General features: G+C 50.9%; 44 protein-coding genes and 8 pseudogenes (1 of these 52 running past the window's edge). 29 read left to right on the forward strand and 23 right to left on the reverse strand.

The features are described from left to right. Positions 1–447: 447 nt before the first annotated feature. A pseudogene (locus GEV47_RS19855) lies at positions 448–3270 on the forward strand (ESPR-type extended signal peptide-containing protein); the annotation flags it as partial. An 18-nt stretch (positions 3271–3288) separates the two neighbouring features. Next, positions 3289–3456 (forward strand): annotated as a pseudogene (locus GEV47_RS19930) (YadA-like family protein); the annotation flags it as partial. A 775-nt stretch (positions 3457–4231) separates the two neighbouring features. Here the strand turns inward: GEV47_RS19930 and GEV47_RS11195 are convergent. The 5 genes from GEV47_RS11195 to GEV47_RS11215 all read right to left on the reverse strand — a co-directional run bounded on the left by GEV47_RS11195 (position 4232) and on the right by GEV47_RS11215 (position 10155). Beyond that, positions 4232–5494 carry a hemagglutinin repeat-containing protein gene (locus tag GEV47_RS11195; RefSeq protein ID WP_228124684.1) on the reverse strand — a complete coding sequence of 421 codons (1263 nt, stop codon included), beginning with the start codon at positions 5492–5494 and terminating at the stop codon, positions 4232–4234. A gap of 21 nt (positions 5495–5515) precedes the next feature. Continuing rightward, entirely contained in the window at positions 5516–5845 is a 330-nt protein-coding gene (locus tag GEV47_RS11200) for a hemagglutinin repeat-containing protein (RefSeq protein WP_153234868.1), read from the reverse strand. 472 nt (positions 5846–6317) lie between these two features. Beyond that, positions 6318–7040, reverse strand: a complete 723-nt coding sequence (locus GEV47_RS11205) for a GntR family transcriptional regulator (protein ID WP_153234869.1) — start codon at positions 7038–7040, stop codon at positions 6318–6320. A 69-nt stretch (positions 7041–7109) separates the two neighbouring features. Beyond that, positions 7110–8789: a dihydroxy-acid dehydratase gene (gene ilvD, locus GEV47_RS11210; RefSeq protein WP_228124673.1), complete on the reverse strand. Its 1680-nt coding sequence runs from the start codon at positions 8787–8789 to the stop codon at positions 7110–7112. 19 nt (positions 8790–8808) lie between these two features. Then, the gene (locus GEV47_RS11215; protein WP_153234870.1) at positions 8809–10155 is read right to left on the reverse strand and encodes an FAD-dependent oxidoreductase; all 1347 of its coding nucleotides are present in this window, start codon (positions 10153–10155) and stop codon (positions 8809–8811) included. Positions 10156–10378: 223 nt separating this feature from the next. Here GEV47_RS11215 and GEV47_RS11220 point away from each other — a divergent pair, with 223 nt between their 5' ends. The 9 genes from GEV47_RS11220 (at position 10379) to GEV47_RS11255 (ending at position 20183) form a co-directional block, all read left to right on the forward strand. Continuing rightward, the gene (locus GEV47_RS11220) at positions 10379–11737 is read left to right on the forward strand and encodes an MFS transporter (RefSeq protein WP_153234871.1); all 1359 of its coding nucleotides are present in this window, start codon (positions 10379–10381) and stop codon (positions 11735–11737) included. Between the two features lie 271 nt (positions 11738–12008). After that, entirely contained in the window at positions 12009–12293 is a 285-nt protein-coding gene (locus GEV47_RS11225) for an HU family DNA-binding protein (RefSeq protein WP_153234872.1), read from the forward strand. Then, positions 12290–13039 (forward strand): septal ring lytic transglycosylase RlpA family protein, encoded by a 750-nt coding sequence (locus tag GEV47_RS11230; RefSeq protein WP_153234873.1) that lies wholly within the window; start codon positions 12290–12292, stop codon positions 13037–13039. The genes GEV47_RS11225 and GEV47_RS11230 overlap by 4 nt, the downstream gene beginning before the upstream one ends. An 84-nt stretch (positions 13040–13123) precedes the next feature. Beyond that, on the forward strand, positions 13124–16792 hold the full coding sequence (locus tag GEV47_RS11235; protein ID WP_153234874.1) for a DUF748 domain-containing protein: 3669 nt from the start codon (positions 13124–13126) through the stop codon (positions 16790–16792). Between the two features lie 151 nt (positions 16793–16943). Then, complete coding sequence (locus GEV47_RS11240) at positions 16944–17222, forward strand: hypothetical protein (RefSeq protein WP_153234875.1); 279 nt, start codon at positions 16944–16946, stop codon at positions 17220–17222. Positions 17223–17360: 138 nt separating this feature from the next. Then, positions 17361–17510, forward strand: a complete 150-nt coding sequence (locus tag GEV47_RS19540) for a hypothetical protein (RefSeq protein ID WP_228124674.1) — start codon at positions 17361–17363, stop codon at positions 17508–17510. Between the two features lie 241 nt (positions 17511–17751). Beyond that, positions 17752–17997: a GlsB/YeaQ/YmgE family stress response membrane protein gene (locus tag GEV47_RS11245; RefSeq protein ID WP_153234876.1), complete on the forward strand. Its 246-nt coding sequence runs from the start codon at positions 17752–17754 to the stop codon at positions 17995–17997. Positions 17998–18165: 168 nt separating this feature from the next. Continuing rightward, positions 18166–19716 carry an OmpA family protein gene (locus GEV47_RS11250; RefSeq protein ID WP_194270651.1) on the forward strand — a complete coding sequence of 517 codons (1551 nt, stop codon included), beginning with the start codon at positions 18166–18168 and terminating at the stop codon, positions 19714–19716. A 245-nt stretch (positions 19717–19961) separates the two neighbouring features. Beyond that, entirely contained in the window at positions 19962–20183 is a 222-nt protein-coding gene (locus GEV47_RS11255; RefSeq protein WP_153234878.1) for a hypothetical protein, read from the forward strand. Positions 20184–20886: 703 nt separating this feature from the next. Here the strand turns inward: GEV47_RS11255 and GEV47_RS19705 are convergent. From GEV47_RS19705 to GEV47_RS11270, 4 genes are all read right to left on the reverse strand, one after another. Further along, a complete protein-coding gene (locus GEV47_RS19705) occupies positions 20887–21009 on the reverse strand; it encodes a hypothetical protein (protein WP_265588505.1) in 123 nt (40 codons plus the stop codon). A 301-nt stretch (positions 21010–21310) separates the two neighbouring features. After that, positions 21311–22171, reverse strand: a complete 861-nt coding sequence (locus GEV47_RS11260; RefSeq protein ID WP_153234879.1) for a fumarylacetoacetate hydrolase family protein — start codon at positions 22169–22171, stop codon at positions 21311–21313. Between the two features lie 114 nt (positions 22172–22285). Beyond that, complete coding sequence (locus GEV47_RS11265; protein ID WP_153234880.1) at positions 22286–22972, reverse strand: fumarylacetoacetate hydrolase family protein; 687 nt, start codon at positions 22970–22972, stop codon at positions 22286–22288. 87 nt (positions 22973–23059) lie between these two features. Beyond that, complete coding sequence (locus tag GEV47_RS11270; RefSeq protein WP_153234881.1) at positions 23060–23758, reverse strand: dienelactone hydrolase family protein; 699 nt, start codon at positions 23756–23758, stop codon at positions 23060–23062. A 655-nt stretch (positions 23759–24413) separates the two neighbouring features. On the opposite strand from GEV47_RS11270, the pseudogene GEV47_RS19860 reads away from it, so the two are divergent. Then, positions 24414–24509: pseudogene (locus tag GEV47_RS19860) on the forward strand (phage virion morphogenesis protein); the annotation flags it as partial. Positions 24510–24622: 113 nt separating this feature from the next. Here the strand turns inward: GEV47_RS19860 and GEV47_RS11275 are convergent. Next, positions 24623–24931 carry a transposase gene (locus tag GEV47_RS11275; RefSeq protein WP_194270652.1) on the reverse strand — a complete coding sequence of 103 codons (309 nt, stop codon included), beginning with the start codon at positions 24929–24931 and terminating at the stop codon, positions 24623–24625. Positions 24932–25245: 314 nt separating this feature from the next. Between GEV47_RS11275 and GEV47_RS11280 the strand changes: the two genes are divergently transcribed. Both GEV47_RS11280 and GEV47_RS11285 read left to right on the forward strand, forming a co-directional pair. Continuing rightward, positions 25246–25407 carry a phage virion morphogenesis protein gene (locus GEV47_RS11280; RefSeq protein WP_153234883.1) on the forward strand — a complete coding sequence of 54 codons (162 nt, stop codon included), beginning with the start codon at positions 25246–25248 and terminating at the stop codon, positions 25405–25407. Between the two features lie 133 nt (positions 25408–25540). Next, a complete protein-coding gene (locus GEV47_RS11285; protein ID WP_153234884.1) occupies positions 25541–26566 on the forward strand; it encodes an IS110 family RNA-guided transposase in 1026 nt (341 codons plus the stop codon). 338 nt (positions 26567–26904) lie between these two features. Here GEV47_RS11285 and GEV47_RS11290 read toward each other — a convergent pair whose 3' ends face one another. Further along, entirely contained in the window at positions 26905–27837 is a 933-nt protein-coding gene (locus tag GEV47_RS11290; protein ID WP_153234885.1) for an IS5 family transposase, read from the reverse strand. A gap of 66 nt (positions 27838–27903) precedes the next feature. Between GEV47_RS11290 and GEV47_RS11295 the strand changes: the two are divergent. The 11 genes and pseudogenes from GEV47_RS11295 to GEV47_RS19545 all read left to right on the forward strand — a co-directional run. Beyond that, positions 27904–28188: pseudogene (locus GEV47_RS11295) on the forward strand (biotin synthase BioB); the annotation flags it as partial. A 111-nt stretch (positions 28189–28299) separates the two neighbouring features. Then, positions 28300–28890, forward strand: a complete 591-nt coding sequence (locus GEV47_RS11300) for a cytochrome P450 (RefSeq protein WP_228124675.1) — start codon at positions 28300–28302, stop codon at positions 28888–28890. A gap of 101 nt (positions 28891–28991) precedes the next feature. After that, a complete protein-coding gene (locus tag GEV47_RS11305) occupies positions 28992–29270 on the forward strand; it encodes a hypothetical protein (RefSeq protein WP_153234887.1) in 279 nt (92 codons plus the stop codon). Positions 29271–29629: 359 nt separating this feature from the next. Then, complete coding sequence (locus GEV47_RS11310) at positions 29630–29815, forward strand: hypothetical protein (protein ID WP_153234888.1); 186 nt, start codon at positions 29630–29632, stop codon at positions 29813–29815. A 210-nt stretch (positions 29816–30025) separates the two neighbouring features. Continuing rightward, positions 30026–31705: a SulP family inorganic anion transporter gene (locus tag GEV47_RS11315; protein WP_407646233.1), complete on the forward strand. Its 1680-nt coding sequence runs from the start codon at positions 30026–30028 to the stop codon at positions 31703–31705. A gap of 234 nt (positions 31706–31939) precedes the next feature. Then, on the forward strand, positions 31940–32185 hold the full coding sequence (locus GEV47_RS11320; protein WP_153234889.1) for a GlsB/YeaQ/YmgE family stress response membrane protein: 246 nt from the start codon (positions 31940–31942) through the stop codon (positions 32183–32185). A 168-nt stretch (positions 32186–32353) separates the two neighbouring features. Further along, positions 32354–33922 (forward strand): OmpA family protein, encoded by a 1569-nt coding sequence (locus GEV47_RS11325; RefSeq protein WP_194270653.1) that lies wholly within the window; start codon positions 32354–32356, stop codon positions 33920–33922. A 252-nt stretch (positions 33923–34174) separates the two neighbouring features. Then, positions 34175–34387, forward strand: a complete 213-nt coding sequence (locus GEV47_RS11330; RefSeq protein WP_153234891.1) for a hypothetical protein — start codon at positions 34175–34177, stop codon at positions 34385–34387. Between the two features lie 331 nt (positions 34388–34718). Further along, entirely contained in the window at positions 34719–34877 is a 159-nt protein-coding gene (locus GEV47_RS11335) for a hypothetical protein (RefSeq protein WP_153234892.1), read from the forward strand. A 45-nt stretch (positions 34878–34922) separates the two neighbouring features. Beyond that, positions 34923–35519, forward strand: a complete 597-nt coding sequence (locus GEV47_RS11340; RefSeq protein ID WP_228124676.1) for a hypothetical protein — start codon at positions 34923–34925, stop codon at positions 35517–35519. Positions 35520–35901: 382 nt separating this feature from the next. Further along, a pseudogene (locus tag GEV47_RS19545) lies at positions 35902–36033 on the forward strand (ATP-binding protein); the annotation flags it as partial. Positions 36034–36049: 16 nt separating this feature from the next. Here GEV47_RS19545 and GEV47_RS11350 read toward each other — a convergent pair. From GEV47_RS11350 to GEV47_RS11365, 4 genes are all read right to left on the reverse strand, one after another. Next, entirely contained in the window at positions 36050–37015 is a 966-nt protein-coding gene (locus tag GEV47_RS11350) for a hypothetical protein (protein ID WP_153234893.1), read from the reverse strand. 154 nt (positions 37016–37169) lie between these two features. Beyond that, the gene (locus GEV47_RS11355) at positions 37170–38633 is read right to left on the reverse strand and encodes a S41 family peptidase (RefSeq protein ID WP_407646234.1); all 1464 of its coding nucleotides are present in this window, start codon (positions 38631–38633) and stop codon (positions 37170–37172) included. Positions 38634–39055: 422 nt separating this feature from the next. Beyond that, positions 39056–39988 (reverse strand): IS5 family transposase, encoded by a 933-nt coding sequence (locus GEV47_RS11360; RefSeq protein WP_153234894.1) that lies wholly within the window; start codon positions 39986–39988, stop codon positions 39056–39058. An 800-nt stretch (positions 39989–40788) separates the two neighbouring features. After that, on the reverse strand, positions 40789–46476 hold the full coding sequence (locus tag GEV47_RS11365; protein WP_153234895.1) for an autotransporter outer membrane beta-barrel domain-containing protein: 5688 nt from the start codon (positions 46474–46476) through the stop codon (positions 40789–40791). A 585-nt stretch (positions 46477–47061) separates the two neighbouring features. Here GEV47_RS11365 and GEV47_RS11370 point away from each other — a divergent pair. Then, positions 47062–47436, forward strand: a complete 375-nt coding sequence (locus GEV47_RS11370) for a LysR substrate-binding domain-containing protein (RefSeq protein ID WP_228124685.1) — start codon at positions 47062–47064, stop codon at positions 47434–47436. Positions 47437–47700: 264 nt separating this feature from the next. Here the strand turns inward: GEV47_RS11370 and GEV47_RS11375 are convergent, their stop codons facing one another. From GEV47_RS11375 to GEV47_RS11385, 3 genes are all read right to left on the reverse strand, one after another. After that, positions 47701–48033: a hypothetical protein gene (locus GEV47_RS11375; protein WP_153234897.1), complete on the reverse strand. Its 333-nt coding sequence runs from the start codon at positions 48031–48033 to the stop codon at positions 47701–47703. 461 nt (positions 48034–48494) lie between these two features. Further along, complete coding sequence (locus GEV47_RS11380) at positions 48495–48761, reverse strand: YkvA family protein (RefSeq protein ID WP_153234898.1); 267 nt, start codon at positions 48759–48761, stop codon at positions 48495–48497. Positions 48762–49165: 404 nt separating this feature from the next. After that, positions 49166–49534 carry a hypothetical protein gene (locus tag GEV47_RS11385; protein WP_153234899.1) on the reverse strand — a complete coding sequence of 123 codons (369 nt, stop codon included), beginning with the start codon at positions 49532–49534 and terminating at the stop codon, positions 49166–49168. Between the two features lie 265 nt (positions 49535–49799). Here GEV47_RS11385 and GEV47_RS11390 point away from each other — a divergent pair. Then, positions 49800–50009: pseudogene (locus tag GEV47_RS11390) on the forward strand (transposase); the annotation flags it as partial. Between the two features lie 7 nt (positions 50010–50016). On the opposite strand, the pseudogene GEV47_RS11395 reads toward GEV47_RS11390, so the two are convergent. Further along, positions 50017–51414: pseudogene (locus tag GEV47_RS11395) on the reverse strand (IS30 family transposase). A 109-nt stretch (positions 51415–51523) separates the two neighbouring features. On the opposite strand from GEV47_RS11395, the pseudogene GEV47_RS19550 reads away from it, so the two are divergent. After that, positions 51524–51709: pseudogene (locus tag GEV47_RS19550) on the forward strand (IS3 family transposase); the annotation flags it as partial. Between the two features lie 145 nt (positions 51710–51854). Here the strand turns inward: GEV47_RS19550 and GEV47_RS11405 are convergent. The 4 genes from GEV47_RS11405 to GEV47_RS11420 all read right to left on the reverse strand — a co-directional run bounded on the left by GEV47_RS11405 (position 51855) and on the right by GEV47_RS11420 (position 55638). Next, the gene (locus GEV47_RS11405) at positions 51855–52109 is read right to left on the reverse strand and encodes an energy transducer TonB (RefSeq protein ID WP_153234902.1); all 255 of its coding nucleotides are present in this window, start codon (positions 52107–52109) and stop codon (positions 51855–51857) included. A 175-nt stretch (positions 52110–52284) separates the two neighbouring features. Next, positions 52285–53805: a PDZ domain-containing protein gene (locus GEV47_RS11410; RefSeq protein WP_322741618.1), complete on the reverse strand. Its 1521-nt coding sequence runs from the start codon at positions 53803–53805 to the stop codon at positions 52285–52287. Positions 53806–54008: 203 nt separating this feature from the next. Beyond that, positions 54009–54227 (reverse strand): PAAR domain-containing protein, encoded by a 219-nt coding sequence (locus GEV47_RS11415; protein ID WP_153234904.1) that lies wholly within the window; start codon positions 54225–54227, stop codon positions 54009–54011. Positions 54228–54537: 310 nt separating this feature from the next. Further along, complete coding sequence (locus GEV47_RS11420) at positions 54538–55638, reverse strand: alpha/beta fold hydrolase (protein WP_153234905.1); 1101 nt, start codon at positions 55636–55638, stop codon at positions 54538–54540. Between the two features lie 1060 nt (positions 55639–56698). Here GEV47_RS11420 and GEV47_RS11425 point away from each other — a divergent pair. Then, positions 56699–57671, forward strand: partial view of a winged helix-turn-helix domain-containing protein gene (locus GEV47_RS11425; RefSeq protein ID WP_153234906.1) — the 5' portion only. 365 nt of this gene lie beyond the right edge of the window; only the first 973 of its 1338 coding nucleotides appear in the window; its start codon is at positions 56699–56701; its stop codon lies beyond the right edge, outside the window.

A 57671-nucleotide genomic window follows, 5' to 3' on the forward strand; every position in this document is an offset into this window, starting at 1 on the left:
ATCAGCACCAACGCCAGCAACATCGGTTCGTTGTCAACCGGCCTGAGCACCACTAACAGCAACGTGACCTCGTTGTCGACTTCAACTTCGACCGGCATCAGCACCAACGCCAGCAATATCGGTTCGTTGTCGACCGGTCTGAGCACAACCAACAGCAACGTAACGTCGTTGTCGACTTCGACTTCGACCGGTATCAGCACCAACGCCAGCAACATCGGTTCGTTGTCAACCGGCCTGAGCACCACTAACAGCGACGTAACATCGCTGTCGACTTCAACTTCGACCGGCATCAGCACCAACGCCAGCAACATTGGTTCGCTGTCGACCGGTCTGAGCACAACCAGCAGCAACGTAACGTCGTTGTCGACTTCGACCTCGACCGGTATCAGCACCAACGCCAGTAACATCGGTTCGCTGTCGACCGGCCTGAGCACTATCAACAGTAACGTGATTTCGTTGTCGACGTCGACTTCCACCGGCATCAGCACCAACGCCAGCGATATCGGTTCGTTGTCGACTTCAACTTCGACTGGTATCAGCACTAACACCAGTAACATCGGTTCGTTGTCCACTGGCTTGAGCACAACCAACAGTAACGTGACTTCGTTGTCGACCGGTCTGAGCACAACCAACAGCAACGTAACGTCGTTGTCGACTTCGACCTCGACCGGTATCAGCACCAACGCCAGCAACATCGGTTCGTTGTCAACCGGCCTGAGCACAACCAACAGTAACGTAACGTCGTTGTCGACTTCAACTTCGACCGGCATCAGCACCAACGCCAGCAACATTGGTTCGCTGTCGACCGGTATCAGCACCAACGCCAGCAATATCGGTTCGTTGTCTACTGGCCTGAGCACAACCAACAGCAATGTGAGCTCGTTGTCGACTTCCACTTCGACCGGCATCAGCACCAACGCCAGCAATATCGGTTCGTTGTCGACTGGCCTGAGCACGACCAACAGCAATGTGAGCTCGCTGTCGACTTCGACTTCGACCGGCATCAGCACCAACGCCAGCAACATCGGTTCGTTGTCAACCGGCCTGAGCACCACTAACAGCAACGTGACCTCGTTGTCGACTTCAACTTCGACCGGCATCAGCACCAACGCCAGCAATATCGGTTCGCTGTCGACCGGTTTGAGCACAACCAACAGCAACGTGACCTCGTTGTCGACTTCGACTTCGACCGGTATCAGCACCAACGCCAGTAACATCGGTTCGCTGTCGACAGGGCTGAGCACGACCAACAGCAACGTGACTTCGTTGTCGACGTCGACTTCGACCGGCATCAGCACCAACGCCAGCAATATCGGTTCGTTGTCGACCGGTCTGAGCACAACCAACAGCAACGTAACGTCGTTGTCGACGTCGACTTCGACCGGTATCAGCACCAACGCCAGCAACATCGGTTCGTTATCCACTGGCCTGAGCACCACTAACAGCAACGTGACCTCGTTGTCGACCTCGACTTCGACTGGCATCAGCACCAACGCCAGCAACATCGGTTCGTTGTCAACCGGCCTGAGCACAACCAATAGCAACGTGACTTCGTTGTCGACCTCGGCGTCGACTGGCATCACTTCCCTGTCAACCGGCCTGAGCACAACCAACAGCAACGTGACCTCGCTGTCGACTTCAACTTCGACTGGCATCAGCACCAACGCCAGCAACATCGGTTCGCTGTCCACTGGCCTGAGCACAACCAACAGTAACGTGACCTCGTTGTCGACTTCGACCTCGACTGGCATCAGCACCAACGCCAGTAACATCGGTTCGCTGTCGACCGGCCTGAGCACTATCAACAGTAACGTGACTTCGTTGTCGACTTCGACTTCGACCGGCATCAGCACCAACGCCAGCAACATCGGTTCGTTGTCCACTGGCCTGAGCACCACTAACAGCAACGTAACATCGCTGTCGACAGGGTTGAGCACCATCAACAGTAACGTGACCTCGCTGTCGACTTCGACTTCGACTGGTATCAGCACCAACGCCAGCAATATCGGCTCGCTGTCGACTGGGTTGAGCACGACCAATAACAATGTGTCGTCGCTGTCGACAGGGGTTGCCAACTCGGTTCAGTATGATAACTCTGGCCACACCAGCGTTACTCTGGGTGGAGTTGGCGCCACGGCGCCGGTGACTCTTACCAATGTGGCTGCCGGTGTGAATCCAACCGATGCGGTGAATTTCAATCAGTTATCGTCCTTGTCTACCTCGATGGCGACCGGCATCAATTCGCTGTCAACCGGCTTGAGCACGACCAATAGCAACGTGACCTCGCTGTCGACCTCGACCTCGACCGGGATCAGTACGGCGCAAAGCGGCGTAAATTCATTGTCAACGGGGCTGAGCACAACCAACAGCAATGTGTCCGCGTTATCGACATCGACATCGACTGGTTTGAGCACGGCAGCAAGCGGCATTAATTCGCTGTCGACCGGTCTGAGCACCACCAACAGCAGCGTATCGTCGTTGTCGACCTCGACTTCAAGCGGCTTGAGCACCGCCGTGAGCGGTATCAATTCTTTGTCAAGCGGTGTTGCTTCGATATCAACCGGGCTGGGACAACTGACGTCGCTGACGACAAGCATGACGAGCTTTAGTTCATTGTCGACGTCGCTGAAGCCTCTCGCAGATGCATCAAGTGCTGCTACAGCTAATGGTGCGACGATTGGTGCCACTACCATTGGCGGCGCCAACAGCGACGGCACGGTGCAGACGCGCGGCGCTAACGGCACGGTGGTCAGCAATGTGAATCCGGCAACGTGCGGCACAGTGTCGGGCATCGACGCAACCGGTTCAGGTTTGTGTGCACAGGCGACCAAAGCAGGCGCAACGGCATTTGGTTCGAACGCACAGGCAACCGACACCAATACTACAGCTGTAGGTTTCCGTGCGGTAGCTTCGCAGGCCGGATCGGTGGCGATCGGGAATAACGCCCAGGCGACTGGCGATCCTACTGTCGCGATTGGTCAGAATTCGCTGGCTTCAGGCAATAACTCTGTCGCGACCGGCGCCGGTGCCCAAGCCACCGGAACCAATTCGGTGGCGCTGGGTGCCGGTTCGATAGCGGCTGAAGCCAATACAGTATCTGTCGGATCTCCTGGCAGTGAGCGCCGTATTACTAACGTGGCGGCCGGTATCAATCCAACGGATGCGGTTAACGTTTCTCAGTTAAGCAATTCAATGAATAATTTGAATAATTCGCTTAATCAAGTTAATCAGAAGGCTAATCAAGGGATTGCCGCGGCAACGGCGATTACGATGATTCCACAAATACCTAACAATAAGAATTATTCAGTTGGGTTGGGAGTTGCTAATTATGCTAATCAGGCGGCGGTTGCTATTGCAGTACAAGGCCGAGTTAATGAGAATTTAAGCTTCAAGATAGGTGCAGGTGTCAGCGGTAGTCAGGCCACCTACGGCGCCGGTGCAAATTTCGGATGGTGATTATTCAAATATAGTATGGTGTGACCAAAGAGGTGGCACCGCTTGTCCCAATGGGAGGAGCGGTGCCCGAAATGACCGTTTGCACATTGCCACGTCAAATAGATATGCGCATTTATGTATACATCGGACAGGCAATGACCGTCGCGCTCAGATGCAAGTGAACGCATGCGCTCAATTCCCAAGCGCCGTTTGTCGTCGCCGCACTTGGGACACCAGTGCTTCCTGATATCGAGCGGATTTGACTTCCATTCGTGACCGCTGGCGCACTGCCATCGCAGCGGATTATAGTTGCTCAGATAAGCGTCCGAAAGACACTGGCCGCCACGACTGGCGGCAATTTCGCGCATCTCTTGTAGCGTCGCTCCTTGACTATCGTGGAAGCAAAGCATGCACCAATGCCCTTCAAGTACGATTTTCGCTGAACCTTGCCAGCGATGACCTTAGGCGCACTCGAACTGGAGTGCTGCTGCTGCGTTAAGGTAGTGCTCAGAAAGACAGCGGCCGCCGCGTTTCTTCGTAATATTCAAAAGATCGGATAGTGATCCGCGCGTAGCGTCTATTGCACAAATGCCGCACCAGGCTCCGCGTTTAACGTTGTTCGGGGTAGCGTGCCATCGGTGTTTTTTGCGCATTCCCATTCAAGATTCGAGTGCACGTTTTCATAGATTTTCGAAAGCCAGCGACCACCGCGGTCGACGGCCATCGTATGCATCATCTCGATCGTCATTCGTGTCGATCCACGACGTTTAGGCGACAACATTATAGCTGTCTGAAATTAAACGCGGCGGCGCCGAAATGGATCGTGGCTATCCTGAATCGGGAACTTGTCAATTGGATCCACGGCATAATTTTCTGCAAGGGCCAATTTAATCGTCGTGACAGGTACCGCATACTTGGTTGCAAGCGTCCGTAAAGGAGTAAGGCTCCCGGCGTTGATCAGTTCCCTATACAAATCATTAATGGGGTAACGTTCGCAGGGCGTGAGCGTTTGCGTCACTAGAAGATTCTTGTCTGGCGTCGCCGTGCTGGCAATCACCCCGCCTTGCAAATCGGTATTGCCGTTGACGTTCACAATAAAGCCACCGTCACCAGCCTTGATGCCGGACTGCTGCCCGACGCTGGCGTAATTGCCATTGACCTTGCTCTGGCTGGCATTGACGCTGCCGGACGCGCCATAGCCGATAGTGACGGTGCCGCCTATGCTTTGGTCTTTGCAGGTATAGGTGCTGGTGTCTTGCAGGCTCTGGATGTTCAGATTGCCTTGGCCGCTGGTGCCGACATTGGCAAACACCTGATTGCCGCTGGCTACCGCACCCTGGAGATTGGTGTCATGACCGGACGACAGTACCAACGTATTGCCGGCTGAGACGTTGCTGTTGACATTGGTCACATCGGTGCCATTGCCGGTGCCACGGCTGCCGGAAGCACTGGCGGTAATGCCAAAGGCCCAGCCGTTTTGCCCATACGTGGCCGCAACGCCGATCGCGCCGCTTTTTGAGGAACTGGTCGATTGCTGTGTATCGGTGCTTTGCGCCGCTTGCAGATTGATGTCGTCATCGGCTTTGAGCAACGCATTTTGGCCGGCACTGATGTTACTGCCGATGATATCGATGTTGCTCGCTTGTCCCGCACCGGTGGCCGTCATCATGACATTGCCACCGGCTTTGACGTTGGAGCCGACCACCGTGCTGCTGCTTTGCGTGCTTTGACTGTTGCTGCTGGAAGAGCCGACCGTTAAGCTGATCGTCACGCCAGTGGCAGGGCTTTTCCCTGCGGCCACTCCCGCCGCAGCGGCGCTGTAAGCGTTGTAAGCAGTCGATGCTGCTGCCGCACCAGCGGGCACCTTCATGCAGGTGTCATCGGTTTTACTAGACGCCGACGCCATGCTTTGTATACCCTGCACTGCCGTGATCACCAGCGCAGAAACCGCCAATGTCAGACCGCTCTGTTGATAGGCACTCGTCTGGTTCGTAGTGCTGGTGTCATTGACCGCCGTGACGTTGATCTTTTGTGCGACGCCGCCGATGTCGCCTTGCATCACAATGACGTTGCTGCCGCTCTAGTTGTAGGTATTGCCAGCGTTGATATTGGCGTTACCGCTGATACTGCCAACGGTACTGCTGTTGTTGGTCACCGCACTACTGGTCTGGGTCGCGTCTTGCGAACGGTTACCGACCGTAAAGCCGATACCGCCGCTGCTCATCAAGCCCGATTTGGTGGACTGGTGCAACGCCGTATCCGTCTCCGTGCTTTGCGAGGCCAGAATATTGACATTGTTGCCAGCGTTCATGTTCAAATCATTGATCGCCGCAATGCCGCTGCCGCGTACCGTGATATCGTTGCCAGCCGTCACTTGCACCGCATTGCCGCCAGCACTGACCTGCGCCATTGGACTTTACAAAAGTTCACCTTTCATGCTGCAAATTCGCGACTTTTTGTATCGCGTTGTAACGATAAAACAACGATTTTTCCCAAGAAAATAATGCCTACGCGCGAGTCAAACTCTCGCTGCTCAAAAACCCCCACACAAAATGCGTCAAATCGCGTCAATCAGTTGCAACCGATTTTCCCGCGCAGCTTGAAGATTTGATGTTGTGGTGAGCCGCGTTAAAAGCGGTGTATTTAATCTTCAGCGCAGGCGTTGGAAGACTGGATTGAGCCAGCCTTGATGGGGAAGCCGTAACACGACGCAGCTCTTATCTGTATTAGCACAGACTCAGCAATATGGAATTCAACGGGTGCTGTTGACTTGTGATACCGTCCTGCTCGCAAAGCGCAATGAATTTCTTGTGGATGGTTTTGACACTTACTTTTGACTCATGAACCAAGCCCTTCTGCTTAAGCTTGAGTTACACATCACATCAACGCTTCCTTGATTGCTGGTAGGGAGGCCGCGTCGACCTATCCGGATTAAGCGTCGAGCGTGTAAACTCGTCGACATTGTCGAGCAGTTTGTCGAGACATATGCAGGCCTCTTCTTCATTGCTTTCAGCAATAGCACGCGCTATGCAAGCATGTAGCCGGGCGGCGACCGGTAAATTTGCCGAATCACGATAATGCGCAAACCAGAAACGACTAGACAAACCCTGAATCAATCGCATTGCCGAAACCGCAAATTCGTTGCGCGCGGTGCTCAGCAGCAGTTTGTTAAATTCGAGATCCATCGCCAGAAATGCTTCGCCATCGTTAGTTTTAGCTGCACGGTCCATGTCCTTGGCCAGCGTCAAAAAATGCTGACGCTCTTCCGGTCTTGCACGGCGTGCGGAAGCACCAACCAGATAACGTTCGACTTCGCGCCGTACTTCCAACATGCGCAACTGCTTGCTGACATCCATTTCCGAAATGACGATGCCACGCTTCGGAAAAATAACGACTAACCCATCACGCGCAAGCATTTGTAATGCCTCACGTACAGGTGTGCGTCCCAAGCCGAGTAAATTAGCCAGCATATTTTCCGACACTACCTGCCCTGGCTTCAGCTCCAATGTAACGATTAATTTTTCGATTGTGGTGTAGGCCTGGCTAAAAAAACTTTGTTCTTCCAGGCCCGTCTCACTCGTTATTACGGGCAGATCATTCTTCATACAATTCCGGTTTTGTTATTGTGAACCCGGCGAGCTTACAGTACCCGCCAGGATCGCTATTTTATCGCGTTAATATTCGCGCCTCCCCAAGACCGCACCTTTTGACAACGGTTGCACCAATGTCTGGTACATCGCCAGCCAGCCTTTTTCTGTAGTCGGCGGACGTGCCGGCAATGCAGCCAGCCGTGCTTCCAGCTCCGATACCGGGACATCCAGGGTAATTGCCCTGTTATTCAGATCAATGACTATAATATCTCCGTTTTTAACAACTGCCAAAAGTCCGCCCTCGGCAGCCTCTGGCATTACTTGTCCAATCGTTATGCCGCTGTTGAGTCCGGATAATTCACCGTCTGTCACCACTGCAACGGTAGCGCCCAGCCCTGCCCCCACCAATGCCGCCATGAAAGATGCCGCAAAGACCGTGCCGGGGCCACCCTTGGGTCCTAGCATGCGCAGCACCACTACATCGCCCGGCTGAATGGTTTTTGTTTCCAGCGCCGCAATTGCGACGTTTTCATCTTCGAATACGTTGGCTTTGCCTTTGAAATTACGCACGTGAACCGGTACCGCCGACAGCTTCACAATGGCGCCGTCCGGTGCCAGGTTACCGCGAATGATGGTCAGACCCGGTTCGTCGCGGAAGGCGTTGGTGGTCGGGCGAATCACTTTTTCGTCGGGAGTTCCAACTTCGGCCAGGTTGTCAGCTAGCGTTCTTCCGGTGACGGTCAATACGCCGGTTTCAAGCACATCTGTCAGTTGTTTCATGACACCCGAACAGCCGCCGGCAGCCTCCAAATCTTCGATCCGATCAGGGCCGTTGGGACGTACTTGCGTGATTTGTCCAAGTTGCATCGCCGCAACTTCGAACTCGCGGATAATGTCGATCTTGCATTCGCTCTCCGCTGCAATCGCCGTTAAATGACGGACCACGTTGACTGATGCGCCGATAGAACAGGCTACCCGCACCGCGTTCCGAAATGCTGCCGCGGTCATGATTTGGCGCGGACGAATATCATCTCGAATCAATTCGACAATCTTGGCTCCGGCTGCGCGAGCATATGATTGCATACGACTGCTATTGGCGCGTATCGGCGCGTTGCCGGTTAACGTCATGCCCAATGCCTCTGCCATGCAATGCATCGAATTGGCAGTAGCCAACCCGGCGCAAACTCCAGGTCCCTGAATCGCGCACTTGGTCATTTCGGTCAGATCGGTCAGGGTGATGCTCTTGGCCTTGACCGAACCCACTGCTTTATATACTTCTTCGATATCGACATGATGTTCACCGCATTGCGTTCCAAGCTGGTAGCCGCAAGTGACGACGATGCTGGGGATGTCGAGGCGTCCGGCGGCCATCAATTGACCCGGGGTGGTTTTATCGCAGGATGCCAGCATCACCATGCCGTCCAGCACGGCACCTTCAACTTGTACTTCAACGTCGTTGACCAACAGATCACGCGATGGCATGAGGTAACGTCCCTGTTTGCCAGCGCTGGTGATGAAATCGGATGGCGCCACGGTACGAATTTCAAGCGGGATTGCACCGGCAGCACGGATTGCATCCGCAACGATCTCCGCTACCTGATCGAGGTGCTGGTAGCACACGGACAATTTATTGGACGAATTGACTATGGCGATTTTTGGTTTATCGAAATCCTCTTCCGAATAGCCCATGGCCAGCCATTGTGCGCGCCGAACTGCCCAACGGGTGGTGCCTGGTTCGAAGATGCTGCGAAGATTTTTTGTCATTCCTGTTTCCTCTTTTCTCTTAGTCAAGTTGGGCTCCATCGCGATTAAGCAACAGACGTATGTCTTCTCCGACGATGCGGTTGGAAGGAATATTTTCTTTGACGGCCAGAGCAGCAGCATGACCGATGGCATGTCCGTATGAAAAGCATTGCGCTGTGACCCGCGCAGAAGCGACCGCTTCATGCTCGGCTGATAGACAGCGACCTGCAACGAGGAGCCCTTCACCGCGCTCCGGGACAAAGCAACCAAACGGCACTTCGTAATAATCGTCCAGCAACCATTCGACTTTCGGCCTTGCGCCGGCGTGCAGTTCTATCGGCCACGGCGAACGGGCGATGCCGCTACTGAATTTTTCACCACGCAGAATGTCGACATTGCGCAACGTGGCGGCTCCTTTGATCTGACGGCTTTGTCGTACGCCAACCTGCACGCCGGTGTCGTTGACCCAACTACCCTCGCAGCCGATCAGCTTATCGCGAAAGAAGCGCGCATATTCCCGTACCTGGCAACGACCTTCAAATTCGGCATCGGTAAAATCTTGATAAAAAACCGGATTCAATTCGCGGCCATCGGGTCCTGTAATACGCGTGCAGTTGGCGAGTAATTCGCCGGGGCGTGTGGTTGGAAACAACCATATCTTGTTACGCGGAAGAGCATATCCATGGCCGTCGCAGGCTGCGATCAGTTGTGACACCTCTGCCGGCATGATGGTGTCGTTGCCGTAGCACGCAAGAAAGCGCTCGACGTCGACACCTAGCAGACGAAAAATCATGGTCGGATTTTGCACTCGACCGTTATCACCCATTGCGGTAGAAAAACCGGCCATCGCGGTTGGAGTGGCATCCCCGCTAGCATCGATCGTAATGGCTGCTTCGATACGAAGCTTGCCCTGCGTCGTATACACCATCGCACCGCCGACATGCTCGCCATTGAGCAGCATATCGGTCACCGTAGCGTGATAAATCACCTGAACTCCCGCATCCCTCACTAACGCGTCCGCGACCTCCCGCCACACCAGCGGATCATGCACGCGGGTGTAAGTTTTGCCGTATTTGACCGGGGCGGCGAGTCCACCTTTATGTTCCATCAAATCAATAAAATCGTCGATAAATCCATGGACTATTTTTTCGGGCGGCGCATTACTGTCGCTGGCCTTGTACAAACCGCAGACCGTACCCGACAGACCTGCTACAGCACCGCCTCCGCAAAAGCCGTATTGCTCCACCAGCGTTACCCGACATCCCTGCCGGGCAGCTGTAACGGCAGCTGCAACACCGGCCGCGCCACCGCCTACTATCAGTACGTCGGTTTTCACTAAGGATTCCGGCCGCTTGTCTTGTACTGCAAACAGGTTTGGATTGCGCATCTACTGTTCCTTACAAAAATGATCCACTTGAATTCAAGTTATTGACATGATAAACATCGTCATATATGGTATCAACATACTGCTAACATATCAATGGCATGTTGACAATTGTATTCCAGTAAAGGTGCAACGTAGCTAGTTGCGGTGGACAGCCGACACAGACTGGTTGTAATAAATGTTCAATCAAGTAGACCGACTAATATAAATATAAGGAGAAACGGAAATGGGCAAGCGCATTCCGTACCGTTGGATCATTGCAATCGTTTTATTCATCGCTTACAGCATTCAGTATCTGGACCGTGTAAAAAGCAATGTGCTTAATCCACTGATTTCAGCCGACCTGGGACTTAGCACTGGAGATATCGGGACCGGTGCTTTTTTGATGCTATTGTTTTACGGCCCGGCACAATTCGTGTCGGGCATTCTGACTGATAAATTCGGCGCCAAAAAAGTATTGATATTTTCGATCGTAGCCTGGTCGGTAATGACCGCCTGGATGGGCTTCGTGCATTCACGTGAAGAATATCTGTGGCGCATGGCCATATTTGGGTTTTTAGTTGGCACGGAATATGTGCCCTCTGCGCGTATTTTGATGCGCTGGTTCAACAAAGATGGGCGCGCGCGCGCGCAGGCGCTCCTATCCTGGGCGTGGATATTGACGCCGGCCTGGGCCAGTGTATTGGCAACGCAATGGGCGGCTCACGCGCATGACTGGCGTATCGTGTTCTTCGTCACCGCTTCGCTTGGCATAATTCCGCTGCTATTGATTGTATTCGTGGTACATGATCGGCCTGAGAAATATGCAAAAAGCACTGTCGACGATCTTGAATATGCCTATGCCGATGAAATCGAGGCCGGCACGATCAAGAAAGGGGAATACCGTGACAGTCAGAAAACCATTCTTGGTGACACGCCAATCCGATTCCGTGATTTTTTCAAAAACCGCAGCTACGTCGCAGTATTGTTCGTCGATATCGTCATGCAAATCACGCTGTACGGTGCTCTGATCTGGGTACCACTGTATCTCACTGACGTGTTCGGCTTCAAACTGCAGCAAATGGGCTTATGGAGTGCGATGTATTTTATGGCAGGCGCGGTCGGCAGCTTTACCTCCTCCTACCTGTCAGACAAACTTTTCAAAGGCAATCGCCGCATCATGATCCTGACGTGTTTTATCGGGCTCGCGCCTTTCATTATCCTGCTAGCGACCTTGAAGCAAGCCGATCAGTCCTTGTTACTGCTTGCGTTATGCGGCATGGGTTTTTTCGGCAACATGGCATGGGGACCGTTCCTGGCAGTACCCGCCGAAATCTTTACACCCGAGGTGTATGGCAAGGCTATGGGGTTTATTAACGGTGCCGGTTATACAGTGGCCGCATTTTCTGCAAAAATATTCGCCGCGCTGGTGGTGATCAACGGCGGTGTGAAAGATTATTCGAATGGTTGGTATTTCATTGCGTTCTGTGTCGTCATTGGAGTAATCGCGGCAGGATTTATCCGAACCGACAAGCAAGAAACTGCGCACGTTAAAAACCTTTTGGAGGCAGGCAGGTCTCGCACCAATACTCTTAGAAACAGTTAAGGCATTTAGTAGTATACAAAGCACGCAACGTTCGGACGTCGGACGTTGCGCCGCAAGAATTTCCGAATCTAAAAATTCATATTGGGTTAAAGCCGTTGCTCAGGCTCGTGTGCCAATGGACAACGCTGAATGTGAACAATTGAAAAATCCATGCTTTGATAAACGTTTTTTCGTAGCATTGAAATAGATTCTGCCTTAACTTAGGTTGCGGGTTCAAAGCAAATACACCGCTTGAATTTGCAAATCACAACTTTTAAAAGGACGTAACACTATGAATAAATCTGAATTGATCGATGCCATTGCTGCAGATACCGACATCTCGAAAGCCATCGCGCAACGAGTATTGAATTCGGTGATTGAGCATGTGATCAAGACCGTGACTAAAGGCGACAGTGTTCAATTGATCGGATTCGGTTCGTTCTCCTCTGGCAAACGCGCCGCGCGCGTTGGTCGCAATCCAAGCACTGGTGAAGAAATTAAGATTGCCGCCGCCAAAACCGTGAAATTCACGGCTGGCAAGGGATTCAAAGATGCGGTAAACAAAAAGAAAAAATGATATCAAACAAGCTGCTTGAAATCGCTCTTGTGGCTTGTTCGTTTTTGCTGGCAACCTGCGTCACTATTCCGGCTGGAGCGGGTAGTCTCCCAGAAAAACCTTCCGTGTACGATCTGCCAAAAGATGTGCCAGGAGCCGATGGAATATCCTCTGTTTCAGGCACAGCTATCCCCCATTCGTATTCCTACAGCAAATCGACGTCACCGCCCATTCCTGATGCCTCAAATGAGAAGGATCTGTTGCACGAACATACAATAACGCCCAGGAAAAGCTGTCATCTTGACGGGGATATACGCTTACGCTTCAATCGAAGTGACGTCGTCCAACGCGGTATTGCCTCTTGGTATGGCCCAGGTATTCGTGGCCGTAAATCGGCGGACGGCGAGCGCTTCGATATGAATTCGATGACGGCGGCACATCCTAATCTGCCGTTGCATAGTTGGGTGCTGGTGCGCAATATCCGTAACAACAAGATGGCTCTGCTTAAGGTGACCGACCGCGGGCCGTATAGTAACAAGCGAATTCTCGATGTATCTTACGCGGCTGCAAAACAACTGGGTTTCGTTCGCAGCGGTACTACTCAGGTCGAAGTCCGCCAGTTATCGCATAGCGAAGTCAGTTGGGTTCGTCGTCAGCTTGATGCCGGAATCGACGTATCAGCTGGAGATGGTTTTCACGGTGCGGTTGATGCCGGCGATGCGTCAGCAGATAAAGCACAACAGAAGATCCATTACGACGACAAGTGATCGATCCGCTCTCGATTTTTGATAAATGCGTTAACAATGCGGCCTAACGGCATGTTGTGAAAATCATTACTCTCAAGGAATTAAATGGGAAAGCCCTCTCGCCCCTCCTGGCTTCCACGCGCCATCCGCTGGACCGGCATTACCATCGCCGTCGTTCTGGTGCTGGCGCTGATCAGCTGGCTGGTGGTACCACCGGTCGCCAAGCATATAGTTGAACAACAGATCGAAGCCCAGATAGGACGTAAGGCCAGCGTAGGCAAACTCGCTTTCAATCCGTTCACTCTCACACTCATAGCCTCCGATTTCACGCTGTACGAACCTGACAAGACCACCCCGGCCTTTTCTGCCGGCACGCTGCTGGTTAATACCTCCTTTGCTTCACTGTTCCGTCTGGCACCGGTGCTAAATGAAGTCCAATTGATCAATCCTAAGCTGCATATCGTGCGCACCAGCGCCGACGGCATCGGCCGCTACAATTTTTCGGATATCATCGACCGCATCCTGGCGATGCCCAAGAGCGATAAGCCAGCCCTGTTTTCGGTCTCGAATATCCAGCTGCAAAACGGCGCCATCAAGTTCAACGACAAGGTAACCGGCAAGCTGGTCGACATCGAAACACTGAACATCGACCTGCCTTACGTCTCGAATTTCCCCAGCAAGGTTGATACCTTCGTCCAGCCGCACGTATCGGCTAAGATCAACGGCACCCCCTTCTATCTCAAGGGACGCAGCAAACCGTTTGCCGGCAGCCAGGAAACCTCGCTGGCGATCGATATCGACCAGCTGGATGTCGCCAGCTATGTCGCCTTTTCCCCGGTCGCTCTGCCGCTGTTGATCCAGAGCGCCAAGCTGTCCACCACGCTAGATTTGACCTTCGTCCGCAACAAAAACCGGCCGGAGGTCGTGCTGTCCGGCGGCTTGCGGCTGGCTGATCTGGCGTTGGCCGACAAGAACGCCGAGCCGCTACTGAAAGCGCAATTCATCAGCGCCCAGATCAATAAGCTGAATATCCTTACCGGTGCCGCCGCGCTCAACCAGATAGAGATCCAGAAGCCGGAAGTCTGGGTCAACCTGAGCGCCAATGGCAGCCTCAATTGGGCGACATTGAACGCGCCGGCCGCCAAGCAGAAAATCGTCAAGAATGCGTTAAAGAAAAGCGCCGCCGTTCATCCGCCGCTAACCTTGGGCAAGCTCAGCATCCACGACGGCATAGTGAATTGGCAGGACGCAGCCAATGCATCGCCGGCGCTGAATCTGCAAGTCAAGAATGTCGCCCTGGAGGCGAGCCGTCTGTCGATGGCGGCTGACGCCACGCCTGCCACCTTGACGCTCTCCACTGGCGGCGACAGCGACCGGCACATCCAGTTCATCGGTCAGATCACACCGGCCAAGGCGATGCTGGCCGGCAAAGCCAGTATCAAGGCCTTGTCGCTGGCGACTTATCAGCCCTATGTCAACCGCTCGCTGGCAGCGTTATTGTCCGGCCAATTGTCGCTGGATACCTTGCTCGCGATCGAGGGCGGTCGCATCCAGCTGCGTCAGTTGGGCATCGATGTGGATGATCTCAAGGTCGCCGCAAAAAACAGCGCCAGCGGCAGCATCGCGGCCAAGAAAATCAGCCTGGAAAACGCCAGCCTGGACACCGAAGCACATACCTTCAACGCCAATGCCTTCCGTATCGCTGGCATCCAAGGCGATGTCAGGCGCAATGCCCAGGGTGAACTGAATCTGCAGCAATTCCTTGTGCCGGCCGGCACGCTGGCCAAGGCAGCGCCGAACGCAACTGCCAAGAAGAGCGGGCCGGACTGGGTCGCTAATGTGACGCAGTTTGCCGTCACCGACAGCAGCGTGACCTACCTCGACAATACAGTGACGCCTGCAGTCAAACTACGCACCAGCGGTCTCAACCTGAGTGCAGAGAATGTCTCCAGCAAGTTCGACAAGCCGATCAAGGTCGCACTGCACGCCCAGCTCAGCAAGAACGGTAAACTGGCGGTCGACGGCAAAATTGCCGCCCATTTGAAATCGGTGGCGCTCGATATCGATGCGCAAAACCTGTCAGTGCCGGCGCTGCAGCCCTACTTCACCGACTTCCTGAACGTGACACTGAGCTCTGGCCTGGCCAGCACCAAAGGCAAACTATCGCTGACGATACCTGGCGACCACCAGGAAATGATGATCGGCTATAACGGCAATCTGCTGCTGGCCAATTTCCGCGTGCTCGACAAGGAGACCTCTGCCGATTTCCTCAAGTGGAAAATGCTCGACATCAGCGGCATCAATGCCAATATCGACGGCCCGCACCAGAACGTTGCACTGGCGAAGATCGCCCTGAGCGACTTCTATACCCGCATCATCTTGTCCGAGACGGCCAAGATAAATCTGCAAGACATCGTGGTGTCAAAAAACGCCCCGCCCGGCGCACCGGCACCCTCCCTGACTTCCGCCGAGGCGGGCGAAGGCATGGGCCAAGGCACGCCGAAAGTCACCACGCCGCCTACCGCAAACACGACCACTAGCGCCCCCATCGCTGTCGCGCCGCCAAAGGAAAATGCGCCGTTGATCAAGATCGGGCAGGTAGTCATCAAGGGCGGCAACATCAACTACACCGACAACTTCGTCAAGCCGAACTATACCGCCAACATGACCGGCATGAACGGTACCATCGGCGCGATCGCTTCCGACAAGCCTGCGCCAGCGCCGATCGACCTTAACGGCAAGATCGACAACGATGCGCCGGTCACCATTTCCGGCTCCCTGAATCCCTTGTTCAAGCCGATGTTCCTCGACATCAAAGCCAGCGCCACGAACGTCGAATTACCACGCTTGACGCCGTATGCAGCGAAGTACGCTGGCTACGCCATCGAAAAGGGTAAGCTATCGATGGGCATCAGCTATCACATCGAGAACGATAAACTGGTAGCGCAGAATAATGTACGTATCGACCAACTCACTTTCGGTGACAAGATCGACAGCCCGACTGCCACCAAGCTGCCGGTGCTGCTGGCAGTAGCGTTGTTGAAGGACCGCAACGGCCAGATCAACATCGATCTGCCGATTTCCGGCACTCTGTCGGATCCGGAATTTTCGATAGGCGGCATCATCGTCCGCATCTTCATCAATCTCATCGCTAAAGCCGTGACTTCACCATTCGCGCTGATCAGCTCGGCCTTCGGTGGCAGCGGTGGCGATGAACTAGGCTATGCGGAATTCCCACCTGGATCGGCGACATTGAGCACCGCCACCCAAGGCAAACTGGACATCATCGCCAAGGCGCTCAATGATCGCCCTGCCCTGAAACTGGATCTGATCGGCCGCGTCGATCCGCAAACCGACACAGACGGCGTACGCCAAAAAATTCTCAACCGCCAGCTGGAGAAGCTGAAACAAAAGGATTCGGTGGACCAGAGCGAAGATACACAATCGGATGACGTCACACTGACCGCCGCCGATAAGGACAAATACATGGGCAAGGTGTACAGCGCCGGTAAGTTCGACAAGCCGCGCAACGCTATCGGCTTCGCCAAATCGCTGCCAACCGCGGAAATGGAAAAATTGATCGTCGCCAATACGCCGATCTCCCAGGATGCCCTCAGCGCCCTCGCCACGCTCCGTGCTGAAGCAGTCCTAAAGTATCTGGAAACCAAGGGGAAAATCCCGCTAGAGCGAATTTTCTTGATCGCTCCGAAGCTAACCGCTGATGGTATCAAAGACAAGGGTGCACCGAACCGTGTCGATTTCGCTTTGGAATAAGAATGTATGAAATTGCTTCTCCGAATATACGTTTCCAAATGAAATTTGATAACTCTTGTGAAATACCATCTCGAACGATGGACAGGTAGCGGACCGTTCTCTAAGATTGGTCCGCGATTTTTCTGCATTACCCTAATTTCTGAAATTCAAAATGGATGTTCAACGCGAAAGCGACTTAATTGACGAGTGCATCAATAAAATTCAAACGCTGGCCGCATTGGCACTCTATGGCGATAACGTCGAACTAGCTGTTCAAGTTATCATCAATGAAGCTCGTTTTTACTGCTCGACAATCAAAACTGATGAGTCGCGTGCGAATCTATTGGCACTCAAAAATCGGCTAAATAAATTGGCTAATTTTACGCATCCGAGCTTACCTGCCTATAAGAAAACGCTGCAGTTCGCTGCTTCGGCAGTGATGATCAGCTAACGTCATTTCCCAGCTCATGACAGCCTGCTGGCATCGGTCACGATCAGCATCTTAATAGTACTGCGACAGTTTTTTCAATCAGCCATTTCGGTGCTGGGAAGGCTTCCATGATTTTTCAATCTTCTTAGCGACCGCAATTTGGATCTGTTGCTGGCGCGTTTCAAAGATCCCAAATACGACATCATGAAACAGGCGGTTGCGCTCGCCTTCCCGCCGGAATCTCTGAGCGCACTGAGCGTAGCGGAGGCTGCACATTTGGCGCTGGCAGATCAGCGAATTACGGGCTAAACAATCGCAATCCAATCTAGAGAATAAGCACGCGTGCATGGTGGAAAATATTGACAACGCAATTGCAAGTTCGAAAAACTTCATCCCATGAAATCATGTTTAGCGTGTCATTTTTTAATTCAACAGCACACCTGATTTGTATCTATTTTTAACAATTCCGTAATTATTTCTTGATGACACCTGCGTTATGCTTGTCGCGCAATATTAGATGTAAAAACTTGAAAACTTAAAAGGAAATGTCATGGGTTTTATTGCTTGGTTAATAGTTGGTGCGATTGCAGGATGGTTAGCAGGGGTTGTCGTCAAAGGCGGTGGCTTCGGTGTGTTGGTTGACATCATCGTTGGCATCGTCGGTGCTTTTATCGGCGGTTGGTTGTCTGGAGTATTGGGGATTCACATCGGCGATGGCCTGTTGGCATCGATTGTGACTGCCACCGTGGGCGCCGTGATCCTGTTATTCATTCTGCGCCTGATCAAAAGTGCCTAAGTGGTGTTGAAAGCACAAACGAGGGATAGGTAAGCCTCGCATAAATTGCACCAGAGGCCGGTTAATTTTGTTGGTGCACGCGTTGTGCTCACAAGTAATCCGTTGCCAATACCGCATTCACAAATTTAGATAACGCAACGCCCCTTTTGGAAAAATTTTGAGATGAGTATGAACCTACTACAACTTACGCAAACCGCACTGGGCGGCCAAGTGATTGAGCGCATGAGCGCCCATTATGGGATTGACTCCAGCAAAGCGACGACCGTCTTTGATACTTTGGTACCAACCCTGATTGGCTCTGTTGTGAAAAAGGCTGACACGCCTGAGGGAGCTCGCGCGCTATATTCGGCCATCATGTCACCTAAAGTTGACCCTAACATTGGCGCAAACCTAGCCAGTGTCATGGACAACCCAGTATCTCTGAGTAATTTAGGAAAAATCGGTGAGGAACACACTACCCACTTGCTCGGCGACAAGGCGAGGGATGTAACAAACGCCGTGGCTCAGCACACCGGTGTGGGGATCAGTACCGTAGCATCGATGACGAGCGTGACCGCTGCCACCCTGTTTGGTTTGCTCAAAAAACACTTGCAAGCGAGTCACAACGGACAGCATACGTTAATTACTACACTCGAACACCAAGTACCGTTCATTCAGGGGAAATTGCCTGAGGGCGTGTGGGAGGTGTTAGGCCTGGGTACCGTGGCTGCATTTTTCAACGGCATTGGCAGCAAGCTCAAAAACACATTGTCGGCCTTTCATGTGCAAATGGTACAAGGTGCCGCTAGCAAAGCACCCGAAAAAAAATCAGGCCTGGCAAAATTGTGGTGGCTCTGGTTGTTGTTGGCCTTGGCTGTATTGCTATTTTTTATGCACGGTTGCAATAAAGAATCGACGCCAGCATCAGCATCGGTCGTAACGCCGCCTGCTGCGGTCTCTGCCGCACCTGATAAGTCACCTGTACTGGCGTTGACCACAGATAAAGACGGTAAGGCCACGGTAGTTGCCACCGTAGGCAGCGAAACTGAAAAAGTCGTGATTGTGGGCGACTTGGAAAAGATTTATGGCGATGCGCTTAGCGCCGACATTAAAGTTGATTCGGCGACTAAGCCTGCTGACTGGACTGGCAAATTACCTGATTTATTACCTACCATTAAAATGCCGAACGCAGAATTGACAATCAAAGGCAACAACATTGAAATAGGTGGCGCTGCAACTGATCCTAAACTGGCCTTGCTAGATAAAACCAAAACCCTTTTTGGTAGTGCCTACACTGTTTCTTTGTTTGATCTGTCAGAAGCCATGGCCAACAGCAAGAAAAAATTTGAGGATGCATTAGCTGCACTGAAACCAGGTACTTGCACGACGGCCGATGTGGTGAAAGCGATGAATATCTATGCATTTAATTTCGCTTCCGGTTCCTTTGCTATTCCGAAGGAAGATGCCTTGGAGTTTAGCAAGGCGGTGACGGCTATCAAGGATTGCGCCAAGGATGCAAAGCTCGAAATCGGCGGCCATACCGATAATGCAGGGTCTTCCACCGTCAATATGGAATTATCGCAAACGCGTGCCAATGCTGTGCGTGATTTCTTTGTGTCTAAAGGCATAGCTGCTAGCGCGTTCACAACTAAAGCATACGGTGATTCCAAACCTGTGGGCGACAACGACACTGCTGCTGGCCGCTTCCAAAACCGTCGAATTGAGTTCATCGAAAACTAGTAAATTGAGAAGGACATTAAAAAAAGATGCTAGCGCGGGGATAGATTCGGTGAATGGTGATTAATGCGAACCAACGCCTAACGAACCCCGTGCCTGGCGCTTTGATTTATATCGAGAAGAAATGAGTGACGGTATGAAGTCCACGGGTATCCGGGGATTGTAAAAATTTTGTAGATGATGAAATTTTCAAATTGAGGCAATCATGCCGCATTGGCGCAATTTAGCGCGATTTTAGGGAGATAACAATGTTCAAAATTAACAAAACCATTGTGGCAATTTTAATTGCTGGTACATCGGTGCTTGCTGCGGCAGGTTCTGCAGAAGCGTCAAACCAGGGGATGCATCGCGTTGGCGGTCATGGTCCGCACGGAAAAGGCAGTCATTATGTCAAGTCATACCATCGCAATGGCATGCATATCGTAGGTGGCCACGGTCCGCATCATAAAGGCGGCCATATGGTCAAGTAATCCGAATACGAATAATGCAGACATGACCATGTTTGCATTATTCGCTTCGTCGTACGCTCTTGCCCTATGCATTGCAAGAGCCGTAGCGCAGAGAATTTTACATCTATAACATTCCGCTTAACGAAGTCAAATGCGTATAAGGTCGATTCTCTCAACAATGGACAGAAAAAGTAGGCATAAACAGATGGCGTCGTGCCGGTAATCCATTTCACCACTCTTAGCACGCAGTTCGTCATCGCCATGATTGATTATGCCGATGGCTAGGTATTTATACTTCCCTTTTTCTGCATTGCAATTGTTAAACGTGCCACGACCACGAGTGATACGCGCCACCTAACACTTGCCGATCAAATCATCCACATCGTCGAGCCAGAGAAAAACAAGGCACAGCGGAAATGACATCCTTTTTCTACACCCTTCTCAAACTTCCAGATATGCCCTGCCTTCGCATCGAAGAGCTACTGCCATCTGAACTAAATAATCATTGAAGGTTACTACGGGCCTCTACAAACCCACTATCAGGCACACAATTACGACAACCAAGATCTACTCGCAACACTCACAAACGCGAGTAATGGGCATAATGAATCAAGTCGATAACTCTAACTGCCGACACACTATCAATGCTTAATTTATGAGTGCACCGGCTCGTACACTACGAATGCATTTACGGCCGGTGCATTTGCGAAAAATTACATGTTGATCAGCGGTGATGATGATGATAGTGGTGGTGCTTTACAGGATGATGGTGGTGATGGAAGGGCTGCGCTTGCGCGAACGGCGTAAATGCTAGCATGAGTGCTGCGATACCAAGTAGTTTTTTCATTTTCAATTCTTAGAATGGTTGAGTTTCACAATCCGCATTTTTTTCAGCGGTAGCTTTAAAACGCCGCTGGAGATATTCAGTTGACAGCTAATACAAGCCGTTACAAACCAATACGCATGTGAACCCGGCATACGGTCAGGCGGCTGCGCAAGAAGTTGTTTTTATGTGAGCGTCGGTACATTAATCTCTGTCACAAAAAGTTAGGATTTTATGGGAGGAAACTGGACACGCCTGAGCACTGACGATTAGCGCAATGCGTTAAATTGCCGCCCGCTCGCCCTCTCGGCAACAGACAAGACCGTTAATCAAGCAAGGCCTCGTTCCATGTGTGAACAATTTGCTGTTGCTCGCCTAGTTTCTCGATACCAAGTCGCACGACATCGCCATTTTTCAGAAAGACTGGTGGCTTCTGTCCCATTCCTACTCCCGGGGGTGTACCAGTTGAAATAATGTCGCCAGGATAAAGTGTAGTAAATTGACTGATGTAATGCACTAAAAATGCGACATTAAAAATCATCGTTTTGGTGGTGCCGTTCTGACAGCGCTTGCCATTTACGTCCAGCCACATGGAAAGGTTTTGTGGATCACCAACTTCGTCGGCTGTAACCAGCCAAGGACCCACCGGCCCAAAGGTGTCGCAGCCTTTGCCCTTATCCCAGGTCCCACTGCGCTCAATCTGGTATTCGCGCTCGGATACGTCATTAACCACCGCATATCCAGCGATATGGCTAAGCGCATTCTCCTCCTTGACATAGCGCGCTTTGCTGCCAATGATCACGCCCAACTCAACTTCCCAGTCGGTCTTAAGGGAATTCTTAGGCATGACGATTGGATCGTTCGGACCGCCAAAGCAACATGACCATTTATTAAACAACACTGGCTCGACCGGCACCGCCAGGCCCGATTCGGCTGCGTGGTCGATATAATTAAGTCCAACGCATACAAATTTACCAAGACCAGTAAATGGCGTTCCGATGCGCTGTGGGGTTGTTATCTCCGGCAACGTAGACAGATCGAGTGCGCGCAATTTATCCAAACCTTCCGGTGACAATACTTCCGGGGTGATATCACTAATGATTGATGACAGATCGCGAATCTTGCCACTTGCGTCAATCGCTGCTGGCTTTTCCTGGCCCTTGGGGCCGTGACGTAATAATTTCAAAATATGCTCCTGTTGCTGATGCGTATATGTGGAATTTAATATCTCTTTAAAGCCCCTACAAATAAATGATGATTAGATTTATTGTTTGAAAATACGTCGTACTAAGTAGAACGACTAAGTCAGACGTATCTTCAGTCCGCTCACGCCTTCAACACTACCGTCAAGCACGTCGCCTTTTACCACTGCCGCAACACCCGATGGCGTACCGGTAAAAATCAAATCGCCCGCACGTAATTCGAAGTAAGTAGAAAGATGGGCTATGGTTTCGGCAATGCTCCAAATCATTTGACCAATATCACCTTGTTGTCGTACCTGACCGTTCACGACAAGTTGAATACTGCCTTTCGTCTTAAGGTCTGAGGCAGGGTGAATCGATGAGATTGGTGCAGAATAATCAAAACCTTTACCGGTAGACCAAGGGCGGCCTTGTTTTTTAGCCTCTCCCTGCAAATCACGGCGCGTCATGTCGAGACCAACAGCGTAACCAAAAATATGGTTTGCCGCATCTGCAGCGAGAATATTTTTGCCACCACTCTTCAGGGCAACGACTAATTCAATTTCATGATGCAAATCTTGTGTGCGCGATGGATAAGGCATTTCACCGACGCTGCCATTTGCCACGGGTAAAACCGCATCGGCTGGCTTCATAAAAAAGAATGGCGCTTCGCGCTCGCTATGTCCCATCTCCTTCGCATGTTCGGCGTAATTACGGCCTACGCAGTAAATGCGATGCACTGGAAAAAGTGTGTCGCTACCATCAATCGGGACAACTGCTTGTTGTGGGGGAAAGGCGAATTGCATAAAAATCTCCGTAGTTAAACTGAGTGAGCTGGCATGGTGAAAGAATTTGTCATGCATGGGAATCCATGCATGACCAGATGCCAGTGCTTAGAGATGTTCGGCGAGGAACGTCAGTGTCCGCCCTGTCGCAAGCGCAGCAGCGCGCTGGTTATACATGTTGATACGGCCCCAGCAGTTGAAACCATGATTGGTACCTGGGTAGTCGAAAAAGATCGCATTCGTCTTTTCTGTAAACGCAGCTTTCACCGATACAACCTTATCCTGTGTGATGTGACTATCGTTGGATGCATAGTGGAACAAGATGGGTTGCGTAATTCGGTCAACGAGTTCCAGATGCTGATCAATACCACCACCGTAAAAACTGACTGCTACATCGACGTCACTCAGCGCTGCAGCGCGGTAGGCAAGTTGACCGCCTAAACAATATCCTAACGTAGCGACCTTTCCTTCTAACTCAGGAAGATTACGTAATGCTGCAACAGCATCCACCACATCTGCCGTCGCCTGGGCAGTATCGAGTTTCTGATAGAACCCAAACGCTTGAGCGCTGCCGCTCTCGTCGTAAGCTAGATCAACACGTGGCGACAAACGCCAGAATATGTCCGGTGCTAACACGACGTAACCCGCCAAAGCGTATTGGTCTGCTACTGCGCGGATATGTGTATTGACACCCCAGATCTCTTGCAACAGGACAATACCTGGTCCTTTGCCGCTCGGTGGCAAAGATAGATAGCCGCTAAATCCGTTAGCGCCTGCGGTCGGGATATCGATCCAATGTCCGTTCATTTTTTACTCCTTTAGTTTTAATGTAAAAAGCAGCGCCGGTTAATACCGACGTCCGCGTCGAGCGATATTAGCTGTTGGCGCGCACCGTAGATTGACCACCCGTGTGGAAGTGATTTGTAACTATAAAACAATACTCAAAAAATACCATTCGCCTCCCTTCTAGCGATGCTCTCAACACAAAAAAACCCGCAAACCTTTCGGCAGCGGGCTAAGTACTTAGGGGAAGACGAAATACAGAAAACGAAATACAGAAAACGAAATACAGAAAACGAAATACAGAAAACGAAATACAGAAAACGAAATACAGAAAACGAAATACAGAAAACGAAAAACTAAATGCAGATTAATTTTAGTCCGCATTCAAATGAATGACAATATGTTAATTAATGTTAATTACCATTTATCGCACAAAGACACCATTGTTAACAATTCCATTGTCAGTACCCGGCGCGTCTGATCGCCACCCGCTCATTCGGGTAGTCGTCCCGGCAATCAGTATGCAGAACAATTTTCTATCGGCGACATCGTCGTCGCAGTAATGGCAATGCCAATCTGCTTCGAGCTGCGGCCTCTTACGTGCATGTGCCATGGCTATTCAATCCCTTGCCAGCGTATATCAGGAGGGATTAACGAATAAGCTCGCAAAAAAAAAACGGCGCATCATTACCCGGCCCGGCCTTTACTTGGTTTCAGTGCAACCAATCAAGCGTCGACGCGAGATGCACTGCTACGCCATCTGGGAAATTTTTAATAGACACTTCATTTGAAGCATCATTTTTTCGGATATTAAAAGTATCGCAACGCTCAACAATCCGGCCTAATAAACTCCCTAGCTCTTGATTATTGACGAATTGTTGCGCCAGGCTATGTATCGCAACGCTCAACAATCCGGCCTAATAAACTCCCTAGCTCTTGATCATTGACGAATTGTTGCGCCAGGCTATGCCAGATTTTCTGGTTGCTCCAACGATAGAAACGTATGTAAATGCTTCTCCATGCCCCATATTGCTTCGGCATTTGACGCCATGCAGCGTGATTCACTACTACCCACACTACGGCATCCATGAACAGACGCGCACCATTCTGGTGATAATTTATTTCGATTACTTCCGACAACATCAGATCCACTTTCTGCCATTGTTCATCCGTCATTTGACCTTTGTATTTCAACATATCAGTCCGTCCGATAATTTCGTTGCGAAATGGCATTACTACCAATGTGTATAGTCAGTTCTTCGATCTGAAAATTGTAGTCCGCATTTAAATAGATGACAATATGTTAATTAATGTTAATTGCCATTTACCGCACAAAGACACCATTGTTAACGATTCCATTGTCAGCACCCGGCGCGCCTGATCACCTCCCGCTCCTTCTGGTAGTCGTCCCGGCAATCAGCATGCAGAACAATTTTTTATCGGCGACATCGTCGTCGCAGTAATGGCGATGCCAATCTGCTTCGAGCTGCGGCGTCCTACGTGCATGTGCCATGGCTATTCAATCCCTTGCCCGCGTACGTCAAGAGGGATTAACGGATAAGGCGCAAAAAAAGCCGGCGTATCATTACCCGGCCCGGCCTTTACTTGGTTTCAGTGCTACCGATCAAGCGTTGATGCGAGATGCACCGCTACGCCATCTGGGAAATTTTTAATAGACACTCCATTTGAAGCATCATTTTTTTGGGATAATAAAAGGGCTTTAATGGAATGGACGCCCTCTTTCAAAACGGCATCGAAGTGCCAAAATAGCGGGAATATCTCGCTTAACTGAAAGGAGCGTCCATCATGAAGATTACTACGATAGGCATCGATTTAGCAAAAACCGTTTTTCAGATTCATGGCGTAGATAGTCATGGCAAAACGGTATTGCGCAAGAAGTTAGATCGCTCCAGGATGCTGGAATTTTTTATCAAATTGGAACCGTGTTTGATCGGGATGGAAGCTTGCGGCAGTGCGCATTATTGGGCACGCAAGCTAGTAGAGATGGGACATACCGTCAAATTGATGGCACCACAATTTGTTAAACCCTACGTGAAGACGAATAAAAATGATGTTGCCGATGCAGAAGCCATCTGCGAAGCGGTTAGCCGGCCTAATATGCGTTTTGTTCCGATCAAGACAGAGTTGCAGCAAGCAGTATTGTCATTACATCGGGTACGTCAAGGCTTTGTTAGAGCACGAACAGCGCAATGTAATCAGATTCGTGGGTTGCTCTCTGAGTTCGGTGTCATTATTGCACCGGGTAGAACAAGTATTGCCAAGCGACTTCCAGAGATAATGGAAAGAACGGACCTTCCTGGCAGTTTCCGTCATTTGTTGCAACGTTTGTATGACCAGCTAAAAGGGTTGGATCAGCAGATAGATGAGATGGATGCCAACATCGAGCAATGGCATCGAGAATCAGAGGTCAGTCGTAAGCTGACGGAAATTCCTGGAATTGGTCCCATTACCGCGACAGCCTTATTAGCGTCGATAGGTGATGCCAAGAATTTCAAAAATGGTCGCCAGCTAGCGGCATGGCTGGGATTAGTACCAAGACAGCATTCTAGTGGTGGCAAGTCGGTGCTACTGGGCATCAGCAAGCGTGGCGACACGTATCTACGCACACTACTGATTCACGGCGCGCGTGCGGTGATCCGCTTTGCCGATAGTAAGCCCTCGAACTGTTGGATTAACAAACTGCTCGCGCGTAAGAACAAGAATGTGGCCGCCGTAGCGCTGGCAAATAAGAATGCACGCATTGTGTGGGTGCTATTGACGCAACAAGAACAACGATTCCGTCCTGATTATGTTCCTGCTGTTGCAGCATAATCAGGACGGCTGAGATAACGATTTATCGCCACAACAATGATGACGTAAAGAGGAGAACTCACACCGGTTGCGCAGGCAAGAATGACGTGATGGCAAAATTGGTTAGACCGTGGTTGAGAAAACCTGATGTGCAACATGCGCTTTGAGCGCGCCGCTTTGATAAGGACTCGACCAGCAAATTCCATCAGGGACAGAGAAATATTTCTCATATAAAGTCCGGATATATGGCCGCAATCTTTCCTTTCTGCTATTCACCGATTTAAGGCTTGGCAAACTGAGGGCGTCCGTATATGTTGCACAAATCAAAAGCTATCCGCAATATCCCCATACCCACAAACTCAGGACACACGAATGGTGTCAGGCGTACCTAATCGCGTGAAGCGATTGAGGATAGCTACACGCACTTGCAGCTCTGCTACCTGACGTTCAAGCTCTCTGGCCATCACGCGCTCACCCAATAATTTGAAACAACGCATTTTAGTTTCAACCAGACTACGGCGGTGATAGCCGCTCCATTTTTTCCACAACGTTCGACCCAAATATCGCGTAGCGCGTAAGGTTTCATTTCGTGCTTTAGCACCTGCCTTATTCTCTTTCCAACACTGCGCATTCTTGCGCGTAGGTATGACCGCTGCAGCATTGCGAGTCGCAATCGCGGCATGGCAGCCTTTGATGTCATAAGCGCCATCACCACTGACAGCCCAGATGGTTTCGCTCACTGGGATTTGTTTGAGTAATTCCGGTAACATAGGTGCATCACCAACACCGTTATCGGTAATTTCTATCGCGCGTATTTCCATCGTTTGAGCATCAATGCCCAGATGCACTTTACGCCATTGCCGTCTATATTCAGTGCCGTGCTTCTTGGTTTTCCATTCGCCTTCACCCAGCATTTTGATGCCAGTACTATCGACTAATAAATGTAAGCCACCTCCACTGCTGCGACGCGGAATGACTACAGTTAAATGTTTTTGTCGCCGACATACCGTGCTGTAATCTGGTACTTGCCAATCCAATTTGGCCAGCTGTAAAAGGCTTTGTACAAAACCAATTGCCTGTCGCAATGCTAGACCAAATAGCCCTTTGATCGTCAAACAAAACTGAATCGCCGCATCGCTAAATTTTTGTATGCGACCACGTTTGCCTTCTGCTTGACCATGCCATTGCATATTGTTGTCTAACCATACATGCAATGAACCGCGATTTTTTAATGCAGCGTTGTATTGTTTCCAGTTGGTCGTACGATATTTGGTAGGAGCAGGTTTTGTCATGTCATCAGTTTACGCATCAAGATCAAATTCGTCATTATGAAATCCGATTTGTGCAACAAAGCCCAGCTGTATGGCACCGCGGCGCTCGATCCGTTTGAGTTCGTACGCACCATCGCGGTGGCCCGGATCACGATGCCGAAGGCACGGGTGCGCCTGTCGGCCGGACGACGTCAAATGGGTGAAGCGGTGCAGGCACTGTGTTTTCTGGCCGGTGCCAATTCGATCTTTTATGGCGACAAATTGCTAACTACCGGCAACCCCGATGCCGAAGACGACCGTGCGCTGCTCGCCAAACTGGGCTTGCGTACCCGCGTCGGTGCAGTCGATGTGGACTGTAAACCGACATCGTAATGTTGAGAAGATAATGGATACAACCCTCATCAATCCGGCCTTCTTAGATGATCCCTATCCGACCTACCATGCGTTGCGTGCGGCAGACTCCCTTCATTGGAGCAAGGAGTTTTGTGGAGGGCGTGGCTGCTGACGAACTACGCGGATGTCGCCAACGTGCTGCGCGATCCCAATTTTTCGGTTCAGCGAGCAAGCCGATGGATCAATGGCAGTGGGCCGGGAGCACGCGCGGAGTTGCGCGAATTCAAACGAATTCTTTCCAGATCGTTGATCTTTCTTGACGGATCGCAGCATACCCGTCTGCGCCAGGTGATGAATGCAGGCTTCAAGCCCGCAGCTCTTCAATCAATGGGGTCGCGTGTCCAACTTATCGTGGATCGGTTGCTCGACAGCCTTGATGCTAATGACGAGATGGATTTCATTCGCGACTTCGCACGCCCCTTACCTGCGATGGTGATTGCCGATATGCTCGGAGTCAACGCGTCCGATCATGCCGATTTTATTGCATGCCGTGAATTCCAGAGTCTCGGTGCCGTCGAGGCCCCACGTAGTTGCTCCAGGGGACATATTTTGGTTTCGTTCAAGTCAATGATCATCCATGAATCATCAACCACCGTGACGTGTTCGCCGCCCATCGTCAAACCGTCTTTCCTAACCCAGATTTATGCCCAGGCTCATGTACCGCTGTACAACGCTATTTGATAACTTTTGTGAAATACCATCTCGAACGATAGACAGGTAGCGGACCGTTCACTAAGATTGATGTGGAGTTTCCGGCATTACACTGATTTTTGGAATTCAAAATGGATGTTCAACGCGAAAGCAACTTAATTGATGAGTGTATCAATAAAATTCAAACGCTCGCCGCATTGGCTCTCTATGATGATAACGTCGAACTAGCTGTTCAAATTACTATCAATGAAGTTCGTCATTACTATTCAATGATCAAAACTGATGAATCACGTGCGAATCTATTAGCACTCAAAGATCGGCTAAATAAATTGGCCAATTTTACGCATGCGAGCTTGACTGATTATAGAAGAACACTGCAGTACGCGGCTTCGGACGTGATCATCAACTAATGTCATCTTCCGGCTCATGTGTGTATGCATCGTTCATTTCATTAGCATCGCTGTTTTGCCATATTTGATTAAACCCAGAAAGACCAAATGAATTTACGTGACGATCAGTGGCAAATACTGGAGCCCTTGATCGAAGGACACAATGTTCCTGGCATTCATTGCAAAGATAGTCGCTTGTTCATAGAAGCTGTGCTGTTGGACGGATATGCAGTGAAGTATAGGAGTCAAGAATTCGTAGTACGGAATGCGATTAGCTATGTTGACTTGTGCACTGTAGTGAAGAGCTCAGATGCCCTCAAAAAATCGCCGTCATGCGGCAAATGTACTGATTAAATAAAATTATTTTGCGGATCTTGTCTATGACCAAATTTGATAAAAATGACACTAGTGGTACATCCAACCTTAATGAACTAACGGTCATCACCATGACGATGGAGGAGGATTACGCAGCCATCAAACGAAAGAAAGTCGAAACGCGTCGCATGATCGAAGATGTAGTAGAAGCGGCAAAGGAACGCCGTGCGACATTCGACTGGACGCTTTAAGTGCGACATGAGGTCGCGTATTCCATTGAGTTCCAAGCAAAATAAGGATGAATTCAGGTGTACCTCCACCTGTAGCCTATCTGAGCATACGTAGCGGGTACCTGATTTCCAGAACCAAAAATATGCGTCTAAGTGCTGCGTCGTAAATACCTGTTCCTCCGTGAAAACGGTATATAAATCCATAGCACTAAATGACAATTGGGATGATGCATGTCACCTTCAAAATTACAACAAGCCGATCTGCCTGTATCACCACAACCCGTCCAAAGGATGTATCTGGCGGATTTAATTGCCGGCCTGTCGATTGCAGGCCTGTTGCTGCCCGAAGCCGTCGCCTATTCCAGCATCGCCAACCTGCCACCGCAAACCGGCGTAATTGCACTGTTCGCCGGCCTGCTGTGCTACGGCCTGTTCGGTAGCAGTCGCTTTGCGATCGTCTCCGCCACCTCGTCCTCCGCAGCAGTGCTGGCGGCGGCCACCGCCTCCATGGCGAATGGCGACATCGGCTTGCGCATGACGCTGGCGATCGGCCTGGTGATGATCACCGGCCTGTTTTTTCTGCTGGCGGGACTGGCGCGCATGGGCAGCGTCACTGACTTCATTGCCAAACCGGTGCTGCGCGGCTTTGCCTTCGGCCTGGCCATTGTCATCATTGTCAAGCAGATCGCCAGCGTGGTCGACGTCCATCCCGTGCATAGCGACATGACTCGCTTCATTCCGGAAATGCTGGCCCAGGCCGGCCACTGGAACTGGGTCAGCGTCGCCGTCATGGCGGCAGCGCTGGCCTTGCTGTTCCTGTTTGCGCGGCTGCGGCGGGTGCCGGGCGCCTTGTTGGTGATCGTCATCGGCGTCGCTGCCGGCCAATGGCTCAATCTGCAGCAATACGGCGTCGGCCTGGTCGGCAGTATCCATCTGCAGTTGGCCATGCCAACCTTGCCCATGCTGTCGCGCGCCGACTGGCTGCGCCTCGGCGAACTGGGCTTTGCCATGAGCATGATCCTGTACGCCGAATCGTATGGTTCGATCCGCAGCTTCGCCATCAAGCATGGTGACACCACGGCCCCCAACCGCGACCTGCTGGCGCTGGGCGCTTCCAACCTGCTGTCCGGTCTGTTTCACGGCATGCCGGTCGGCGCTGGCTATTCCGCGACTTCCGCCAATGAAGCGGCCGGTGCCACTTCGCGCCTGTCCGGCTGGTTGGCGGCACTGGTGATGCTGGCGATCGTGCTGACCCTACTACCGGGGATTGCACTGACGCCGGAACCGGTGCTGGCGGCCATCGTGATCCATGCGGTCAGCCATACCCTCAATCCGATGGTGTTCCGTCCTTACTTCCAGTGGCGCCGCGACCGCCTGGTGGTGATTGCCTCGGTCATTGCCGTGCTGTTGCTAGGCGTGCTGGACGGCCTGCTGGTGTCGATCGTGATCAGCATCTTCATGATGCTCAGGCAATTTTCGCAATCCACCATTTCTGTCCTCGGACAGCTCGGCGATACGCATGACTTCGTCAACATGCGCACCCACCCCGCCGCCCAGCCGGTAGCCGGCATCATCATTTTGCGTCCCAATGAGCCGCTGTTCTTCGCCAACGCCGAACGCATCCTGAGCCAGGCGCGCCGTTCCATCGCCGCCGCGCCGGGGCTGCACACCGTGATCCTCAGTCTGGAAGAATCACCCGATCTGGACAGTTCCAGCCTGGAAGGCCTGCACGATTTTTTCAGTTTCGTCAGCGCCAGCGGCTTGCGGCTACTGCTCGCACGCCTCAAGGATCCGGTTTTCGACATCATGAAAAACACCGTTGCGCCAGCCTTCCCGGCCGCCTCTCTCAGCGCCCTGAGCGTTGCCGAGGCCGTGTATTTGACGCTGGCAGATAAGCAAATTACAAGTTAAATAATCGCAAGCCAATCTAGAGAATAAACACCCGTGCATGGTGGAAAATATTGACAGCGCAGTTTCAAGCTCGAAAAGCTTCACCCAGCGAAATCATGTCTGGCGCGTCATTTTTTAATTCAAACAACACACCTGGTTTGTATCTATTTTTAACAATTTCGTAATTATTTCTTGATGACCCTCGCGTTATGCTTGTCGTGCGATTTTAGATGTAAAAACTTAAAAGGAAATGTCATGGGATTTATTACTTGGTTGATAGTTGGCGCGATTGCAGGATGGTTAGCAGGGGTTGTCGTCAAAGGCGGTGGCTTCGGTGTGTTGGTTGACATCATCGTTGGTATCGTCGGTGCTTTCATCGGCGGTTGGTTGTCTGGAGTATTGGGGATTCACATCGGCGATGGCCTGTTGGCATCGATTGTGACTGCCACCGTGGGCGCTGTGATCCTGTTATTTATTCTGCGCCTGATCAAAAGTGCCTAAGTGGTGTTGAAAGCACAAACGAGGGATAGGTAAGCCTCGCATAAATTGCACCAGAGGCCGGTTAATTTTGTTGGTGCACGCGTTGTGCTAACAAGTAATCCGTTACCAATACCGCATTCACAAATTTAGATAACGCAACGCCCTTTTTTGGAAAATTTTGAGATGAGTATGAACCTACTACAACTTACGCAAACCGCACTGGGCGGCCGAGTGATTGAGCGCATGAGCGCCCATTATGGGATTGACGCCAGCAAAGCGACGACCGTTTTTGATACTTTGGTACCAACCTTGATTGGCTCTGTCGTGAAAAAAGCCGACACGCCTGAGGGAGCTCGCACGCTGTATTCGGCCATCATGTCACCTAAAGTTGACCCTAACATTGGTGCTAACTTGACCAACGTCATCGACAATCCAGTATCCCTAAGTAACTTGGGAGAAATCGGTGAGGAACACGCCATTCACTTGCTCGGCGGCAAAGCCGGGGATGTAACAAATGCTGTTGCTCAGCATACTGGTGTGGGAATTAGCACTGTAACATCGATGATGTGTGTAGCCTCAGCCACCCTGTTTGGTTTGCTCAAAAATCACTTGCAAACAAGTAAGAATGGGCAGCATGCGTTAGTTTCCACACTCGAACACCAAATACCATTCATCCAAGAGAAATTGCCTGAGAGCGTGTGGGCGGCATTAGGTCTGGGTACCGTGGCTGCATTCTTCAGCGGCATTGGCAGCAAACTCAAAAACACGTTGTCGGCCTTTCATGTGCAGATGCCACAAGGCGCCCATCCAAGTACAAGCGTTAGCAAAGCGCCCGAAAAAAAATCAGGCCTCGCCAAATTGTGGTGGCTCTGGCTGTTGTTAGCCCTGGCTGCATTGCTATTGTTGATGCGTGGTTGCCATAAGGAATCGACGCCAGCACCGGCACCGGTGGTAACGCCACCTGCTGCGGTCTCCGCTGCACCTGATAAGTCTCCTGTACTGTCGTTGACCACCGACAAAGATGGTAAAACCACAGTAGCTGCTACCGTAGGCAGCGAAGCTGAGAAAACCGCGATTATGGACGACTTGAAAAAAGTTTATGGCGATGCGGTTAGCGCCGACATTAAAGTTGATGCGACGACCAAGCCTGCTGACTGGGTTGGCAAATTGCCTGATTTATTGCCTACCATCAAATTGCCGAATGCCGAATTGACGATCAAGGGCAACAACATTGAAATCGGCGGCGCGGCAACCGATCCTAAGCTGGCCTTGCTGGATAAAACCAAAACCCTTTTTGGTAGTGCCTACACCGTCTCCCAGTTCGATCTGTCTCAAGCCATGGCCGATAGCAAGAAAAAATTTGAGGATGCATTAACTGCACTCAAACCAGGTACCTGCACGACGGCCGATGTGGTGAAAGCGATGAATATCTATGCATTTAATTTTGCTTCCGGTTCCTTTGCCATTCCGAAGGAAGATGCCCTGGAGTTTGGCAAAGCGGTGACGGCCATCAAGGATTGCGCCAAGGATGCAAAGCTGGAAATCGGCGGCCATACCGATAATGCGGGGTCTTCTGCGGTCAATATGGAATTGTCGCAAACACGTGCCAATGCTGTACGCGATTTCTTTGTGTCCAAAGGCATTGCCGCTACCGCATTCACGACCAAGGCATACGGAGACACGAAACCTGTGGGCGACAACGATACTGCTGCTGGTCGCTTCCAGAACCGTCGGATTGAGTTTGTCGAAAACAAATAATTTGAGGGGACATCAAAAAGATGCTGGTGCGGGAATAGGTTTGGGTTCGGCAAATTGCAATTAATACTGACCAACGCTTAACTAATCCCGCGCCTGTTGCTTTGATTTATCCCGAGAATGAATATGACGGCGTGGAATCCAAGGGCATCAGGAAACTGTCAAGATTTTGTGGATGATGAAATTTTTAAATTGAGGCAATCATGTCGCATTGGCGCAATTTAGCGCGATTTTAGGGAGATAAGAATGTTTAAAATGAATAAAACCATTGTGGCAATTTTAATTGCCGGTACATCGGTGCTTGCTGCAGCGGGTCCTGCAGAAGCGTCAAACAAGGGGATGCATCGCGTTGGTGGTCATGGCCCGCACGGAAAAGGCAGTCATTATGTCAAGTCATACCATCGCAATGGCATGCATATCGTAGGTGGACACGGTTCGCATCATAAAGGCGGCCATATGGTCAAGTAATCCGAATACGAATAATGCAGACATGATTATGTCTGCATTATTCGCTTCGTCGCACGCTCTTGCTCGACAAATGGCAAGAACCGTGCCGCGGATAATTTTACATCTACAACATTCCATTTAACGAAGTCAAATTAGTGTTCAATCCAACGAGACTATTTCTGGTTGTTCTCATGCTCCGTAATATGACGAATACACCCACCGATCTTTGCGTTTAATGCCTGTTCGTGGCTAACGCTATGATTTTCGTAAGTCGCACACAAATTTCAAAAGTGAATACGAAATGTATGTTCTATGAAAAAATAAAACAGTAGACTGCTGAGTAGAAGCATATATGTTTGGATTACAGAAAAGCCGCGATAACGACGTCGGCACACTCAAAGAATTGATGATCGCTGTACCGATAACGATGGAAATTTATACGGCCATCAAGCGCAAAAAAGTTGAAGCCCGCCGTGTGATCGAAGATGCATGCGAAACAGCGAAGCAGTAGCGAGGTGCATTAGATGAATGAGTGGTTCGTATTGAGAGGAAAAGAGTGAAAAAATTTGCACTGGTATTGACTTTGACCGTTGCCGGCACGAGCGCCCTAGCGGATGAAATGATTGTTTTTATTCGACACGGTGAAAAGCCAGAAAAGGGACTCGGGCAGCTTAGTTGTCATGGGTTGAATCGTTCGCTTGCACTACCAGATGTGTTGATAAAAAAATTCGGAAAACCTGACGCCATTTTTGCTCCCAACCCTGCCAAGTTCAAGGATGATCTCGGAACCCAGTACGCTTATGTCAGACCCTTGGCAACGATTGAACCTACGGCTATTCGACTAGGCTTACCAGTGAATGTCCAATTTGGCTTTGCGAATAGCGCAAAACTTCAATCTACGCTTTTGTCCCAGCCTTACAAGAATGCGGTGGTGCTTGTGTCGTGGGAGCACCATTGGGCACAGAAAATTGCGAAGGAATTGGTAGCCAGCATCGACAAAAATGAAGCGGCAAAGATCCCTGTTTGGCAGGATGACGATTTTGATAGCATCTATGTGGTGCGCATTGGAAATGGCAGCGGCAAGAAAAACGTGTCGTTTAGCCTTGATAAACAAGGGCTGGCTTCGCTATCCGACAACTGTCCGACGCACTAAAGCCGTGGGAAATTTCATGAAATTGCGTAATTAAATTTACTGCGACGCTTGACGAATGACGTGCAGCATAGTGTGCGACAGTCACTCGCCATGATCCGGCCCAAGGCGGACCTGCGCTTTGATCATAGTCAAGAGATTTGAGCAATCTACAGCGAGAAAACGGGGACGCAATCATACGATGCGGTTATCCAGCGATGGCGACTCAGAAAATCATTTTCTATTTAAAAAAAATTGACACTATGGACAAAGCCCTTATGCCTGGCTCTACCAACGCAGCAAGTCGATCAAGCCTGTCCGCATTCGGACTGTCCCAGCCCGCTATATACGCTGAAGACCGTGCTCGGTATGACCGACGGCGCTTCTACTCACGACGTAGTGCTTGGTGACGACTGCCTTACTCGATCGCGTTACCCATCATTGCGACATCTTGGAAACCGGGAACGATTCTTATCATTATAAACAGCGGAAAAACCGCCCTCACAATAGCGATAAAGTGGGAAGTATTGGACGCTGATTGATAGTAAATTCTTTTATTTCTGCTTTAGCCACGGAGACGACGTGCTCCAAAAAATGATATTCGCTCCCAAATAATTTTCTGCATACTCTGTGAATTCTGCACGAGTAAACGGTTTCTTGGTTTTGGGATTCGTATAGGTGAGTGTCGGTTCCTGTACCGCCATGGCAACCAGGTCCAGTTTCCCTTTGTATTGATTAAAAAATGGATAAGAATTATGCATCTGCCCCTTTTTATTGGGCACAATATCCGGACCTCCGAGACCCACGCGATTCTGTTCGGCAAACTCAAACAAGCGCGACATATATTTGTGATCATTATCCCATTCACATGGCCAGAAATTGACATATTGGACGACATGCGATTGTGTAAACGCTTTTCTGGCAAAGGCGAGGTTTTCCATTTCGGCTTTAAAATATTTGTCGCAACTAAACCCCGTTTTATCTCGTTTTAAATCGGGATCGATAGCAGTTTCTGGAAGATTGACACCAAATACACGCCCATCAAATTTTTCAGCAAGTGCTTGCAAGAGTTTTTGATAGCGTTGTCGTACAGCGCGATTCCACTGCTGCGCGACCCAACCATAGCCTACAGGTTTATTTTCACCAGGATTGTCATATTGCTGTACGAGGCCACCTTTATAAATTGGATCCTGAAGCAAGTAGGCAGGTACATTTTTGTGGGATAGTTCAAAAAACCTATCTTGAATCTGTATAAATAATTTCTTGTTAAGGGAAGAGAGGTAAGTCAGGTTTCTTTCGATTTCAGAAAAATCATATTTGTCTTTTTCTTTCTCCAACTCTTTCCAGCTATATACAACTTGCACTCCACCAATTTCTGGCCGCTTTATCATTGCATCAATTTCGCTGAGGTTCCCATAGTCACTATAGATAAAATTTTGTGGTGGAGCCGCCATGGCGCTCCATGACATGACGTAAAGTAATGCACTTTTAGTAAGAAATGTTTTGATTGATAAACTCATGGCTTCATTTCTTTCTATAGCTTATGTATGGCTTTAATGGAATGGATGCCCTCTTTCAAAACGGTATCAAAGTGCCAAAATAGCGGGCATGTCCCGCTTAATTGAAAGGGGCGTCCATTCCATTAAAGCCCCCAATTTGGGGAAGTCCAGTATGTTATTCGTCGAGTTTGATGCATACCGGCCGAGGTGGCATGAATCTCGGATTCACGCTGACCGTTTGTACTGCCTTGCCTGCCAGTGCATTGAGCGCCTGCTTCAATTGCCAATCCTTATTGCTGGTGAATTCTTTTTGTGGCAAAGGCACGCTCCCGGTTTTATCCAGATTGGAAAGATCTCGCTGGTCGCGCAAACGCTGGCGCTCCTTTCGCACATTGGCGAATGGGTCGGGTGAGGCAATGTCAGCAAAGGCAGGGCGTGGAATGTCGACCTCCCGATGGTTGAGTAAAATGCCTTCAATATCGGCGTCTTTACGCGGTGGCACGATCCAGTCTGGAATAACGCCGTAACCTTCCATCGGACAACCGTTTGGCCGAAAATTGCGAGCATTAGTCCAGACGAGATAGGTGTCGTCGCGAATGCCGACACCAGTTTGCGCCATGCCTTTACCGTAGCTGGGTGTGCCCAGCAGCTTGGCGCGACCAAGATCCTTCAGCGCAGCCGCGGTAGCCTCCGCAGCGGAGGCACTTTGGCCGTCAATCAGCACGATGAGGGGTACACTGCGCCACCAATCATCAGCTTGCAACGATGCCAAGGGATCCTGATCCTGCATCACCGGCAGCTCATAGTCGGGCCAATTGGTGGTGATGCGATGCTGTGTTTTGTCGTCTCTTTGCAGTGTCACCATTGCGGTCTTATTGCGGCCGGTGAATAACGCTGTAATACCAATTGCCGCGTTAAGTGCCCCGCCACCATTGAGACGCAAATCGAGAATCACAGCCTTGATCGGCAGTCTTTTTTTGCGCTCGACTTGTATCACGTTGATGTAATCGCCAATGGTGGGTTCAGGGAAATTGGCAAGTCGGGTGTATAGCACGTTACCATCGATGATCTTGGCAACCGCGGGTCGTAGCTTGATAATTGCGCGTACCAAAGTGAGTTCCAGTCGTTGCTTCGATACACCTCGTAGCAGCGTGATCTTGAGCGGCGCACCGACTTCTCCATTTGCATATTTGGAAATCTCGACATTGTCGACGCCTATCAAGCTATTCCCGTTCATTGCCACCACAGTGTCCCCGGTACGTATGCCAGCTTGCGCGGCAGGTCCGTCGGGTACCACGTCGACAATGTGCAAACCATCAGGCAAGGTGTCAAAGATGATGCCGATACCGGGCGTGCCGTTGCGCGTACGTTGGTCTTTTTTTATCTGTTCTTGCTGTTCCTGGGCATTGCGAAAATTAGCGTAGGGTAATGTTCTGACGCCCAACCGGATAGTCTCGTCGAGAAACGCCGACATATCGATCTCGGTCAGATGCTCTTTCTTGAGCACTTCCACTACCGATTTTAGTTCACAAATTTGGGCTTCCCAATCTGGCGGACACGGCGAGACCACTGCGGCCTGCGCCTGCGAACAAAGGCTAGATGCCAATAATAAAAATGCGGTGAATAAAATAACAATCACATTAGCTGTAAACGGTATGGAACTATCAAATATCTGTGGAAGTAGCCCATTTTCTGCCTTCTGCGCTAGTTTTCTAACGGAAGCACTGGGTATTACCGGCTTAATTCCAGAAATATATAGAGAACCCTCCCAATACAGAGAGGGTATTTGAGTGAGCTCATTTTTCAATTAAATCGTCCCGATCACTTGACTGACAAAGGTTAATTATCAGTAGTATAAACACATAGCATCCACGATTCTTCCACCATCCGGTAATCTATCGAGCCTATACTACCGAGCGTCTGCACATGCAAATGAATCAGATCAACACTCATTTTATTTTTTAATGTTAATTTAAACGATCAATTTAAGCTGGCTGGTGCTCTACGAGGCTTTGTTGCACAAATCAAAAGCTGACTACAACATCCCCTTACCCCACAAACTCAGGACACACGGATGGTGTCAGGTGTCCCTAATCGCGTGAAGCGATTAAGGATAGCTACACGCACTTTCAGCTCTGCTACCTGACGATCAAATTCTCTAGCCATCACAAGTTCGCCCAATAATTTGAAGCAACGAATTTTGGTTTCAACCAAGCTACGGAGGTGGTAGCCACTCCACTTTTTCCACAGCGTTCTGCCTAAATAGCGTGTGGCCCGTAAGGTTTCATTTCTCGCTTTGGCACCTGTCATATTTTCTTTCCAATACTGCGCATTCTTACGCGTAGGGATGACCGCTGCAGCGCCACGTGCCGCAATCGCAGTGTGACAGCCTTTGGTGTCATAAGCACCATCGCCACTGACAGCCCAGATGGTTTCGCTCACTGGGATTTGTTTGAGTAACTCTGGCAACATGGGAGCATCACCAACACTGTTATCGGTAATTTCTATCGCGCGTATTGCCATCGTTTCGGCATCAATGCCCAGATGCACTTTACGCCATTGTCGTCTATAGTCAGCCCCGTGTTTCTTGGTTTTCCATTCACCTTCGCCCAGCATTTTGATACCGGTGTTATCGACTAATAAATGCAATCCATTTCGACTGCTGTGACGCGGGATGATGACGGTTAAATGTTTCTGCCGTCGGCATACTGTGCTGTAATCTGGGACTTCCCAATCCAATTTGGCTAACTGCAAAAGACTTTGTATAAAACCAATTGCCTGTCGCAGTGCCAGACCAAATAGTCCTTTGATTGTCAGGCCAAATTGGATAGCGGTATCACTAAATTGTTGTACCCGACCACGACAACCTGAGGGCTGACCATGCCATTGCATATTGTTGTCTAGCCACACATGCAAGGAGCCGCGATTTTTTAATGCAGCGTTGTATTGTTTCCAGTTGGTCGTACGGCATTTCGCGGGAGCAGGTTTTGTCATTCTTGCAGTTTACGCATCTCAGTAGAATTCGTCAGGCTAAGCTGCGATTTGTGTAACAAAGCCATGACAAATAGATTCCGTTATTGGGTGAATTAACTGGTCAAATATATTGACGTGTCATCGACTCCTACTGAGCAGCACCACAATCTCTGCGTAAGCGTGACCATAGCGATTTCTTGACAGATTTTTCTATTTTGAAACGGCACTTTGCGATATTGTCGTCATGTTGACCGTTTACACAAAACTTATTACACCCTTCAGCATCCGTCCGCATGCTCAAAGAGCAAGGTTGCCTCTCAGAAAAGCAGGGGCAACCGATTAAAATTGCTTATTACCTGGCCGCATGGTCTCTGTAATAGTTGCCACCTGCATCAATCTCACGTCTAGCTTGCTCAAGCAGTTCTTTGGCTTTCGCTAAGTGACCATCAAATTTGCCACCAAATTTTGTGTGGATCGCTTGGATTTCATCTTCTGAATGACTGATCCCACTCTTGGTCGACACAAACCGATCATGGATTTCATCAGCAAATACACTAGATACAACCAGCAAAGTAAAAAGTAGAACAGATATTTTTACATCATAATTCCTTTAAAATGTTGAAGTGAACTGCAAAGTGCAGTAAAACTCCGAATAAAATTTAGTGCACACAAAATTTGTGATTTATTGCTAAGGAGGGATGTGAAAAATCGTACGCTAAACAATCCCCCAGTTTTACGGTCGTGCCGGATAGTTACTTCCTCAATGCCGGCCATCAACTAGCAGACCTATACAGCCTTATGAGCATTTAATCAGTTTGCCATTACCAGCTATACCGATAACCGACCTGCCCAGATACGGTTTCGCGATCTGGGCCGCCGATGCTCTCTTCAAATTTCAGTGTCCCGTACAATTCACCTGTTTTCCCAACAGTTTTGGTCATCCCTATACCGACCTCGCCCCACGTTCGACCTACTCCCGAATTGATTGGCGTGCCGCCGACAATAACATCCGTTGGCGACAAGAAATCGTGCAATACGTCGACCGTGAAATAAGGTGTCGTTCCACTGACATGTGCTACGTTCCCTTCATTATTCTGGAAAAAACGCACGCCGATACGGCCGCGCAGAGATGTTGTCGTGCCACCAGAGATCGACGACACATTGTCGTTGAATCCATCCAGCTTCAGCGCCTGATACATCAACTGTCCCTGCGGCTCGATGGCAATGATCCCGCCACCCAGTTGGAACGGTTTACCGATTTCTTGCGACAGCGTGACACCGTAACCATTCTGGCTTGCACTGCCGCCATAGACATCGCTATAACTATTGTTATAGTGCGTGATTTGTCCGACGGTATCGAAATACGTACCGTCCGACAAATACTTGGTCCAATACCCCCCCACACTTTCGGCCTGCGTTTTGGCGCTGCCCGTTGCGGGCGACAGATTCTGGATACCGCTGCGCGCCAGGTCACTGAATCCGACCGATGACGTACCTAACGTCAGGGTCATACCGACATGTTCACTGCCTCCTGTTGCCGGTTGTGACACTGTCCAATCCTTGCCGAATTGCATAAAGTAAGTGCGTGATTCGGCGTTGAATCTGTCGTTGTTAGCATCCAGATCCTGGTATTGTCCGCCAATACGTCCCCAAAAGCCGTCGTGATTGCCATTTTGTTGCTGCTCAGCGCTGGCGATATCGCCCACCCGTTCATGCAATTTACTCAAAATCGAAAACCCATAATCGAGGTTCAGTCCAGGCGTCATACTGTAACCGACAACCCCCGGGCGGTACGCAACTGAAGGCGGGGACGGTGGCACCACCGGCGTGACTGGAACTACCGGCACCGTTGGGGGAACTACCGGCACTGCTGGGGGAACTACGGGCACCGTTGGCGGAACTACGGGCTCAAGATAGGTGCGCAAATACCAATTGTCGGCGCTGCTCGATCCGCCGCGATACAGCAGATACTGGAAGGCCCCTGCCTGCACCGGTCCTGCTAAATGAAAAGCACTCGCCGCTGTCGATCCGCCATTATTCGCCGCTACGACCTCGATACCATCGGCGATGGTTAATGCTCCTGGGCCGCCGGTATTGTTCACCTTGATTGCCGTGGTTCCGGTAGCGCTGCCGCCGTTGATGATCAGTCGATCCGACGGTGAGCTATCGGAGGCCAGGTAAGTATTCAAGGCCAGCGTGCCATTGTTGCCGGCATAGCTGCCCGTCGTCACCGTCTTGTAACTGCTCGCCTGCGTCGGATCGGCGGTCGGGGCCACGAACGCCACAGTACCTGCGTTGCTTAAACTGCTCAGCATGGAATTACTGGTTACATTCCACAGGCTGGTACCATCGATCGTCATTGCGACCGGATCGATATACCCGGTGAGCGTCGTATCGTTTGTTAGGTAAATATTACCAGTGCTGCTCACGTCAGAAAAAATATTCCCCGTCAAACTTTCGCCCGAGGCGGTAAACGTCACGTTGCTGCCGTTCATCAGGTTCAGGAGCGTGCCGTTGCCAGCCGTGACTGCCGCGCCGTTCTGGACCGTGATGTTGGCTGTGCCGCCATTACCCAGGAAGGCCGGGCCGGTGCCCGACGCAACACTGCCGCCGGTCACAGTCACCGTACTGGCCGCCCCATTGGCGAGCGTGTCGGAGGTGACGATGCCGGACGCTCCGCCTTTCAACGTCGTACTTGTCAACGCCAGCACGCCACCGCTGTTCGCTGTCGCGCCATTCCCGGCGGCGCTGCTGACGGTCGATCCGATATCGGTCACACTGCCGCCATTCTGCGCAACCAGGCCGTCAGCCTGGGCACCCGCTGTATTGACAACGGCGGAAGCCAGAGTAACGGCCGCACCGTTTTGTGCCACAACGCCATGAGCAGTCGTGCCGGAGGTTGTCACCGACAAGCCGTTGCTGGCGCCTATCGTTGAACCAGCGCCGGAAGCCATGAGACCGTCAGCCGCTGTGTTCGTAGTCGTCACCGAACCACCGGAGACGGTCACGGTACCGCCTTGGGTACCGGTGCCGCTATCGGCTTGCACACCGGTCGCATTCGCGCCAGCAGTCGAGATCTGGGCGTCGGTCAGTGACAGTGCACCACCGTTATTTGCATACGCGCCAAATGCGCCCACTCCTGTTGTATTGACGACCGTTCCACCCTGCGATGCAATGGACGATCCGGCGTCAGTAGCTTCTACACCGTGCGCGGCCAAGCCGGTAGTCGATACCGTGCCTGCCGTGAGCGTCGCGGCAGCGCCATTGCTCATCTCGATCCCGACGGCGTTCTGGCCGGCTGTCGTGACAGTGGCGCTGGAATTCGTTACCGTCGAGCCGGGGCCCGATACGAACAGGCCGATCGCATTATCACCGGCCGTGTTAATGGTCGTTGCCGCATCGGCCGAGATCGTCGCCCCGGTGCCGGTCGACGATACGCCGTCGCCTGTGCCGGTGGTGGCGATCTTGGTCCCGGCCAGTGCGATAGTCGCATTCGCGCCCAAATTGTCAATGCCGGCACCCGAACCACTCACCGCAATGGACGTCGCGCCTGCCTTGACGCTTCCGCTCGTATCAGTCGCATCGAGCTGGATGCCATCGGCTGTTCCGCCAGCGATGACGGTTCCACCGCTGGACAGGGTGACGGACGCGCCGGGGCCAGTCAAATGAATAGCCGCCGTGCCATTATCGGCTTCAATGATGCCGGTGTTGGTCAAGGTCGCCGTAGCTCCCTGCACCAACGCGCCGGTGCCGTTGGCCACTTGGATCGTGGAGATATTGTTGACGGTGCCTTGGGCGCCGACGACGACACCAGTGGAACCGGCACCGGTCAATCCGATGACGCTGTTATTTTGGAGTGTGCCGAGATTTCGGGCGACAAAGCCGATCACTAAATCGGTGTTTGAGGCTACAGCAGCATTATTGATCAGCGTAGTGGCTACCGGCGCGCCACTTACCGTATTGGACAGGCTAGTGGCCTGTCCATCGACGACGCCCGCGATGGCGCCGGCTGCATTCAGATTGATTATAGTTCCTGCATTAATGGTGCCTGATGCGCCGCCCTGATCGGTGATGGCGATGCCGTTCAGTCCGTTGACATTGTAGATCGAATTGCCGGTGGAGAGGGTAGTACCCGCATCCGTCGCGACTATCCCTCGGGCATTCTGCCCATTGATATTCATGGTCAGCGGGCCCGCCGATGAAGAGCCGGTAAAGGCGGCGCCACTCGCTACGCGGAACAGGGTCGAGTCATCCGAGCCGACAGTGAGGTTCTGGGCGGCGACATTGATCGTGGAGCCCACACCATAGGCGAAGAAACCGATCTGGTCGATGTTGTTGAACTGTGGAAGCGCCGACGCCCCTACATTTACCGTGGCATAGCCTCGGGCGAGAACACCAATGGCGCCGGTTCCATTAAGGAGGATGGTCGAGTTGACATTGGCCGTGGCCGTGATCGCTGCGGATGTGCCTTGAGCCAACACGCCGATATTGCGGGTATTCGACGTAGGATCAATGCCGCCGGAAACGATGATTTGGCCAGTGCTTGTCGACGTGACTGTGCTTGACACGGTGTTCGCAAACACCCCGATACCGACGTTGTTCGCCCCGTCGACCTCAATGGTCCCGTTATTGATTGCTCCAACGCCGGTGCCTGTTACAGAGTCACTCACCAATATACCGTAGCTGCTCAACGGTGCCGCCACACCGCTGCCACCCTTAATGACAATGTCGCCATCATTAATGGCGCCGAAATTGGTCGCGCCGCTGACTCGGATTCCGGCAGCGCCTTGGATCAAAGTTCCCAGGATGATGTTTCCGTAGTTGATTGCGTTCCCGTTGTTTTGTATCAAGATACCTGTGCTATTGGAGCTACTGTTACTGGCAAGGGCGACATCCGAAGCGGAAACCCCTGGTGTTGCCTGCGGCGCACGGCCGACATAGATCGTACCAGCGGCATTGTTGGTAAAGGTGGAATTAGATTGGACCCACGCCCCGATACCAACGCCGTTAATTTGACCGCCAACAGCATCGCCCAAGTTGATCGTGCCGTTGTTGACGCCGACGCTGCCGGACTGCAGCAACATTCCGACACCATAATTGCCGGAAGTGACGGCATTGACAATGCCGTTGTTTGTCGCTGCAGCGCCGTTACTCGCTGCGAATCCATATATTTGACCAGTCGTCGTATAGCCGCCGACGCTGGTACCGTCCGGATTCAGCAGCATACCCGCGGAAATCACGCCGTTGTTCACCGCGGTTGTGCCGGTACCATCGATTTGCATGTCAGCAGAATTGGCCACAACGCCCCCCCCGCTTGCCGAAATGCTGCCGTTATTAACAAGATGGGCACCCTGCGCGCCGTACAAGACGCCACCGGAGGTGTAAACCGCTTGGATGACACCCGAGGCCGCCACGGTGGCCGTGGCGTTCGCCCCCACAGCGCGCATGACATTGAGCGGGCTCGGTGCGACTGCGGCCGCATCGTTAGGATGGGCAGCGCCATCTGTCCAGTTGTTGTACGTTGCAATGGACGTGGTAGTGGGAATAGCCTGCGTTATAGCGGCATTGTATTGCGCCTGGGTAAGTGCGCCAGCCTGTACCTCCGTCACAAGCCAAGTATTGTAGGTTTGTAAGCTGGTAGGATCCGTAACAGTATGCGTGCTGCCATCGAAAGCAGTAAATGTACCGGCGAACTGCGTGACGTTGTTGCTGAACGTACCGATTGCTGTGCTGGGGGCGGGTGTCCAAACCTGGAAATCGATGCGATTCTGCGAGTCCCACTCGATGTTACTGGCGGCTACGCCCGTGCCATCCGCATACGTGAGGGCGGTCTGCTTGGCAGCGATGGTAAGCTGATTGCCAGCACTATTTGTTGGCGACACATTGTCGCCAATATTAACCTTCAGCGTGCCGCCCGAGGAATCCACATTCCCGAGACCTGCGGCCACGTAGTAAGAAGTAGCTGAGGCGCCGGGGACATACTCAATAAAATACCTATTTGTGCCGAGTATCGGAAAATTGAGGTCGCTTGTTGAATAGACAGTAACGACTCGGGAGGTTCCAGTAACCGGATCACTCTGTGTAACCGAGCCACTCTGGGACGGCAACTGAGCGTTGTACCAGTTATTTACTGTCGCAGGCGTGACGGGGCCGGTGGTAAATGTGTAGCTACCCGCAGGTGCGTTGTTCAAGGTGTACGTTTGCGAGCTCCCAGATGATGGGCCGCCCGCATTTCCGACGCTGAAAACGCCACCAATTGTTTGGCTCGCCCCGTCGGATACGGTGTTCTGGTATGTATTATTGTCCGCCGCGGGGGACGTATAGACCTGCGCCATGCTGACGGAACTTATGGCTGCCAGCGCTAACCCGAATACACTGAAGACATGTGATGGCGTTCGCCCCACAAGTTTCCCCCCCCCCCCGAGCCTCCCTTTTGCTTTGGTTGTTTCCGAAACGGCAACATAACCACCAGCCGCTTCACTCCATATGGAGCGATATAATTTATTCATGGGGGGCAGTATCCTATTAAAAATTATTGGCCGAGTCAACTAAATACTCATTCAATTGGTCAATGCCGCTACATCGAAAAAAACACTTAATTCCGAGGGAATATGGTTTATCAAATGCAAATGCAAAAATGTGAGAGCTCGCCTATCAATCCATAGAGCGACCACGCCGATTACACAGTATCGGGTGAATTTATCTGAGTTGTGACCTCACTTAACAATAATTAACGAAACCATCATAAAAGCGTAAGCATTTATTGTTTTTTCAATCAAAACTATAAGCAACTCGAAACTCTCAATAAGACATTATTTCAATCAATTTTTTCTCAAAAATTGACAAATTTTATGTGCTAAAAACATAAGACTATTTGTCGTGTAAAAACGCCTTCGGGCGAAGAACCGCGGCATCGTAAGCCGTGGAGATTTACCGGTGCCATTGACGATATCTTCAAGAAAAATTCGTCAATATAAGTCGATCGAGCTGATTGCTAACCCTAGAAAAAACGGCACGCGCCAGCCCCGCACCATCAATGCTTCAGGCGCAAACGTCTTTATAAGTGTTGCTACGACCAGTGCAGCAGCCGTTCGCTGACGCGTCTCTTAGGGGCGGAATGGATGTTGCCATGCGAGACCGGCGATGACATCGATAAATCGTTCATCGGATATTTCGAAAAAATCGGACTCCCTCCACCGAGCCGTATCTTACGTTGCCAGTCTCTTTCCACGTCGCTTATGTTGCTAAAGACGACGGATTTGATCGGGATCGCCACCGAATCAACATTTCAACTCGACATGAAGCAGCACAAAATCTCGACGTTGCGGGTGAGCGAGACATTCCCGGAAATCGTCATATCAACGGTCATACGCCGCGATCACCCTCTCACCTCGGCAGCACAACGCTTCCTTTCTTGCATCGAAGAAGCGGCGAAGTTGCTTGCATTCTCCCGGGCGCAATCACGCTAGTGCAGACGAATGCAACACTGGTTGTCAAACAGCGTGCAACACTTTCCAGATTTGAGGTGGAACCGGTAACGCTTCTTATCGTTATAAACAGCGGAAAAACCGCCCTCACAATAGCGATAAAGTGGAAAGTATTGGGCGCTGATTGACAAGCAGTCCATCCAAATTAAAAAAACAATAGGTTCACGCTGCAGCTTCAACAAATTTTGTCAATGCGACACAACTGCTTCAATTCGCTTCATAGTTTTCCCATAAAAATCTATGGCATTAAGCCCGCTCAATGACGGGCTGCTTGTACTTAGAAATAATTCCGGCGCTAACAACTAAGCCGCCATAATTATCAAAATCCGTATTGGATATATTGGCAAAAGTAGTTCCAGACGAACCTTGAAATAAATTAACTGCTGAATTCAAATTAAAAAACAGGCTATTTGAAATCTGTAAATCATCAGCGCCGCCACTGAGAACCCCTGTAGTCTTGCCGTCGTTATAAATCGACATCTGATTGGGCGTTAAATTAAAAGGCCAGATATGCAACCTTGAAAGGCGGATTGAATCAAACAACCCATCTATGGAAATGGCAGTATTAAACACTGACATATGTCATGTCGCCTTGTTTGATATCGTGCCATTAGGGCGAGAAATGCCATTCGTGCCAGGATCTGCTTTCAGTGCAAGAGACCGTAATACGCTGCTATTTAGATTCCGACCAGACCGGGGCTGGGTTCGTTTGGCTTCGAGATGACCCGTTCCATCAATTTGTCGAAGTAAGCTCTGGCTTGGGCTCTGAGCGAAACACCGGTCAATATTTGTTACCGGTCCGCGAAAAAAACGACTTGCCGTTATCCCCATTTATGGGTGAGCTATTTTGCGGAATCGCCATTGCTCTATTTCTAAAAAATAGAGCGGCATATTTTCACGGCTCTCGAAACATCAACGAGACACTCCGGCCCTGGCGCGGCGATTTGAGGACGGCTGTTTCTACGAAACTAACCTAACGTGAATCACGTCGCATCGAACGATGGCACATGTCGACTGTCACTATGAACATGGAAATGTGATTATCGGATGGGTACCTGCCCCGCACTCTGCCGGATATGCGCCGGCAACAGCGTGACGAGATAGTGCAGTATCAGTGGGGCCAGCACGAAGTCGTCGACGATCCCGACCACTGGCAATACCAGATTGAAGGGGGCAAAGAAATACATAGTGAGCAGCACGATCGCCGGCAAAAACCAGCGCGGACGATCAACATGCCGCAACGCAAACCAGGAGGTGCGCAGGTCGCTCTTGCTCATACGCAAAAAGATAAAAAATAATTTCTTCATAAAATTTAATATGAAAACTCTCACCCCCGCAGAGCACGGGTGTAACAGTAGTGAGGTGATAACAGAACTAAAAAATTTTCCTTGCCGCGACTGCAGCAAGGAAAAACGATGTACAGATTACTAGCACTAAAAGCCGCTCCTTACCCAGTGCCTTCCATCTCGTACGATCGTTAAAGCGTCGGAACGACTTAGGATCAATCAGGCGACACCGCGTAATGCGGTTAGATCGGTGTCGATGAATAAAAAAGTCTGACACAAATTAAAACTGTTTGACACAAGATAAAAAAGTTTGACACAAAACAGTCCTATTTTAGGCATGCAGGTACATTCCATTCGGATAGTCTCATAGGGCAGCAGTGATAAAGTTGTGTCAAACTTTTTTATTGCAAGAATGTGACCACAGTCTATTTTGACGTGTTTGTGTCAAACTTCATTAATGACGGTGACAGAAGTTGATTTCGGTAAGCCTCTGATTTATATAGTGCAGTTGTGTCAAACTTTTTTATTCGTCCACAATCGGGCGTAATCCGCGGTTTGTGTTCCGACGACGAAAGCATTTTTGGTCTCTGCTTTTCGGCGAAATTCTCAACACCGTCGGCGGAGATGGTCGCGAGAAAATCCAGGACATTCCGATGGTAATCGACCCGCATCTCAGCTTCCAATAATTGCCGTTCTGCTTGAAACAAAGCAAGGCGCGCATCACTCAATTCCCTATCAGCCAGTTTTTCCGGCGTCAGTACATATTTCATCGCGAATTTATTCAGCCATGTCATGTTGCCACCTGTATTCTCATTGGGACGATTTGATATTAAATCATTCTATTCAAGAGCAATCGGTATTGGACATGATTTAACCAAATTTTGCATATTTTCAACACACAATGACGCAATAACCGTACCTCATTCAAGTATTTTCATCGGCTGATATTCACAAACGATCTTTGGGATACGTTGTACGCCGCACCCGCGAATTGACCTTGTCCCCGAAAAACGTATCTCTTACTGAGGCTGTAAACTAACCGGTAAGGAGAATCGCAAAATGGCAAAGCAAGGACAAGTAAGAGCCCGTTACACGGCGGAATTCAAACAAGAATCGGTAAGACTAGTGCAAGCTGGTGAAAGTATTGCAGCAGTCAGCAGGAATATCGCGGTAAGTGAACAAACATTGTACAACTGGGTAAAAGCAGTGCGAGATGGTCAATTAAGCGAAGCTGAAAGCCCTGTTGTCACGCCGGAGAAAATGGAATTAGGCGGATTCAACCGGTCGTCGCAACACTCGATTGTTGAACAGATTGTATATATTTATTCAGCGCTTCGGCAGGTGTTATCCAGCTAGGCGTTTTTAGTGACCTGGCGTTCAACGTATTGGCCACGGCCTGGATTTCTTGAGCACTCCATCGAGATAGATCTGTGCCCTTTGGGAAATATTGTCGCAGAAGCCCATTCGTATTCTCATTCGTCCCACGCTGCCATGGGCTGTGCGGGTCGGCGAAGAAGACCTTTACACCAGATTCGATGGTGAAGCGAACATGATCTGAGAACTCTTTACCACGATCCCAAGTTAACGATCGCCATAGCTCGGCAGGTATGCCTATGACGCTCTTCTTAAGCGCATTTGCCATGGTGACAGCTCCGTAGCCTGCTAACGCAGGGCCATTTTTCGTTCGGGGAATCAGGCCATAGCCTTGTTCCCGAGGCAGGTGCACGAGCATGGTGAATCGAGTAGATCTTTCCACTAGTGTCCCGATCGCAGACCGGTTAAGGCCGATGATCAGGTGTCCCTCCTAATGGCCTGGCACAGCACGATCTTGCACCTCTGCGGGACGGTTGGAGATCATCACATCTTCGCTAACATGCGCCCAAGCCTTGGCTTGCGCTCTGGCCCGCGGCACGCGTAACGCTCTGCCGGTGCGCAGGTAGCTTACTAGCTCGCGCTTGAGAGCACCGCGCCCTTGAATGTAGAGAGCCTGGTAAATGGCTTCGTGAGAAATACGCATGGATTCATCATCCCGGAAATCGATTTTCAGCCGGTTAGCTATTTGTTCAGGCGACCAGCCACTGACCCATTTGCGATCGGCGCGATGTGGTTTATTGCGCCCCTTAAACGGTGCCTGACGAGGACCGGCAATCTCACGGCCATCGATGTCATGAACCTTACCTTCCAAACGATCTTGCACATAGTGACGTAGCTGCGGGTTAGTCGTCAGCTTTGCTGGCTTTGGCCTTTTAGCGACACGCTCAGCCTTCCACTGCGCCACCGATGCCCGATATTCGAGGCGCCCACAACGTGTGGCAGCATTGCGCTTGAGCTCCCGCGAAACCGTCGATGGGCTACGTTCAATACGACGAGCAATCTCGGGCACTCCGATCCCTTGTACCGAGAGTAATCCAATTTCTTCTCGTTCCGCGAACGACAAGTATTTCCCCGACGTCGGGTTCGACATAAAAAGTGGCATACCGCCACGATAGCGGAACCAGCGTGAACCTACTGCCGATGATACGCCAACTGCCTCTGCCGCTTTCTCGCTTGTGATCCCGGTGGCGATCTGTTTCCAAAACAGACGCTCCATCTCACTCCGGAGCGACGGCGCACCCGGCGAGTGCATCGCTTCTCGCCCTGTTATCTTTTGCACCCATTCCACACTCCGACCCATGAAACACCTCTTTGATTAACTGTGTTGCGACGACCGGCTGAATCCGCCCAATTCGGTAGCGATGATTTCGCACGCTGGTGCAAGGACAAGGGGCTTGTTCCTAGTATGAGTCGCAGAGTCATTTTTTAGCAGTTTGAAGAAGGAGCGCATCAAACGAAAAATCTATCGGACGCGTGATGAAACAAAATCAGACATTTTTGATTACATCGAATCGTTTTGCAATTGCAAACGCCGTCATCGCTACATAGATCAAATGAGTCCTTTGGCTTGCGAGAAACTACATCGCGGAAGTTGAAAAACGTCTGCAAGATTGGGGGAAGTCCACACGGTTCTACTTTGATATGCTAATAAAAATGGCCGACATCGCTGTGAGCTGCTTCTATACTACTTATTGCTATTCGTTGCAATATACGACCGTAGTTGTCGTCACACTTGAGGGGCTACAGATCGTTGATTGTATAGGCCAGATCATGCCAATTATGCGATGTTTTCTCCCCGCGTCTTTTACTGGGGAAGCGCATATTGGCAATTTCTCGCAACGCTTGCTCATCCAGCTCGGGGTCTCCGCAGCTTTTCTTGATCTTCACATTTGTTACATATCCAGCCGTATCCAGGTAAACGCGGACGAATACCCTGTTCGCTTGAGTCGCTGCCGGTTCAACCGCTCTCGATAGTAGTTTGTCCAATAGACTCATTTGACCGCCTTCCTTCGATAGTTTTTACTTGACATGGCTTCAGTTAGATTCCAGATCGCCAGCAAATAAACGACTGTCCCCTGAAAAGGTGCAGGAACAATCCATTTTAAAATCAGAAGGAACAGGTATATGAAAAAATTGATCGTGGTCGCCGCATTGGGCTTGCTTACCTCGCTCACTGCCAGTGCCGCCGGCAATGTCGTTCTTGAAAGTCCTGGCACCGCCGACCGAAGCCGCCAGCACACTGGCCGTGTTCGGTCCGATGCCTAGGATCGTGCGTTGACACTTGAGCACTTTCTTCAAGCGCTTGAATTGCTGGTGTGTCCACCATGATCGGAGCATGGTCATCAAGTACATGCAATAGAGCCCCGCTAGTCTGCTCTGACCACGATTGCCTTGCGCTCGACATCAGCTCCAGACGCTGCGTTTCGCGCTCGATTCCAAGCCTCACAGAAGTCGCTGGTTGACCTCGAATCAGATCCGTGATCTGGTTGAGGGACATCGCGGAGGTCGACCGGTCGTCGATCATAGTGATCCGGTCGCCTGGTTTTACGCCAGTGAGTTCAGCCGGCGCGCCGGGAATCACAGCGCGCACGAGCGCACCCGTGCTATTTAGCGGCATGGTGATCGCAATACCAATGCCGACAAGCGATTGCGTCGCGACCGGGAGTTTCAGCCACTTACCCTGCATGGCGGTATAGCAGTCGGTGCACTGCAGCGAACCATCACGCTCGCGCCGGAAGCGAAATATCGGCCTCTCGGCCGATGTGCATCCCTCCGGCCGCGACGTATCGAACAACGTCAGACCCTGTTCATTCTGGCACACGCCCATCGTATTGCGCATCATCGGTAACCGCGAGTCGGCCAGAATGCCGAACGACACATACGCGATGTCGCCTTTCACCACGATCGCAGGCTGAGCTGGCTCGATCAATTGCCCTTTGCGCCACGCGGCCCATGCCCTCTTCAGATCCGGATAGGATGCGGCCACATAGGTGCCGTTGAGCGGACCGTCCGGATTTACTGGGCGCTGCCGCAGTCCGGGTGGCAAGATGATGCTCGGAAGGTACTGCGGCGCCACCTCCTCGCTGCGCAACTGGCCGTCTCTGAATGTCAGCATGAAAAATTTGCCAGCACGTTCGGCGAGCCTCTGTCCGGCTTCGTTGAAATCCGCCACTACGTCATATGCAGGTGCCTTGACCGGCTGTCCTTTGCTATCGACGAAGCTCGTCAGATTGTCTTTCCGCACCTCGATCAAGCCGATGGTGTTGAGCGTTTCGGTTCGGACGCTCTGGTAGATGAAAGGCAGCACGAGCTCGCCCGTGTTCGCGTCAAGCACGCCGTATTGCGAGCCGAGCCGGGTCTCGGCCAAGTCCGGGAATTCGATGTCCAGACGGTCGTAGCCGGCGTCGTTGAGTGGTTTGCCGTTCTTGTAGAGGTAGTACTTGCCGTCGCGCTCGGTCACTTGCGAGGCGACTGCGGCCATCGTGGCGCCGGCCGATTCGCTTGCTGCGAACGCGGGTGACGCTATTAGTATCTGGGATAACAGCGCAAAGGCGGCGGCCAAGATCGGCTTGCTGCCGCGCCATGAGACCTTCTGCGTTATGAAAAACTCGCCGTTCCGCATGAAGCTTTCCTCTCCTTGGCATGTTCGCTCATTTTTTGGAACTTCCTTAAACCATTCATTTAATTTCACAACAGCGTCTTAGTAGCATCCTAACGGATCAAAGATGAAGTAAATTCGAAGGGCGGATACCGAGCCCTTCGAATTGCCTCATCTTTCAACGGCTTGAGTTATATCTTTTTTTTGCGGCATATTTGATCAGGATGATCACACCAGCAAGCTAGCATGATCCCGCCTGGGGCTTGATTGCATACGGCTCTATCGAATTTGACTGCTTAGGCCGTAGTAGCATGTGTCCCGAATGCAAGCAGATTACATCCACATGCTGTACGGTGGCCGTGCAGCGCAACAGGCTTGCCGTTGTCCGTAATCATGACGCTCTTATTAATAGCGGTTAGGACTTGCGTCTCTGTGGCTCTCAAAGCCTCTTTCATCGTGTGGGCCATGCCAATCACTGCGGCCTCTTTCTCGATCTGGCGCAACAATACAGCCACTTAAAAGCGTGGCAACGGCAAACAAAAGGATCAGGTGCTTCATGTCAATTCCACATAATATAAAGGAAGGACATTTTTACATCATTTCTCATCGTAGGCTACTTGAAATTAGCAGGAGGTCCACCTGTCTCGATACTTGATTACCCGGCTTGCACTGATCTGTGCAAAGGTTGGATGGGTATAGCGATTTGCGAGCGCGCGGAGCGCAGGCAAATGGGCATACGATTCGACATTCGAATTTCATTCTCATTAAAAAGGTGCATCGCAATAAAAAATAATTCCCGCCCCGCTTGTTCTCCAAGCGTGTTACTTATTTTTTGCCCGATTCTTTCAATAATTCAGCCAAATAAGATTGCCACGCCGCTGCATATGTATGTGTGCCATGACCATGTGTCTGATCGCTGACCGGGATAACAACGTAACGGCCGTTTTTAATTTTCTTTACTTGTTCTTCGGCGATTTTTATTTCAGGCGGATTGATGAAATCGTCTGCCGAGTTGACCCACATTACGGGCACCGTGATTTTATCTAAATTGGCAGAAGGATCGTAATCGCGGGATGCACTGATTTGATACAGCACATCGTTGGCATCGAGCGTTGCAAGGTCTTTTTTCACATACTCGCCGACATAGGCATCTGCGGCATCACGGGTCGGATATTCTTTTTGCAGTTGATGCGACGCGCTGCCGGCAATTAGCAACATGTCTGCTGCGATGCGTAAGCCTTGTTGCGGCTGGACTTTGTAATCGCCACCCTGCCACGCAGGGTCATTGATAATTCCGTCAATAATCATCTTGCGCCAAGCGCGATTACGCCCGGCAATCGGTACCGCCTGGCAAGCCAGCGGCATTAGCGCATCCATGAATGACGGATAAACCTCGCCCCACACAAAAGAATGCATGCAACCCATGGAGGTTCCCATCACTAATCGCAGGTGATCCACGCCCAACCCCTTCGTGACCAACGCATATTGTGCAGCGACCATATCGTCATAATCGTATTTAGGAAAACGCGCGTGCAAGCCATCGCTTGGTTTTGATGATTTTCCGTGACCGATGCCATCGGGCAGAATGATGTACATTTTTGCGGGATCAAGTAAGCTCCCCGGCGCAAACAAAACGTTGGCAAATTGTGGCCGCAAGAACTGATGACCGTCGCCGCCGGTGCCATGCATGACAATTACCGCATTGGTCACATGCCCGTCCGCATCGCGTTTTGGCGTTCCCAGCGTGGTGTAGTGCAACTTCAGCGCGGGCATTGTTTCACCGGAACGGAACTTGAAATCATGTACGACGAAATCCCCTTCTCGCGTCGTCAGTGCAGGCGCAGATTGTGCGATCGCTGCAGTGACGGCAAAGCAGATGGCACTCGTGAAGGTTGCTGCGACACATTTGGATAAAAAATTGAACATAGTGATGCCTCGAAGTTTTTAGTTGTTGAATAACTATATTTGCTAAGTATTGTCGACGTATCAATGCGCTGTAAATCTCCGCAAGCAACAATGAAATAAAATCCATCTTTTTGTTTTTTTCCTACTTGCTCACAGTAGAACGAACGCCTGAATTTTCCTTTGTGGCCGGCGCCAGGCGATTGCCGCCAGCGCCGGTGAATTAAAAGTGTTTCGCCAGTCAAAGGAGTTGCATTGCTTCGGCAACTGATCAGCGTTTCGCCCTGTCCCAGCGTGATTAACAGCCGATACGCGGATCACATAGCCGATGCTGTCACGATAAACTTCAGCCAGTTATTCACCATCGAATTGTGTAAGGATTGTCACCAAGCCGCCAGTTAGCGTCAACTTCACTTCGTCGCATATTACCTACTTTTTCAAGGCGGAAATTGGATGCTTTGATTGGTTTTACAATGGTTAACAAATAGCGTTGTCCAACGGCACGTGAGCCTGGGCGACGGCTCTCATCCTGACGCATTAGACGTATCTTTACCGCTAAAACACCAACTGGACCAACGTTAAGCAATGTCTCTCTCGGGCAATGTGGTAAAGCACTTTCACAAGATCAGATACCAGGCTCAGCACGCAAATATGCCGTTTGAGAGGCGTGATAAGGTTCACTGGGCTTTAATGGAATGGACGCTCCTTTCAGTTACGCGGGATATTCCCGCTATTTTGGCACTTCGATGCCGTTTTGAAAGAGGGCGTCCATTCCATTAAGGCCTGTACGTTATATACCAATCCGATTGAAGTAGCATATCGCCCTATTGGCGCAGTTTCGGGAGGTGCCAAGTCCAGGCTATGATCTACGGGCTACACCCTCGCCCTGTCATTCCTGCATTATTGTCAATTACTCCATAAAACCTACTATTTTAACCACGCACAAAGAAACTTTCTTGACGGATATCATGCAAATTCCGTAGGGCAACGTAACAATCGGCATTGAATAGCCGATAGAATATAAATAATGTAAATTTGTTGTCGATGATTGCAAAGATTGCATGGAATATTTTGGACCACTGAAATGCATAACTCATCAGGTGCACTTGCCGATATAGATCCGGTATCAGCCGGATTCACTATAGACCGGGATGGTTTTGTTTCTTACAGAGACTCACTTCTCTTTTTGCCTCCCAAGGAACGCGGGGCCTTCCGTCTGTTGCTAAATGCTTGGCCGAAAGTCGTTTCAAAAGAAGATTTTTCAAAAAATGTCTGGGCTGGGCGCATGTCAGATGAAAGTTTGGCGCGCTGTATTACGCAACTACGTCGAACTCTCTCCAATCTTGGCGTGGTGGCGATTGATGCCTTTTATGGACAAGGCTATCGTTTGGCGATTTTAGCGGATAAAGTGCGGCGATTGTCCGCTGTGCCGGCGATGGTTCATTCCCCCCAGAAATCCGATGTGGCAAAGCCGCATGCTGCACTAGTCGAGGCTTGCATTCACGCTCGGCAATTACTTGAACGTCGTTCGCCGGATGCCTTTTCCCAAGCTGAAGTTATACTCAAAAATGTCATCTCCAAGGCCCCCAACTATATGATGGCCAAACTGTTGCTCGCACAATACGTAGCCGAGCGCGCATTTTTCGATGGGAATATACAGCGCTCACAAATCGACGATGCTCTTGGCGAATTAAGATCAGTTCAAAATGCCGAACCCTATTTGCAAGGCCTGCAATCAGTGACGGGCTACCTTCTTGATTGCAAGTGGCATTTCGATGAGGCCAGGGTCGCGCACAAACAGGCCTTGCAAATGTCTCCCGACGATGACGTCGCCTATTATCGTTATGGTTATCATCTGATCTACACTAATGCCGGATCAGAGGCAGTCAACGCTTTCCGTTTCGCAGCTCAACTCAATCCGTTCTCCGCGAACATCGCCACCATGCTGGTACGCGCCTGCGCTTGCGCAAACATGGATCCGGCCGAAGTATTGGCGCAAGCACGAAGCGCATATTCAGCGCATCCGAACAGTCCCTGGACTTATGTGATCCTGCTCT

Origin of the sequence: Glaciimonas soli (assembly GCF_009497155.1) — a bacterium.
Taxonomy (GTDB): Bacteria; Pseudomonadota; Gammaproteobacteria; order Burkholderiales; family Burkholderiaceae_D; genus Glaciimonas; species Glaciimonas soli.

Excerpts from the sequence above, each read along its gene's own strand:
- GEV47_RS11285 (WP_153234884.1), top strand. The coding sequence starts at position 25,541 with ATGAAGATTACTACGATAGGCATCGATTTAGCAAAAACCGTTTTTCAG.
- GEV47_RS11215 (WP_153234870.1), bottom strand. The coding sequence starts at position 10,155 with ATGCGCAATCCAAACCTGTTTGCAGTACAAGACAAGCGGCCGGAATCC.
- GEV47_RS11385 (WP_153234899.1), bottom strand. The coding sequence starts at position 49,534 with ATGACATGGCTGAATAAATTCGCGATGAAATATGTACTGACGCCGGAA.
- GEV47_RS11235 (WP_153234874.1), top strand. The coding sequence starts at position 13,124 with ATGGGAAAGCCCTCTCGCCCCTCCTGGCTTCCACGCGCCATCCGCTGG.
- GEV47_RS11240 (WP_153234875.1), top strand. The coding sequence starts at position 16,944 with ATGGATGTTCAACGCGAAAGCGACTTAATTGACGAGTGCATCAATAAA.
- GEV47_RS11330 (WP_153234891.1), top strand. The coding sequence starts at position 34,175 with ATGAATAAAACCATTGTGGCAATTTTAATTGCCGGTACATCGGTGCTT.
- GEV47_RS11325 (WP_194270653.1), top strand. The coding sequence starts at position 32,354 with ATGAACCTACTACAACTTACGCAAACCGCACTGGGCGGCCGAGTGATT.
- GEV47_RS11205 (WP_153234869.1), bottom strand. The coding sequence starts at position 7,040 with ATGAAGAATGATCTGCCCGTAATAACGAGTGAGACGGGCCTGGAAGAA.
- GEV47_RS11310 (WP_153234888.1), top strand. The coding sequence starts at position 29,630 with ATGACCAAATTTGATAAAAATGACACTAGTGGTACATCCAACCTTAAT.
- GEV47_RS11280 (WP_153234883.1), top strand. The coding sequence starts at position 25,246 with ATGGCTATTCAATCCCTTGCCCGCGTACGTCAAGAGGGATTAACGGAT.
- GEV47_RS11305 (WP_153234887.1), top strand. The coding sequence starts at position 28,992 with ATGGATGTTCAACGCGAAAGCAACTTAATTGATGAGTGTATCAATAAA.
- GEV47_RS11200 (WP_153234868.1), bottom strand. The coding sequence starts at position 5,845 with ATGGCGCAGGTCAGTGCTGGCGGCAATGCGGTGCAAGTGACGGCTGGC.
- GEV47_RS11420 (WP_153234905.1), bottom strand. The coding sequence starts at position 55,638 with ATGTTCAATTTTTTATCCAAATGTGTCGCAGCAACCTTCACGAGTGCC.
- GEV47_RS11290 (WP_153234885.1), bottom strand. The coding sequence starts at position 27,837 with ATGACAAAACCTGCTCCTACCAAATATCGTACGACCAACTGGAAACAA.
- GEV47_RS11405 (WP_153234902.1), bottom strand. The coding sequence starts at position 52,109 with ATGAGTCTATTGGACAAACTACTATCGAGAGCGGTTGAACCGGCAGCG.
- GEV47_RS11220 (WP_153234871.1), top strand. The coding sequence starts at position 10,379 with ATGGGCAAGCGCATTCCGTACCGTTGGATCATTGCAATCGTTTTATTC.
- GEV47_RS11270 (WP_153234881.1), bottom strand. The coding sequence starts at position 23,758 with ATGAACGGACATTGGATCGATATCCCGACCGCAGGCGCTAACGGATTT.
- GEV47_RS11230 (WP_153234873.1), top strand. The coding sequence starts at position 12,290 with ATGATATCAAACAAGCTGCTTGAAATCGCTCTTGTGGCTTGTTCGTTT.
- GEV47_RS11245 (WP_153234876.1), top strand. The coding sequence starts at position 17,752 with ATGGGTTTTATTGCTTGGTTAATAGTTGGTGCGATTGCAGGATGGTTA.
- GEV47_RS19705 (WP_265588505.1), bottom strand. The coding sequence starts at position 21,009 with ATGAAAAAACTACTTGGTATCGCAGCACTCATGCTAGCATTTACGCCG.
- GEV47_RS11265 (WP_153234880.1), bottom strand. The coding sequence starts at position 22,972 with ATGCAATTCGCCTTTCCCCCACAACAAGCAGTTGTCCCGATTGATGGT.
- GEV47_RS11360 (WP_153234894.1), bottom strand. The coding sequence starts at position 39,988 with ATGACAAAACCTGCTCCCGCGAAATGCCGTACGACCAACTGGAAACAA.
- GEV47_RS11315 (WP_407646233.1), top strand. The coding sequence starts at position 30,026 with ATGTCACCTTCAAAATTACAACAAGCCGATCTGCCTGTATCACCACAA.
- GEV47_RS11350 (WP_153234893.1), bottom strand. The coding sequence starts at position 37,015 with ATGAGTTTATCAATCAAAACATTTCTTACTAAAAGTGCATTACTTTAC.
- GEV47_RS11255 (WP_153234878.1), top strand. The coding sequence starts at position 19,962 with ATGTTCAAAATTAACAAAACCATTGTGGCAATTTTAATTGCTGGTACA.
- GEV47_RS11375 (WP_153234897.1), bottom strand. The coding sequence starts at position 48,033 with ATGTCAGTGTTTAATACTGCCATTTCCATAGATGGGTTGTTTGATTCA.
- GEV47_RS11225 (WP_153234872.1), top strand. The coding sequence starts at position 12,009 with ATGAATAAATCTGAATTGATCGATGCCATTGCTGCAGATACCGACATC.
- GEV47_RS11335 (WP_153234892.1), top strand. The coding sequence starts at position 34,719 with ATGTTTGGATTACAGAAAAGCCGCGATAACGACGTCGGCACACTCAAA.
- GEV47_RS11380 (WP_153234898.1), bottom strand. The coding sequence starts at position 48,761 with ATGAAGAAATTATTTTTTATCTTTTTGCGTATGAGCAAGAGCGACCTG.
- GEV47_RS11275 (WP_194270652.1), bottom strand. The coding sequence starts at position 24,931 with ATGTTGAAATACAAAGGTCAAATGACGGATGAACAATGGCAGAAAGTG.
- GEV47_RS11320 (WP_153234889.1), top strand. The coding sequence starts at position 31,940 with ATGGGATTTATTACTTGGTTGATAGTTGGCGCGATTGCAGGATGGTTA.
- GEV47_RS11250 (WP_194270651.1), top strand. The coding sequence starts at position 18,166 with ATGAACCTACTACAACTTACGCAAACCGCACTGGGCGGCCAAGTGATT.
- ilvD (WP_228124673.1), bottom strand. The coding sequence starts at position 8,789 with ATGACAAAAAATCTTCGCAGCATCTTCGAACCAGGCACCACCCGTTGG.
- GEV47_RS11365 (WP_153234895.1), bottom strand. The coding sequence starts at position 46,476 with ATGAATAAATTATATCGCTCCATATGGAGTGAAGCGGCTGGTGGTTAT.
- GEV47_RS11195 (WP_228124684.1), bottom strand. The coding sequence starts at position 5,494 with ATGCAAGGCGACATCGGCGGCGTCGCACAAAAGATCAACGTCACGGCG.